General features: G+C 35.0%; 47 protein-coding genes, 26 tRNA genes, 2 rRNA genes and 1 riboswitch. Of the genes, 7 read left to right on the top strand and 68 right to left on the bottom strand.

Annotated elements, in window-relative coordinates; translation table 11 throughout:
• The 9 genes from BHF71_RS01525 to BHF71_RS01485 form a co-directional block, all read right to left on the bottom strand.
• Positions 1–104: ribosomal RNA gene (locus tag BHF71_RS01525) — 16S ribosomal RNA — on the bottom strand; the annotation flags it as partial.
• 471 nt (positions 105–575) lie between these two features.
• On the bottom strand, positions 576–1,925 hold the full coding sequence (locus BHF71_RS01520; protein ID WP_084024070.1) for an NCS2 family permease: 1,350 nt from the start codon (positions 1,923–1,925) through the stop codon (positions 576–578).
• 231 nt (positions 1,926–2,156) lie between these two features.
• Positions 2,157–2,258: riboswitch (purine riboswitch) on the bottom strand.
• A 112-nt stretch (positions 2,259–2,370) separates the two neighbouring features.
• Positions 2,371–3,909: a glutamine-hydrolyzing GMP synthase gene (gene guaA / locus BHF71_RS01515; protein WP_069655905.1), complete on the bottom strand. Its 1,539-nt coding sequence runs from the start codon at positions 3,907–3,909 to the stop codon at positions 2,371–2,373.
• Positions 3,910–4,145: 236 nt separating this feature from the next.
• Positions 4,146–5,774 carry a chaperonin GroEL gene (groL, locus tag BHF71_RS01510; protein WP_069655904.1) on the bottom strand — a complete coding sequence of 543 codons (1,629 nt, stop codon included), beginning with the start codon at positions 5,772–5,774 and terminating at the stop codon, positions 4,146–4,148.
• A 124-nt stretch (positions 5,775–5,898) separates the two neighbouring features.
• On the bottom strand, positions 5,899–6,180 hold the full coding sequence (groES, locus tag BHF71_RS01505; RefSeq protein ID WP_069655903.1) for a co-chaperone GroES: 282 nt from the start codon (positions 6,178–6,180) through the stop codon (positions 5,899–5,901).
• A gap of 189 nt (positions 6,181–6,369) precedes the next feature.
• Entirely contained in the window at positions 6,370–7,014 is a 645-nt protein-coding gene (locus BHF71_RS01500; protein ID WP_069655902.1) for a redox-sensing transcriptional repressor Rex, read from the bottom strand.
• Complete coding sequence (mobB, locus tag BHF71_RS01495; protein WP_084024068.1) at positions 7,001–7,525, bottom strand: molybdopterin-guanine dinucleotide biosynthesis protein B; 525 nt, start codon at positions 7,523–7,525, stop codon at positions 7,001–7,003. The genes BHF71_RS01500 and mobB overlap by 14 nt, the downstream gene beginning before the upstream one ends.
• Positions 7,519–8,514, bottom strand: coding sequence for a molybdopterin-binding protein (locus tag BHF71_RS01490; protein WP_069655901.1), 996 nt, complete (start codon positions 8,512–8,514; stop codon positions 7,519–7,521). The genes mobB and BHF71_RS01490 overlap by 7 nt, the downstream gene beginning before the upstream one ends.
• 147 nt (positions 8,515–8,661) lie before the next feature.
• On the bottom strand, positions 8,662–9,252 hold the full coding sequence (locus BHF71_RS01485; RefSeq protein ID WP_069655900.1) for a 5-formyltetrahydrofolate cyclo-ligase: 591 nt from the start codon (positions 9,250–9,252) through the stop codon (positions 8,662–8,664).
• A 179-nt stretch (positions 9,253–9,431) separates the two neighbouring features.
• Between BHF71_RS01485 and BHF71_RS01480 the strand changes: the two genes are divergently transcribed.
• Entirely contained in the window at positions 9,432–11,348 is a 1,917-nt protein-coding gene (locus tag BHF71_RS01480; RefSeq protein ID WP_069655899.1) for an ABC-F family ATP-binding cassette domain-containing protein, read from the top strand.
• On the opposite strand, the gene BHF71_RS01475 is transcribed toward BHF71_RS01480, so the two are convergent.
• The 20 genes from BHF71_RS01475 to BHF71_RS01380 form a co-directional block, all read right to left on the bottom strand.
• Positions 11,345–13,519: a hypothetical protein gene (locus BHF71_RS01475; protein ID WP_069655898.1), complete on the bottom strand. Its 2,175-nt coding sequence runs from the start codon at positions 13,517–13,519 to the stop codon at positions 11,345–11,347. The two genes, BHF71_RS01480 and BHF71_RS01475, sit on opposite strands and share 4 nt — an antisense overlap.
• A 29-nt stretch (positions 13,520–13,548) precedes the next feature.
• The gene (locus BHF71_RS01470) at positions 13,549–15,714 is read right to left on the bottom strand and encodes a PAS domain S-box protein (RefSeq protein ID WP_069655897.1); all 2,166 of its coding nucleotides are present in this window, start codon (positions 15,712–15,714) and stop codon (positions 13,549–13,551) included.
• Positions 15,715–16,089: 375 nt separating this feature from the next.
• On the bottom strand, positions 16,090–17,157 hold the full coding sequence (gene tsaD / locus BHF71_RS01465) for a tRNA (adenosine(37)-N6)-threonylcarbamoyltransferase complex transferase subunit TsaD (protein ID WP_069655896.1): 1,068 nt from the start codon (positions 17,155–17,157) through the stop codon (positions 16,090–16,092).
• Entirely contained in the window at positions 17,157–17,609 is a 453-nt protein-coding gene (rimI, locus tag BHF71_RS01460; RefSeq protein ID WP_084024064.1) for a ribosomal protein S18-alanine N-acetyltransferase, read from the bottom strand. The genes tsaD and rimI overlap by 1 nt, the downstream gene beginning before the upstream one ends.
• Positions 17,610–17,618: 9 nt before the next feature.
• The gene (tsaB, locus tag BHF71_RS01455) at positions 17,619–18,332 is read right to left on the bottom strand and encodes a tRNA (adenosine(37)-N6)-threonylcarbamoyltransferase complex dimerization subunit type 1 TsaB (protein ID WP_069655894.1); all 714 of its coding nucleotides are present in this window, start codon (positions 18,330–18,332) and stop codon (positions 17,619–17,621) included.
• A complete protein-coding gene (gene tsaE / locus BHF71_RS01450; protein ID WP_069655893.1) occupies positions 18,313–18,789 on the bottom strand; it encodes a tRNA (adenosine(37)-N6)-threonylcarbamoyltransferase complex ATPase subunit type 1 TsaE in 477 nt (158 codons plus the stop codon). The genes tsaB and tsaE overlap by 20 nt, the downstream gene beginning before the upstream one ends.
• Before the next feature lie 193 nt (positions 18,790–18,982).
• Positions 18,983–20,146: an iron-containing alcohol dehydrogenase gene (locus BHF71_RS01445; protein ID WP_069655892.1), complete on the bottom strand. Its 1,164-nt coding sequence runs from the start codon at positions 20,144–20,146 to the stop codon at positions 18,983–18,985.
• Positions 20,147–20,292: 146 nt separating this feature from the next.
• Positions 20,293–20,366: transfer RNA gene (locus tag BHF71_RS01440), tRNA-Gly, on the bottom strand.
• Positions 20,367–20,392: 26 nt separating this feature from the next.
• Positions 20,393–20,469: transfer RNA gene (locus BHF71_RS01435), tRNA-Pro, on the bottom strand.
• Between the two features lie 35 nt (positions 20,470–20,504).
• A tRNA-Leu gene (locus tag BHF71_RS01430) sits at positions 20,505–20,591 on the bottom strand.
• A gap of 67 nt (positions 20,592–20,658) precedes the next feature.
• Positions 20,659–20,742 (bottom strand) — tRNA-Leu (locus tag BHF71_RS01425).
• A gap of 24 nt (positions 20,743–20,766) precedes the next feature.
• Positions 20,767–20,842 (bottom strand) — tRNA-Lys (locus BHF71_RS01420).
• A gap of 6 nt (positions 20,843–20,848) precedes the next feature.
• A tRNA-Gln gene (locus BHF71_RS01415) sits at positions 20,849–20,923 on the bottom strand.
• Positions 20,924–20,928: 5 nt separating this feature from the next.
• Positions 20,929–21,004, bottom strand: a tRNA-His gene (locus BHF71_RS01410).
• 18 nt (positions 21,005–21,022) lie between these two features.
• Positions 21,023–21,099, bottom strand: a tRNA-Asp gene (locus BHF71_RS01405).
• A 23-nt stretch (positions 21,100–21,122) separates the two neighbouring features.
• Positions 21,123–21,198 (bottom strand) — tRNA-Val (locus BHF71_RS01400).
• Between the two features lie 8 nt (positions 21,199–21,206).
• A tRNA-Glu gene (locus BHF71_RS01395) sits at positions 21,207–21,281 on the bottom strand.
• A 3-nt stretch (positions 21,282–21,284) separates the two neighbouring features.
• A tRNA-Ser gene (locus BHF71_RS01390) sits at positions 21,285–21,378 on the bottom strand.
• A 3-nt stretch (positions 21,379–21,381) separates the two neighbouring features.
• Positions 21,382–21,457: transfer RNA gene (locus tag BHF71_RS01385), tRNA-Asn, on the bottom strand.
• A 61-nt stretch (positions 21,458–21,518) separates the two neighbouring features.
• The gene (locus tag BHF71_RS01380) at positions 21,519–21,977 is read right to left on the bottom strand and encodes a SprT family protein (RefSeq protein WP_069655891.1); all 459 of its coding nucleotides are present in this window, start codon (positions 21,975–21,977) and stop codon (positions 21,519–21,521) included.
• Between the two features lie 147 nt (positions 21,978–22,124).
• Here BHF71_RS01380 and cmpA point away from each other — a divergent pair, with 147 nt between their 5' ends.
• Positions 22,125–22,262: a cortex morphogenetic protein CmpA gene (cmpA, locus tag BHF71_RS11745; protein WP_141705309.1), complete on the top strand. Its 138-nt coding sequence runs from the start codon at positions 22,125–22,127 to the stop codon at positions 22,260–22,262.
• 55 nt (positions 22,263–22,317) lie between these two features.
• Here cmpA and BHF71_RS01375 read toward each other — a convergent pair whose 3' ends face one another.
• The 11 genes from BHF71_RS01375 to BHF71_RS01325 form a co-directional block, all read right to left on the bottom strand.
• Positions 22,318–24,471, bottom strand: a complete 2,154-nt coding sequence (locus BHF71_RS01375; protein ID WP_069655890.1) for a Tex family protein — start codon at positions 24,469–24,471, stop codon at positions 22,318–22,320.
• Positions 24,472–24,552: 81 nt separating this feature from the next.
• Entirely contained in the window at positions 24,553–24,903 is a 351-nt protein-coding gene (locus BHF71_RS01370; protein ID WP_069655889.1) for a type II toxin-antitoxin system PemK/MazF family toxin, read from the bottom strand.
• A 3-nt stretch (positions 24,904–24,906) separates the two neighbouring features.
• Positions 24,907–25,158 (bottom strand): CopG family ribbon-helix-helix protein, encoded by a 252-nt coding sequence (locus BHF71_RS01365; RefSeq protein ID WP_069655907.1) that lies wholly within the window; start codon positions 25,156–25,158, stop codon positions 24,907–24,909.
• Positions 25,159–25,380: 222 nt separating this feature from the next.
• Positions 25,381–26,547 carry an alanine racemase gene (alr, locus tag BHF71_RS01360; protein WP_069655888.1) on the bottom strand — a complete coding sequence of 389 codons (1,167 nt, stop codon included), beginning with the start codon at positions 26,545–26,547 and terminating at the stop codon, positions 25,381–25,383.
• 12 nt (positions 26,548–26,559) lie between these two features.
• Complete coding sequence (locus BHF71_RS01355) at positions 26,560–26,979, bottom strand: hypothetical protein (protein WP_069655887.1); 420 nt, start codon at positions 26,977–26,979, stop codon at positions 26,560–26,562.
• A gap of 225 nt (positions 26,980–27,204) precedes the next feature.
• Positions 27,205–28,230: an outer membrane lipoprotein-sorting protein gene (locus tag BHF71_RS01350; protein ID WP_069655886.1), complete on the bottom strand. Its 1,026-nt coding sequence runs from the start codon at positions 28,228–28,230 to the stop codon at positions 27,205–27,207.
• A gap of 69 nt (positions 28,231–28,299) precedes the next feature.
• Complete coding sequence (locus tag BHF71_RS01345) at positions 28,300–29,856, bottom strand: bifunctional ADP-dependent NAD(P)H-hydrate dehydratase/NAD(P)H-hydrate epimerase (protein WP_069655885.1); 1,557 nt, start codon at positions 29,854–29,856, stop codon at positions 28,300–28,302.
• 61 nt (positions 29,857–29,917) lie between these two features.
• Positions 29,918–30,286, bottom strand: coding sequence for a holo-ACP synthase (gene acpS, locus BHF71_RS01340; RefSeq protein ID WP_069655884.1), 369 nt, complete (start codon positions 30,284–30,286; stop codon positions 29,918–29,920).
• Positions 30,287–30,504: 218 nt separating this feature from the next.
• On the bottom strand, positions 30,505–31,188 hold the full coding sequence (locus BHF71_RS01335) for a TerC family protein (RefSeq protein ID WP_069655883.1): 684 nt from the start codon (positions 31,186–31,188) through the stop codon (positions 30,505–30,507).
• A gap of 215 nt (positions 31,189–31,403) precedes the next feature.
• A complete protein-coding gene (locus tag BHF71_RS01330) occupies positions 31,404–31,772 on the bottom strand; it encodes a metal-sulfur cluster assembly factor (RefSeq protein WP_069655882.1) in 369 nt (122 codons plus the stop codon).
• 24 nt (positions 31,773–31,796) lie between these two features.
• Positions 31,797–32,336 (bottom strand): peptidylprolyl isomerase, encoded by a 540-nt coding sequence (locus tag BHF71_RS01325; protein ID WP_218064910.1) that lies wholly within the window; start codon positions 32,334–32,336, stop codon positions 31,797–31,799.
• Between the two features lie 202 nt (positions 32,337–32,538).
• On the opposite strand from BHF71_RS01325, the gene BHF71_RS01320 reads away from it, so the two are divergent.
• The 5 genes from BHF71_RS01320 to BHF71_RS01300 all read left to right on the top strand — a co-directional run bounded on the left by BHF71_RS01320 (position 32,539) and on the right by BHF71_RS01300 (position 37,712).
• Entirely contained in the window at positions 32,539–34,326 is a 1,788-nt protein-coding gene (locus BHF71_RS01320) for a S9 family peptidase (RefSeq protein WP_069655881.1), read from the top strand.
• A 49-nt stretch (positions 34,327–34,375) separates the two neighbouring features.
• Positions 34,376–34,945: a class I SAM-dependent methyltransferase gene (locus BHF71_RS01315; protein WP_069655880.1), complete on the top strand. Its 570-nt coding sequence runs from the start codon at positions 34,376–34,378 to the stop codon at positions 34,943–34,945.
• Between the two features lie 206 nt (positions 34,946–35,151).
• Positions 35,152–35,955, top strand: a complete 804-nt coding sequence (gene modA, locus BHF71_RS01310; protein ID WP_069655879.1) for a molybdate ABC transporter substrate-binding protein — start codon at positions 35,152–35,154, stop codon at positions 35,953–35,955.
• 2 nt (positions 35,956–35,957) lie between these two features.
• Positions 35,958–36,635, top strand: a complete 678-nt coding sequence (gene modB, locus BHF71_RS01305; RefSeq protein WP_069655878.1) for a molybdate ABC transporter permease subunit — start codon at positions 35,958–35,960, stop codon at positions 36,633–36,635.
• The gene (locus BHF71_RS01300) at positions 36,636–37,712 is read left to right on the top strand and encodes a sulfate/molybdate ABC transporter ATP-binding protein (protein ID WP_069655877.1); all 1,077 of its coding nucleotides are present in this window, start codon (positions 36,636–36,638) and stop codon (positions 37,710–37,712) included.
• A gap of 16 nt (positions 37,713–37,728) precedes the next feature.
• Here BHF71_RS01300 and merA read toward each other — a convergent pair whose 3' ends face one another.
• The 28 genes from merA to rrf form a co-directional block, all read right to left on the bottom strand.
• Complete coding sequence (gene merA, locus BHF71_RS01295) at positions 37,729–39,369, bottom strand: mercury(II) reductase (protein ID WP_069655876.1); 1,641 nt, start codon at positions 39,367–39,369, stop codon at positions 37,729–37,731.
• Positions 39,370–39,441: 72 nt separating this feature from the next.
• Positions 39,442–39,741, bottom strand: coding sequence for a mercuric transporter MerT family protein (locus BHF71_RS12450; RefSeq protein WP_281179240.1), 300 nt, complete (start codon positions 39,739–39,741; stop codon positions 39,442–39,444).
• Between the two features lie 2 nt (positions 39,742–39,743).
• Positions 39,744–40,151 (bottom strand): mercury resistance transcriptional regulator MerR, encoded by a 408-nt coding sequence (gene merR / locus BHF71_RS01290; protein ID WP_069655875.1) that lies wholly within the window; start codon positions 40,149–40,151, stop codon positions 39,744–39,746.
• Between the two features lie 95 nt (positions 40,152–40,246).
• A complete protein-coding gene (locus BHF71_RS01285) occupies positions 40,247–40,744 on the bottom strand; it encodes a (2Fe-2S)-binding protein (protein ID WP_069655874.1) in 498 nt (165 codons plus the stop codon).
• 130 nt (positions 40,745–40,874) lie between these two features.
• Positions 40,875–42,707, bottom strand: a complete 1,833-nt coding sequence (gene glmS / locus BHF71_RS01280) for a glutamine--fructose-6-phosphate transaminase (isomerizing) (RefSeq protein ID WP_069655873.1) — start codon at positions 42,705–42,707, stop codon at positions 40,875–40,877.
• 393 nt (positions 42,708–43,100) lie between these two features.
• Positions 43,101–44,441, bottom strand: coding sequence for a phosphoglucosamine mutase (gene glmM, locus BHF71_RS01275; RefSeq protein ID WP_069655872.1), 1,341 nt, complete (start codon positions 44,439–44,441; stop codon positions 43,101–43,103).
• A complete protein-coding gene (locus BHF71_RS01270) occupies positions 44,411–46,084 on the bottom strand; it encodes an NAD(P)/FAD-dependent oxidoreductase (RefSeq protein ID WP_069655871.1) in 1,674 nt (557 codons plus the stop codon). Before BHF71_RS01270 ends, glmM begins: the two co-directional genes overlap by 31 nt.
• A 4-nt stretch (positions 46,085–46,088) precedes the next feature.
• Complete coding sequence (locus BHF71_RS01265; RefSeq protein ID WP_069655870.1) at positions 46,089–47,315, bottom strand: CdaR family protein; 1,227 nt, start codon at positions 47,313–47,315, stop codon at positions 46,089–46,091.
• A complete protein-coding gene (cdaA, locus tag BHF71_RS01260) occupies positions 47,308–48,114 on the bottom strand; it encodes a diadenylate cyclase CdaA (protein WP_069655869.1) in 807 nt (268 codons plus the stop codon). The genes BHF71_RS01265 and cdaA overlap by 8 nt, the downstream gene beginning before the upstream one ends.
• A 113-nt stretch (positions 48,115–48,227) precedes the next feature.
• Positions 48,228–48,848, bottom strand: a complete 621-nt coding sequence (locus BHF71_RS01255; protein ID WP_069655868.1) for a zf-HC2 domain-containing protein — start codon at positions 48,846–48,848, stop codon at positions 48,228–48,230.
• On the bottom strand, positions 48,835–49,437 hold the full coding sequence (sigW, locus tag BHF71_RS01250; protein ID WP_069655867.1) for an RNA polymerase sigma factor SigW: 603 nt from the start codon (positions 49,435–49,437) through the stop codon (positions 48,835–48,837). Before sigW ends, BHF71_RS01255 begins: the two co-directional genes overlap by 14 nt.
• 239 nt (positions 49,438–49,676) lie before the next feature.
• Positions 49,677–50,687: an ABC transporter substrate-binding protein gene (locus BHF71_RS01245; protein ID WP_069655866.1), complete on the bottom strand. Its 1,011-nt coding sequence runs from the start codon at positions 50,685–50,687 to the stop codon at positions 49,677–49,679.
• Between the two features lie 183 nt (positions 50,688–50,870).
• The gene (rocF, locus tag BHF71_RS01240) at positions 50,871–51,770 is read right to left on the bottom strand and encodes an arginase (protein WP_069655865.1); all 900 of its coding nucleotides are present in this window, start codon (positions 51,768–51,770) and stop codon (positions 50,871–50,873) included.
• A 284-nt stretch (positions 51,771–52,054) separates the two neighbouring features.
• Positions 52,055–52,128 (bottom strand) — tRNA-Gly (locus tag BHF71_RS01235).
• A 102-nt stretch (positions 52,129–52,230) separates the two neighbouring features.
• Positions 52,231–52,304 (bottom strand) — tRNA-Gly (locus BHF71_RS01230).
• A gap of 24 nt (positions 52,305–52,328) precedes the next feature.
• Positions 52,329–52,405: transfer RNA gene (locus BHF71_RS01225), tRNA-Pro, on the bottom strand.
• Between the two features lie 172 nt (positions 52,406–52,577).
• Positions 52,578–52,654, bottom strand: a tRNA-Arg gene (locus BHF71_RS01220).
• Between the two features lie 14 nt (positions 52,655–52,668).
• Positions 52,669–52,743: transfer RNA gene (locus BHF71_RS01215), tRNA-Gly, on the bottom strand.
• Positions 52,744–52,750: 7 nt separating this feature from the next.
• Positions 52,751–52,834: transfer RNA gene (locus BHF71_RS01210), tRNA-Leu, on the bottom strand.
• 25 nt (positions 52,835–52,859) lie between these two features.
• Positions 52,860–52,935: transfer RNA gene (locus BHF71_RS01205), tRNA-Lys, on the bottom strand.
• Positions 52,936–52,941: 6 nt separating this feature from the next.
• Positions 52,942–53,016 (bottom strand) — tRNA-Gln (locus BHF71_RS01200).
• A 13-nt stretch (positions 53,017–53,029) separates the two neighbouring features.
• A tRNA-Tyr gene (locus BHF71_RS01195) sits at positions 53,030–53,113 on the bottom strand.
• A gap of 6 nt (positions 53,114–53,119) precedes the next feature.
• A tRNA-Thr gene (locus BHF71_RS01190) sits at positions 53,120–53,195 on the bottom strand.
• Positions 53,196–53,202: 7 nt separating this feature from the next.
• Positions 53,203–53,278: transfer RNA gene (locus BHF71_RS01185), tRNA-Val, on the bottom strand.
• A gap of 5 nt (positions 53,279–53,283) precedes the next feature.
• Positions 53,284–53,358, bottom strand: a tRNA-Glu gene (locus BHF71_RS01180).
• Positions 53,359–53,374: 16 nt separating this feature from the next.
• Positions 53,375–53,450, bottom strand: a tRNA-Thr gene (locus BHF71_RS01175).
• Between the two features lies 1 nt (position 53,451).
• Positions 53,452–53,527, bottom strand: a tRNA-Asn gene (locus BHF71_RS01170).
• 18 nt (positions 53,528–53,545) lie between these two features.
• Positions 53,546–53,662 (bottom strand): 5S ribosomal RNA (gene rrf / locus BHF71_RS01165).
• Positions 53,663–53,698: the final 36 nt, after the last annotated feature.

Raw genomic sequence — 53,698 nt, 5'->3', positions numbered from 1 at the left:
CCGCTAAGTTTATTAGGAGCAAGCTCCCATAAACTTCGCTCGACTTGCATGTATTAGGCACGCCGCCAGCGTTCGTCCTGAGCCAGGATCAAACTCTCCATAAAAAGTTTGAGTTAGCTCTCTTTGACTTTGGTCCCACAATTCCTTGTGGCACGCTTGGCTTGTTACACTGTTCAGTTTTCAAAGAGCAATTTCAGCGACATTTAACATTTTATCATATCTCACTGTGTTATGTCAACTACTTTTTTTGTTTTTTATTTTAAGTCGTTGCTAACACCTATTTATCATCGCTCACCGTAATTATTCTTTTTAGAAGCGACAACAAATATACTACTACAACTTATCATCTTATGTCAACAACTTTTTTTCAAAAATAGTAAAAGCATATTTAATCGACTTTAACAGTAGGTTAAATCAATTGTGATTACCTTTTATATTATGGGTTATATCGCTATTTAATATCCCTATATAAAAAAAGAAAAAAGATGCAACATTATATGTTGCACCATCCACATTAGTTAGGGGTCTATTTTTTCAATGACGTTATATACTTTATATATCAAATAGATAAAATATTATAGGAAGATAAATTTAATTACAAACAAGATACCCAATACATACATAATAGGATGAACTTCTTTTGATTTGCCTGCAAATATCTTAACTAGAGGATATGCGATAAAGCCAACACTGATACCCGTTGCTATACTAAATGTTAAAGGCATCATCAACATTGTTAGAAAAGCTGGTACTGCTTCATCTAAACCCTTCCAATCGATTTCCTTTAAACTTGATACCATTAAAATTCCTACGATAATTAACGCCGGAGATGTTATAGCTGCCACTCCAGCAACAGCCTTAACTATCGGATAAAAGAATACAGCAACCAAAAACATTATTGCAGTAAATACTGATGTTAGTCCTGTTCTTCCACCAGCAGCAACCCCAGCGGAAGATTCAATATATGAAGTAACCGTTGATGTTCCTAACGCCGCACCGGCCATTGTAGCGACAGAATCTGCAAAAAGCGCCTTTCCTGCTCTTGGAAGTTTATTATCTTTTAATAAATTAGCTTGGTTAGCAACTCCCACAAGGGTCCCAGCAGTATCAAATAAATCAACAAAAAGAAATGCAAAAATTATAGTAAATAGCCCGATATCAAGAGCACCCTTTAGATCAAGTTTCAAAAATGTCGGCTCTATACTTGGTGGCAATGAGAAAATCTGCTCCGGAGTTTGGACAACACCGAATATCCAACCGATAATCGCAGTGATAATCATTCCGTAAAATATTCCACCATTAACCTTTTTAATTAAAAAGAATAAAGTAACTATGATTCCGAAAATAGTTAATAAGACTCCTGGTGAACCAAGGTCATTTGTCAAAGCAACTGCTGTAGCTTCATCAGCGATGATGATACCGGCATTTTTTAATCCAATAAACGCAATAAATAGCCCAATCCCTGCTGAAACTGCATGTTTTAAACCTGCTGGAATTGAATTAATAATCGCTTCCCTCACCTTTGTCAGAGTCAACAAAAAGAAAATAGCTCCTGAAATAAAAACCGCACCAAGCGCCTTTTCCCAAGGTATTCCTAATCCTAACACCACATAAAATGTAAAATAAGCATTCAACCCCATCCCAGGTGCTAAAGCGATAGGATAATTAGCAAGTAACCCCATCAAAAGTGTCCCAATCGCAGCCGCTAAAGCAGTTGCAACAAAAACCGCTCCCATGTCCATTCCACCTAGTTCTCCAAGGAAAAACGGATTAACCACTAAAATATACGCCATTGTTAAAAAAGTCGTTAAACCTGCCAAAGCCTCAGTGCGAATATTAGTCTTATGGGTACTTAATCCAAAAAAGCGTTCTAGCAGACTTTCTTGCTCTAACTTCAATCTGCTAACTTCAATATTTTGCGACATCAAAACTTCCTCCCTAACAGATTTCTCGTTCTTTTTCATAATCGCCCGAGAATACAGCCAACGTCAGTGTAAAATGCGTAATTCTCTACGAATTCTATAAGAATTGTAAGAGAAAACAAAAACCTAGGTAGATAAATCTCTACCTAGGTACAAAGGGTAAAAAAGAACAGAATAAACAAACTTAGTGCGGAGTTCGTATTTCGTTTAATGAAACTTAGCATCCGTCCATTATCCTAAAACTTTCCCCTTCGTAGTCAAGCAATTTACGGTTGCCTGGTAGAGACATCTGAGCCATATTCTCAGACATATACGAAAGCAAAATTGTTTTAAATTAACTACAATGATAGTCTAACAGTAATCAACCTCGGTGTCAATAGAAAATACGAACATTAAATGAGTAATAATCATTTTTTGTTCGGTTGTGGTTCGTTGTCTTTTACTAAAGTCATTCCCATTCGATTGTTGCAGGAGGTTTAGAAGTGATATCCAAAGTAATCCGATTCACACCATCAACTTCATTAACAATACGATTAGATATTTTTTCTAAAACATCATACGGAATCCTTGCCCAATCTGCTGTCATACCATCAATCGAAGTAACAGCCCTAATGACAACTGTATGGGCGTAAGTCCTAGAATCACCCATTACGCCAACACTCTTGATATCCGGAAGCACAGTGAAGTATTGCCATATATCACGGTCTAAGCCAGCTTTTTTAATTTCATCTCTTAAAATATAATCTGATTCACGAACAATCATTAGTTTTTCTTCCGTTATCGCTCCAAGCACACGTATCGCAAGTCCGGGACCAGGGAATGGTTGACGCCAAACTATTTCATCTGCTAAACCTAATTTACTACCAACTTTTCTTACTTCATCTTTGAATAGCGTATTTAACGGTTCTATTAATTGAAACCTCATATCTTCAGGTAAACCACCAACATTATGATGGGACTTTATCGTTTCGGCAGTATCAGTACCACTCTCAATAATATCAGTGTATAACGTACCTTGCGCTAGAAAATCAAAGTCACCAAGTTTATTAGATTCTTCCTCGAATAACCGAATAAATTCATTACCAATGATCTTTCGCTTTCGCTCCGGATCACTTACGCCTTCTAGCTTAGATAGAAAACGTTCCTTCGCATTAATCGCAATTACATTCATTTTAAATTTATTTGCGAATGTTTCCATAACACTTTCTGCTTCACCTTTTCTTAGTAATCCATGATCAACAAACATACAAGTTAATTGATCACCAATTGCTTTATGAATTAATACGGCAACGACAGAAGAATCCACCCCGCCACTTAAAGCACACAAAACCTTTTTATCCCCTACAATTTCTTTGATTTCTTTGATTTTTTCTTCAATAAAGGTATCCATATTCCAGTTAGGTTTTACTTTACACACTTTAAATAAGAAGTTTTCAATCATATCCATCCCATATTCGGAGTGTTTCACTTCGGGATGAAATTGAACTGCAAAATATTTTCTAGCAAGATCACTCATTGCTGCTATTGGTGCATGATCTGTACTTGCATCGACTTGAAATCCAATAGGCGGCTCAATAACTAAATCAGAATGACTCATCCAAACTTGTTGAGTTTTTTCTAAACCATGGTATAAAGGCGAATCAGTCTTTATTTCGATAACCGCTTTTCCATACTCTCTGACATTTGCCCGTTCCACTTTACCATTTAATTGGTGGGTCATCAATTGCATTCCATAACAAATCCCTAAAATCGGAATTCCCAATTTATAAATACCTTCATCTGGAATTGGTGCATTTTCTACATACACACTAGCCGGACCACCAGAAAAAACTAACCCTCTAGGATTCAATTCCTTAACTTTGTCTAATGAAATATTATAAGGTACTAATTCACTATAAACACCTAAATCTCTGATCCTACGTGCTATTAGCTGGTTATACTGTCCTCCAAAATCTAACACCAAAATAATATCTTTTGGTTTTTCCATCTAATCTCCTCCGCTCGTTTAATATTTTCTGCCCTCAGCTTTCTTACGCAGTCAAACTGCCTTTTTATCTTTCCAGCATTCAAATGAATGTTTATTGTGACTATTCTAGCAAATTAGACTAAAATGAGTCAATGAAAGAATAATCTAAACCGAACAAATATGTTAACCCACCTCAAAAAAAAGAGGTTTCTCATTTAGCTAAATGAGAAACCTCCAACTTGGTCAATGACCACTTATTACATCATTCCGCCCATTCCGCCCATGCCATCCATTCCTGGCATAGCAGCTTTCTCTTCTTCAGGCTTATCTGCAATTACAGATTCAGTTGTTAAGAACATAGCAGCAACAGATGCAGCGTTTTGAAGCGCAGAGCGAGTTACTTTTGCTGGGTCAACAATACCGGCTTTGATCATATCTACCCACTCACCAGTTGCCGCGTTAAATCCGATTCCAATTTCTTCTTTCTTTAGACGCTCAACAATAACGGAACCTTCTAATCCTGCATTGTTAGCAATTTGACGAACTGGCTCTTCTAAAGCACGTTTAACAATATTAACACCAGTTTTTTCATCTCCAGAAGCTTCGATCTTTTCAACAGCAGCGATAACATTTACAAGTGCGGTACCACCACCAGAAACGATTCCTTCTTCAACTGCTGCACGAGTTGAGTTAAGAGCATCTTCAATGCGAAGCTTCTTCTCTTTTAACTCAGTCTCAGTAGCAGCCCCAACTTTAATTACTGCTACTCCACCTGCTAATTTAGCTAGGCGCTCTTGTAATTTCTCACGGTCAAATTCAGAGGTAGTAGCTTCTAACTCTTGACGAATTTGGTTTACTCGAGCACCAATTTCAGCCTTATCGCCATTACCATCGACAATGATTGTATTTTCTTTAGTTACGCGCACTTGACGAGCACGTCCTAATTGTTCAAGAGTTGTAGCTTTAAGATCCAATCCTAGATCTTCAGTAATCACTTCTCCACCAGTTAGAATAGCGATATCTTGTAACATTGCCTTACGGCGATCACCAAATCCAGGAGCTTTTACAGCCACAGCAGTAAATGTTCCACGAAGTTTGTTTACTACTAATGTAGCTAAAGCTTCTCCTTCTAAATCCTCAGCAATGATCAATATTGGACGACCTTGCTGAACAACTTTTTCTAACACTGGAAGAATGTCTTGAATGTTAGAAATCTTTTTATCAGTAATTAAAATATATGGATCCTCTAATAGAGCTTCCATCTTATCTGTATCGGTAATCATATATGGAGAGATATAGCCTCGGTCAAATTGCATACCTTCAACAACTTCTAGCTCGGTAATGAAGCCTTTAGATTCTTCTACAGTTATTACGCCATCACTACCTACCTTCTCCATAGCTTCAGCAATTAATTCACCGATCTCTTCATCTGCAGCTGAAATAGCCGCTACTTGAGCAATAGACCCTTTTCCCTCAATAGGTTTAGCAATCGCTTTAATCTCATCAACCGCTGCCTTAACAGCCTTTTCAATACCTTTACGAATCACCATTGGGTTAGCACCAGCAGTGATGTTCTTCAAACCTTCCCTAATCATCGCTTGTGCTAACACAGTAGCTGTTGTTGTACCGTCACCAGCTACATCATTTGTTTTGGTTGCTACTTCTTTTACTAATTGTGCACCCATATTTTCAAATGGATCCTCTAATTCAATCTCTTTTGCGATAGTTACACCATCATTTGTGATTAATGGTGAACCAAACTTTTTCTCCAAAACAACATTACGCCCTTTTGGACCTAAAGTAACCTTAACAGCGTCAGCTAAAGCATCTACACCTCTTAGCATTGCACGGCGAGCTTCTTCACCAAAAACGATCTGTTTTGCCACTGTCATCAACTCCCCATCAATAGTATTGGTTTAAGTAGCATTATGATATATTTAAACTCAATAATTAAGTAATAAGTAATTTAACCATAATAAGTATTATTCAAAAACTTTAATTTTACTGCTATTACTCCATAATCGCAAGAATATCACTTTCTCGCATGATTAGGTATTCTTTATCTTTGATCTTTAATTCAGTACCTGCATATTTTGAGAAGATGACTTTGTCTCCGACTTTAACGTCTAGTTCTTCACGTTCACCTTTCTCATTGCGGCGACTTCCAACTGCGATTACTACTCCTTCTTGTGGCTTTTCTTTTGCTGAGTCTGGTAAAACAATACCACTTGCAGTTGTTTCCTCTTTTTCGATTGGTTCAATAACAACGCGATCGCCAACAGGTTTAATCATATCAAATACCTCCTTAATAATATATTGTCAAGAATCATTATTAGCACTCGCTGTTATCGAGTGCTAACACAGTTATTATAATAATAAATTTCTATTTTTTTTTCAAGTAATTTTACCATAATTATTAAAATATTTTTCCAAACAACATTATTCCCTATAAAACATACTATATGCTTCTTGAGTAAAAAGTTATTCATTGTCGTCATTATAATTCTTTAGAAAATATACTAAAGTTTGTAACTCGGTAGTCAAATCTATATTATGTACCTGAACATGAGAAGGGACTGTCAGAACAGATGGAGTAAAGTTCAAAATACCTCTAACACCTGCTTTAATGGCCTCATCAGTAATTTTTTGTGCAACTTGGACAGGAACTGTCAGAATCGCCACTTCAACACGAAAGAGTTTTATCACTTCTTCTAAGCTATCCATTCCGTATACTGGTATGCCGTCCATTTCCTTATTTATTTTGTTAGGATCAGTATCAAAGGCTGCAACTATCTTGGTATTACGGCTTTTATAAAAATTGTAATGTAACAGGGCAGTTCCTAAGTTTCCCACACCAATTATAATTACGTTTGTAACTTCATCCTGTTTTAAAAAATCCCGCAAAAAATGAAGTAGATAACTTACGTTGTAGCCATATCCTTTTTTTCCTAATTCACCTAAATAGGAAAAGTCTCTCCTTATAGTGGCTGGGTCGATCAATAATTCTTTACTTAATTGGGCAGAAGACACCCTCTGCTTACCCATTAAATGAAGTTTTTCAAAATAGCGGTAATACAAAGGTAATCGTTTTGCGGTTACCTTTGGTATTTTATTATCTTGTCCCATGAATACTCTCCCCTAAAATCTTTAATTGAATAATTTCTGTTATACCTTCAACATCATTAATATTAAATATTGGTATTTCAATATCCTTAAGACTCAATGAAGTGGCCACAGCTATTACATTATCGAGTTTAGAAAGTAAATCTAAATCCTTTTCTCTTCTGACTAAAAGGATTTTTGGAGAAAACTCTTGTTTATATCCCTCAACAATGATAATATCAACGCCATTTATTTTAGAGAGGACTTCTTGAAATGATAAAGATTCAACCAATTTTTCTATCATCGCTAGTTTTTTTTGAGAGTTAATTAACACTACATCCGCTCCAGCTTGCGAAAAATTCCAAGTATCCTTTCCTTCATGATCTATTTCAAACTTATGGGCATCATGTTTAATTGCGGCAACTCGAAGTCCTTTTTCCTTAAATTTTTTTATAACTTTTGTTATTAAAGTTGTTTTTCCACTACCAGAAAATCCTACAAAGTTAACAACAGGGATCATCTTTGAGTTTAACAACCGTAATACCCCCCGTAACCTGATCGATTTATTTCTTCCTTAGTAATTGGATCATTGGCTAGAATTCGTGGCAAAACAACATCAAAGGAGGTATACGGATCATGCAATACACCGCCAGGCAACCCCAGAATAGGGGTATCGTTGTTATAGGCAATCATTAAATTCGAACCTGGCAATATAGGAGTCCCTTGAGTTACAACTTTTGTGGACATTTCTCTAATCGCGTAAGGTGTTCTATCGTCTGGGTCGACAGACATCCCACCGGTAAGCATTATTATATCTACCTGCTGTTTTAAGAAATATTCTATTTCACGCTTAATTAACTCTACATCATCAGGTACAAAACGCTGTTCAACAACATCTGAACCGAAATAATTTAATTTTTTCTTTACTATCGGCCCAAACCTATCTTTAATTCTACCTTTGTAAACCTCACTACCAGTGGTGACCAAACCAACTTTGGATTTTTTAAACTCTTTGACTTCTATCGCTATTTTCCCCTCAAGTAAAGCTTCAGCTCGGTTTACTTTTTCTTCTTCGATTATTAACGGCAAAGCTCTAGTACCAGCAAGTTTTCCCCCGGGTTGAACCACCTTATTATTAAACACTGTTGCTAACGCAAGGTCAGGAATCGAATTAATTTGGTTAATTAATGTCTCATTTACCTTAACTAATCCAAATATCTTTGAAGTTAAAGTAATTTTTCCTTCATGAGGTTCATCCAAGAGAACATTTTTACCAGCTATCGCCTTTGCTAAGCGATAAGCAGCATCATTTTCATGTAAATAGCCTTCTTTTATATTTAAAACATAAATATGCTCTTTTCCGATTTTTAATAACTCAGGGATATCTTCCTTCTGGATAACGTGCCCTTTTTTAAAAATTCTTCCTTTAAACTCACCAGGTATGATTTTTGTCAAATCATGTGCAAGTGTATATCCCACAGCATCTTCAACTTTAATCTCTTTTAGCATAGAATTATCCACTATTTTCTCTCCTTGTCTACTTTATATGATATCTATCTCTACAAGTTAATCTTTTAAAAGTATCCAACTATTATTGTACTATATTTTCTAACATGCTCAATAATGAACATTTAAGTTTACAAAATAGTCAGAATTATTTATTGTGAATTATCACCCAATTTTAATATTTCTTTTTTCTGTAATTAGTTCCTTCACTGGATAATCATGATTATCTATTGGTAACTGTTCAAGAATTTGAAAATCGTAGGCAATGCCTATTTTATTTTGAATCATCTTATTATGATTAAAAAAACGATCATAATATCCCCCGCCATAACCTAAACGGTAACCTTTTTTATCAAAAGCAACTCCAGGCACTAAAACTAAGTCAATTTCTGCACCATTAAAAGGTTTTTTGTTGAGAGTTATTGGTTCGTATACATTGAAATGCCCCAACTCTAAATCTTCCCATGAACTGATTAAATAGGGTTCTATTTTCTTGATTTTTGGCTCTGTTTTTGGTACCAATATTTGCTTGCCTATAGCCCATGCCTTTTCAATCACTAAACGAATATCCACTTCATTTCTAAAAGGGATATATGCCATGATAGTTTTAGCATTTACAAATGATGGATGGGAGAGGATTTTTTCTGATATTATCATTGAGTATTGCTCTACATCTTTAGACGATAAAAGATTTCTCTTTTCCAAGTATTCCTTCCTCATTTTTGCCTTTATATAAGTAAGATTATCCTTCTCCATGTTATTAATTCCTCCCATCTATTGTCTTGATTATATAATAAAAAATAAGCTACACTTAATTGAACAATCTTTTAAAATTATACCATTATCATCAAACTGTAATCTTATTTTTTAAATACCTAAGTGTATTATTTTTTATATTTTATCTTTATATGAATTTAGATTAAGAGGTGATTTTATTGATCATTTTACAAACACAGGGGGTAACAAAATCCTTTGGTATAGATGTAATTTTAACCGATATTGATATGGTAATCCAATCCACGGATCGAATTGGATTAGTTGGTGTTAATGGCGCTGGAAAATCTACTCTCCTGAAAATAATTGCGGCCAAAATATTGCCCGATAGTGGTGAAATAAATATTGCAAAAGATACAAAAATTGGCTACCTTGCACAAGATAGTGGTTTAGAAACTGAACGCTCCATCTGGGAGGAAATGAGATCAGTCTTTATCCATCTTATTGAACAAGAAAAATATATTAGAAGTTTGGAAGATCAGATGGCCACCCTATCCTATCAAGAGAATAATAAAGAATATGAAAAACTCATGAATGAGTACTCAAAAGTAACCGAGCAATTTAAAGATAACGGCGGCTATTCTTATGAAGCAAAAATTAGAAGTATCCTTCATGGATTGGGGTTTGGCGACTTTGATCTTCATAATCAACCTATTTATACACTAAGCGGTGGACAAAAAACAAGGTTAGCAATGGCTAAATTATTACTGGAAGAACCAAATTTACTGATACTAGATGAGCCTACTAACTATCTAGATGTTGAATCCTTGAGATGGTTAGAAGGATATTTAAAATCTTATTCTGGCGCTATTTTATTAGTTTCACACGACCGATATTTCTTAGATACTCTTGTAAATGTGATTTACGAAATTGAAAAAACAAAAGCCACCAGATATGTCGGTAATTATAGCCAATATATAAAACAAAAAGCTGCGAACATCGAAATAATGCTCAAAAAATACGATAAACAGCAAATTGAAATAAAAAAACTAGAGGATTTCATCCAGAAAAATATCGCTAGAGCATCAACAACACGTAGGGCACAAAGCAGAAGAAAAATGCTTGAAAAAATGGAGCTAATAGACCGTCCAACATCAAACAGAACAGTCTCCTTTGCCTTTGAAACAGATTTCCAGAGTGGTAATATTGTTCTTACAGTTAAAGACCTAGCAATGGGATTTGATGATAAATCTCTGTTTCAAAATGTATCATTTATGGTAAAAAAACAAGAACGTATCGCATTAATAGGTCCCAATGGAATCGGTAAGTCAACACTATTTAAGCTTATCCGTAAAAAATTCCAACCAAAACATGGAACTATCGAGTTTGGTTCAAAAGTAAAAGTTGGATATTATGATCAAGAACAAGAAGATCTCCATTTAGAAAAAAGGATAATTGACGAGGTGTGGGATGACTATCCTGAATTAACAGAAAAGGAAATCCGAACAATCTTAGGAAACTTTCTTTTCATCGGAGATGATGTATTTAAAAAGATTAAAGATTTAAGTGGTGGAGAGAAGGCCAGAGTTAGTTTAGCGAAATTGATGCTAAAAAGGGCTAATTTTTTATTATTAGACGAACCGACAAACCATTTAGATATCTATAGTCGTGAAGTTTTAGAAAACGCACTAATAGATTATCCTGGAACGATTCTATTCATTTCTCACGACAGATATTTCTTAAACAGGATTGCAACGAGAATCATCGAACTAAATGCCACAGGAATAATCAATTATTTAGGTAATTATGATTACTATTTGGAGAAAAAAGCAGAGCAAGAGGAAGCCAGTGATAATTCCCTCTCATTAGAAGACAAGAAAAGGAAAGAACAGTTAAATAAAGAAAGGGAAAGAAAGAAAAGTCAACGACAACTTAGACGAAAAATTGAGTCATTAGAACAAGAAATTGACAAAATAGAGAAGAATGTTGCTGAAATTGAGTCAGAGTTACTTCAACCTGAAGTATATTTAGATCACCAGTTATCATATAGTAAAAATGAAGAATTGAATCAATTAAAAAGTCGTTTAGAACTTCTTCTCGTGGAATGGGAAGAAACTCAAATTAAGCTTGAGGACTAAACCTCAAGCTCTTTTTGTTTGGTTAATGCCAAATAAAGTAATGGAACAACTGAATATATTATCATCGTGGAAGCAGCAACTATGCCTGAATCGTTAACCAACAAAGAAACAAACGCACCATTAACTATCCCATAAGATACATTAAAAATGTCAGGATAAGATTTTTTTATTTCTTTCAAAATTTTCTTCGGTTTAATGAATAATATACTGATAATGATAATTGAGGTAAACATCACTTTACTCCAAGCAGAAATTTGAATTAATCTCCAATTCATAGCCAATTTTCTACTGATTATCAAATATATAGTCGCAACATCACCTTCAAATAAGCGGCTTAACGCTCTTCCTATGTGAGATTGACTATCCAACGGAACGAGAATATTAAACAGGACTATTAACGTAAGCACCAATAAAAAAGCTAAAGTTGAAAAAAATGTTCCCCTCTTACTCCATCTGTAACCAATCAATTTCAACAAAGTTAGTCCGGTTGCAAAAATAGCAGCGATAGCACCACCAAAATTTGTTCCCAACGTAGGAAACAACAAAATAAATATAATACCTCCATAGATTAAGATGGTTATCAAAAACGTAAATCGATTCTTTTTAATACTAAGTAGTGCACTAGTAAAAAGTAAAGTAGAGCCAATATATACCCCCATATATTCATTACCTATTCCATAATATCTGGCTCCAATAATTGGATCATAACCTAAAAATGACCTTTTTATTAATGGTGTGCCATAAATTACATCCATCGTAATCATCACAAATGTAAGGCCGCCGATAATAAGAAAGGCCTTAGTTACTTTAAAATTAATTGTCATAAATCCCAAAACTAAACTAATCATGAATACGACACTTAAATAGAGATATGCATCCTTAGGGGTCCAAAAAGCTGTTATTAATAATAGCATTGGCAAATACAAGATGCTTAAAAGTACACTTTTAAACCATTCAGATTTGTATCCCCCATTTTTAAGCCATATTAGTATCGCGATTATTAGAATAAATATTTGCCACATGACATAACCATATAAAACCGATGGGCGTAATCGATAAATCGTAAAAATATGCTCTAGTTCATTTTTAAAATTTATTGTTGAATTTAATGCTAAGATTTCCCTGCCAACCATGACAGGTGGTTTATCAATACCAAAGAACTTTAAAATTGTGGGCGCAATATCTATATTAGCAACAATCCCTTCTCTTTTAGTTGTACTGGATGTTAATAATCCTTTAGACTTTCCCATATCATAAATCCAAATCGGTGCTAAAAGTTGCTTTTCAATAGTAGCTTGTCTACTAACCATCGGAGAAAGAACAATTAAGTTCTCATTTTCTTCCATTTGAAGGATGATATCATTGATAAATTCCCCAATCTCACCCAAAATTCTTTTTTTTAAGAAAGCTTCATAATTGGGGGCCATTTGATTTTTAAATTGATCCAGTCTATACAAATCACCCAATTCAAATACAACTAAGGAAATCTCTTTACTTCTGGCCTCTTTCCATTTTTTTAATAAATAAGAATAATTTGTTTTAACCCCATACGGTCTTTCAGGAGCATTTATAGTAGTCTTTATTCCTACATCACCATAACTAATTCCTTCTTTATCCATAATAATTAGTGGAGCTAATCTTTGTTTATTAAAGGTATCAAGGTTTCCATATACTCTAGATTGATAACCACCCTGTTTAAGAGTTTCACCCAATTCAGCAACACTGAAAACGTACTTTTGTTTGGCTTTTTTTATCCGCTCAATTGATAAGAATACTATCGTATTTTCATCCGTAATACTTTTACCTGTCAGTTGTAAAAATTTTTCCTTTGCCAGTAATCGCTCGTCAGAGTTAACTACTTCATTTAATAACAATGAGTCTCCCATATTCTTAACTCCGTTACCTCGTCCCCCTCCTCCAATTGAAAGATAACTATTGCTATCATTTTTACTGCCCCCAGAATTAACATTCAATGCCCCGACAGCACCTTCTTGATTGAGAGTTCTAAATCCAACCATGTCAGAATAGATAGAGCTGTCTGTAAATGATAACCGGTCGATTAAGATTAAAATTAGCCGTTTGTTTTCCTTTGCTTCTACACAAGAAAAAGACGATCCTAATATTAAGACCGTCATTGAAAACACTATGAACCAACGAATTTTTTGGCTCATATACAACATCCTTCCAAAATAATCTTGTGTTATTGTCCCCCATTCTTAACGTTATTATCCCCAGAAATTGAAAAATATAGCGTAACAGTCGTCCCTTTACCAAGTATACTATGAATTTGAATATCCCCATCATGATTTTTCATTATTTGATAAGAAACAGGCAATCCTAAACCTGTACCATCCTCTTTGGTCGTATAAAATGGTTCATATATTCTTTGGAGTCTATCTGGTGGTATGCCCTCTCCCTGATCTACAAAGATAACTTCTACCATACGTTTTTTTTCATTAAGTCGTGAAAAAATATGCAGTTCTCCACCATCCTTCATCGCTTGTAATGCATTACGTATTATATTAATAAATACCTGTTTAATCTGCCTTTCATCAACTTCAATAAAGGGAAGATCTCTCTTTAAATCAGTAAAAATTTCCACATTCTTTAATACAGCATCAGATTTCATAAAAGATACTATATCATTAATTGTTTGATTAATAGAAACAACTGTCTTAGATGGTTTTGAAGGCTTAGCTAGCAGTAACATCTCCTTAATAATTTCGTTAATATTGTTTATCTCTTTTAAAATCAGAGAAATATATCTCTTTTTCTCTTTATCTTCAATTTGGGTTTCTAGTAACTGAATAAAGCCTTTTATAGAAGTAAGAGGATTCCTTATCTCATGTGCTGTACCAGCTGCCAGTTCACCTACTACTGCCAATTTATCTGCACGTTGTATCTGATATGTTAATTCTTCCAAATGAGTGATATCTTTATATATTCCCATTGCACCAATTTGGTTGCCCTCTTCGTCTCTTAAAATTTTTGTAGTGATCATTAGATGTATTTTTTTTCCATCTTGGGTAAATATCTCTTTTTTATAATTGTATTCTTTCCCAGTATTTAAAGTATACGTTAGCTTGGTAAACATTGTTTTTCTTTTAATAAAAATATCATCATATTTTTTCCCTAAAACTTCTTCAGTTTTAAATCCTGTCATTAATTCTGCTCCACGATTAAAACCATTAATCACACCATTGTTATCAACCCTTATCACACCATCAGATATATGATCTAACATAATTTTTGAATGCATTTCGACTTTTGCTAATCTTTTTTGTTCGGAAATATCAATAAATGAGCTTACTATCCCAATGAAATTATTAGAAGAATCATATAAAGGTTTAGTGGAAGTCATTACAGGTATTTCTCTTCCATCTTTAGTTGGGCAATAGCTTTCAAACCCTAAAAAAGATTGCCCCGATCTTAATGTTTCCCAGAACACATTCTCCGAACTATTTAGGATATTACCTTTAACTGTAAATTGATCTATCTCTTCTTGGCTAAATCCAGTAATTTCAGTTACTGTCTTATTTATAGAATTCACCTTTCCGTCCTTGTTATAAAAAATAACTCCTAAAGGCAGACTATCGAGCAATATTTTTAACAGTTTTTTCTCACTATACAGGTGTTCCTGCAAATCATTAACAGATTGTGCTAATTTATCAAGTGGTTCAGCCTGAGCAGGCAAAGGAGCACCTGTTTCTTTTAAGTTATCAACATCTTCTTTGAATTGATATATTCTTTTTTGGATATTTCCCTCTATCAACTTTGTTCCTATAATCGCAAGAATAAGAGATAAAATTAAGGGAGAAAGTAATTTTGTGATAGAAACGTTTCTAATATTGTATGTATAGATGATTCCCCTAAGATACCCCTCATCAACTATTGGCAAAAAATATATTAATTTATCATTAATCTTTATAAAGGTTTTTGTTGTCAATGTTTTTTCTAATAATTTATCCATGTCCACCTGAGAAATATCGTTGTATACTTCTTCAGAACCTAAATGAAATACAATTTCATCACGTTCTAGACTATATATTCCTATTACATCTTGATTAATAAAATTATCAATTGAATTCTCAATTAATAAATGATCTATACCTTTAAGCTCATTAATTTTAACCTGTTTTTCTATAGCCTTTCTATTTTGTAACAATATAAGAGGTGGAGAATTTAGTTGACGAGATATAAAAGCTTGGTCTTTTATAAAGTTATCGGCCAAATGCATTTCTTGTTGTCTTTTTAACGATAATAAGGTCGTATATTGAACAATATAAAAGATAGCAATTATTAATATCATAGGTATCAAAATCAATATCATCATTTGAATTCTATGATTGTTCAAACCTTCTTTCACAAAAACCACCTCCTTAAAAATAATACCACTTGATTTTTTCGATAAATTTCTGTGAAATCCCTTTTAAAAAATTCTTAATTTTTTCAAAAAATAAATTATCCACAATTTTATGCACAAAATCTTTTTGCTAATGTTAGTTAGTCACACCTTTATCCACATTATTCACATAGCTATCTTTAGCTACTTGTTGATATATCGTTTTTTTTAATACAAGTTATTTCAATGCTCATACCATTTTATCCACATATCCACATGAATGTTGATAACTTTATCAACGGATATTTTCTTTTTCTAAGCTTCTAAAATGAAAAAAGTGCATAGAAACTGATTCTATGCACTGCAAAAGTTCATTTATAATTCTTTTAAACTAGTTTATTATGGGCTAAGCGGCAGCCCTGCTATTCCATTTAGTTCTAGATTACTCCACTCACCTTTAAGATATGAGAAATAACCAGCGCTGGCAATCATAGCTGCATTATCTGTACATAATTCTAAAGGTGGAATCGTCAAATCTATTCCCAATTGCTCACACTTTTCCTTTAGTCTACTTCGTAAACCTTGGTTTGCTGCAACTCCACCGGCAACAATTAAATTTTTTACCTGTTTCTCTTGAACCGCTTTTAACGTTTTAGAAACTAGGACGTCTACAACTGCCTCTTGGAAACTTGCTGCCATATCTTCTTTGGCAATATATTCACCCCGTTGTTTAGCATTATGCATTGTATTGATAACAGCTGATTTTAAACCACTAAAACTAAAATCATAACCATTATCCATTAGTGCCCTTGGTAGCTCAATCGTAGCTTTACCTTCTTTAGCCAGTTTATCTATATACGGACCGCCCGGATAAGGCAGTTCTAACGTTCTTGCAACTTTATCATAAGCTTCTCCAGCTGCATCGTCCCTAGTCATACCGAGAACTTCAAATTTGTGATGATCCTCCATGTAAACCAGTTCCGTATGTCCACCAGACACTACCAAAGCAATCAACGGAAATTCTAATTGTTTTATCAAATTATTAGCATATATATGTCCTGCTATATGGTTAACCCCAACCAAAGGAATACCTTTGGCAAAAGAGATAGCTTTAGCTGCTGCAACGCCAACTAATAAAGAACCGATTAGTCCTGGACCATAGGTAACTGCTATCGCTGATATATCCCCTAATTTTAATTTTGCATCGTTTAAAGCTTCTTCTAGCAAAACATTGATAACTTCTACATGCTTCCTTGAAGCAACCTCGGGAACAACTCCTCCAAAACGCTTATGAATGGCGATTTGGGAAGAGACAATATTAGATAAAATCTTATGCCCATCTTGCACGATTGCAATTGAAGTTTCATCACAACTCGTTTCGATTCCTAAAATAATTACTGATTCCTTTAAATCAATGGTTTTTAATCTCTCTAGCTTTTTTTCCATCTCTTTTTTCCAACTCAACATTATAATTTCACCCACATAATTATTGCATCCTCTATTGGATTAGTATAATATTTTTTTCTTATTCCCTGTCTCTTAAAATCTAACTTGCAGTATAAATTTAATGCGATACGATTAGACTCACGTACTTCAAGGGTCATTTTTTTTGCACCAAACAACTTGGCCATTGTCATAAGGTTTCTCATCAGTAATTCCCCTAGTTTACGTCCCCTTGTTTCTGGATGAATTGCAACATTGGTTATATGTGCTTCATCTAAAATTATCCACATCCCAGCATAACCAATGATTTGGTTTCCTAGTTCTAAAACAAAATAATGTGCAAGCCGATTATCCGTTAACTCCTTAATAAAAGCTTCTTTCGTCCAAGGTGTAGGGAAGGATGCTCTTTCCACCAGCCAAATTTGATTCACATCATCAATGGTGGCTTTTCTAAAATTTATTTGTTTATCATCCAAGCCAAACACCTAACCTTTATTTATTTTTTGCTTCTCTAACCATTTAGCCTCTGCTTCAGCTAATTGTAAATATGATGGTGAAAAATCATAAATGTCATCTCTTTTTCCATTTAGATATCTCTCTTTGGCAATTAATCCGATGACACTTGGTCGCGGAATGTTAAATGCTGAAGAGCTAAAACTTACCATGTCCCCTAACTCTTGATAAATATTCTCATGATGTAATTCCACATCATCTCCAACAAAAAGTACTGCTTCTTGGGTTTGTTGCAGCAAATTCAACCATTTAGATAGAGGAGTAATTTGATCTGACTCGACATTAGTCCATTTGTTTTCAACTTTTTTATACAGACCTGTATATACCCTTCCCCTACGGGCATCAATTATCGGAGAAATTAATCCCGTAAAATTTTGATGAGGGTAAGCCATTGCTTCTAATGTAGAAACTCCTATTAAAGGAATTTTTAATGCCCAAGCCATAGTTTTTGCAGTAGTTATCCCAATTCTAACACCAGTATAAGAACCGGGTCCCTTAGCCACTGCAATTAAATCGATAGCTTTTGGCTCCCACTTCACTTCCTCGAACAATTGCTCGATTGTGGGCATAAGGCGGATTGAATGATTTTTTTTCAAATTTGTTGTTACTTCCGCTAAAACTCTATTCTCATCTAGTAGAGAAACTCCCATTACATCAGTTGAAGTATCAATCGCCAAAATATTCATTAGCCATAAACTCCTCACATATTTGTATATATTCATCTCCATTAGGTTCAAAGAATATTCTTCGCTTATTATCGTCTGATTTTTCTATCCTAATATTGAGATACTGCTTCGGTAAGATATCTTTGATAATAGAGGCCCATTCTATCACGGTTATTCCATCACCATAGAAATAATCCTCAAATCCTATATCATCATAACCATCTTCTAGTCTGTATACATCCATGTGATATAAAGGATATTTTCCATGGTATTCTTTAATAATTGTGAAAGTAGGACTATTAACAATTTGGGTTATTCCTAGACCGATTGCTAACCCTTGGGTAAAAGCAGTCTTCCCGGCTCCTAATCCTCCTTCAAGGGTAAGTACGTTGCCTGGTTTTAAATAATTAGCTAATTTACTCGCCAATTGTCGAGTTTCCGAGACGTTATTTGCTGTAAATTGGTAAGAATTAACCATAAAATCATCCTTTTATAAAGATTTATACCAAACAATATTTTTCCTTTTCTATTTCAATTAATTGGCTAATAATTATCGATACATTACATCATTATACATTATCATATCTAAATATCTCCAGTAAAGAACGCCCGAAAATAATCTTAAAAAATAAAAACCCGTAACCATGTTTGTTACGAGTTTTAATAATTCCCTACAAACTCATTGTGAGAATATTTTTAACATCCTCTTTAGTTAGTTTCTTATATTGGCCGACAGTTCTTCTTTTAACAACTTTTTCGGCCATTAATTCGATATTTTCATCCCCGATGTTATAATCCTTTAATCTAGAAGGTGCTCCTATCCTATTGAAAAATTCTCTAGTCTTCTCTATACCCTCTAAGGCAATTTCTTTGTCAGTCTTCCCTGTAGCATCTACTTTCCATACTTCAATAGCATAACGTTTGAACTTTTCTATACCTTCATCCAAAACATATTTCATCCAATTCGGAAATATTATTGCTAAACCTCCACCATGGGGGATGTCATAGATAGCACTAACTTCGTGCTCAATCATATGTGTAGCCCAATCACCAGCCATACCCATTCTAATTATATTATTTAAAGCCATCGTACCACTTAGTAAAATATTAGAACGAGCATCATAATCATCTGGACGCTCAAGTACTGCTTCGGAATTATCAATTACTGTTCGCATTACAGATTCACAAAACTGATCTTGCAAAGGTGTATTGCTTGTGTGGCTAAAATATTGTTCAAATACATGGGCCATAATATCAACTATTCCATAAACAGTTTGATCCCTAGGAACAGAATATGTGTAAGTAGGATCTAAGATCGAAAATTTAGGATATATATGTATACTATTTGTACCTAATTTTTCTTTTGTTTCCCAGTTAGTAACAACCGAATTACCATTCATTTCTGAACCAGTTGCCGCTAGAGTAAGTACTGTTGCTAAAGGTAAAGCATCTTCAATAGTAGCCTTTCTAGTATAAAAATCCCATACATCTCCATCATATTTAGCTCCAGCAGCGATAGCCTTTGAAGCATCTAGTACACTACCACCGCCAACTGCTAATACCACTTCAATTCCTTCTGATTTACAGATCTCAATTCCCTTTTTAACAGTTGATAATCTAGGATTAGGTTCTACACCACTTAACTCATATACGTTGCATTTTTCTTCCTTCAATATTTCAATAACTTTATCATACAGTCCTATTCTTTTAACACTACCTCCACCGGTAACGAAAAGAACTTTTTTTCCGTAATTAATGATTTCCTTACCTAAATGTTCTATTTGTCCCTTTCCAAAAAAAATTTTTGTTGGGTTATGGAAAACAAAATTATCCATACTTTTCACCTCTAACTCATAGTATTTAAATTAATTCAATTCAATTATATAATATACTTGCTTTTTAAAAGAAATCAAAATTAATATCCTAATACTAAAAAAAAGCACCTATGATGGTGCTGCCCACAAGTCCTTAAATAAAAAAATGGAGCGGGTGATGGGAATCGAACCCACGCTACCAGCTTGGAAGGCTGGAGTTCTACCATTGAACTACACCCGCATCATTAAAGTAATTATTTTGTTAAGTGGTCGGGATGACAGGATTCGAACCTGCGACCCCCTGGTCCCAAACCAGGTGCTCTACCAAGCTGAGCCACATCCCGATATAACAACTTGCTACCTCTCGCGGTTTATATAATGGTGCGGTCGGCGAGACTTGAACTCGCACGGTCAAAAGACCACTACCCCCTCAAGATAGCGTGTCTGCCGATTCCACCACGACCGCATATCTTAAATTATTGCGATCCATAAATGATATAAACTACATCTTTAGTATCGGCTAAAACCTATGATGGTGCGGGTGAAGGGAGTCGAACCCCCACGCCAAAGGCGCTAGATCCTAAGTCTAGTGCGTCTGCCAATTCCGCCACACCCGCATAATTATATCAAATATAATAAAATGGTGAGCCATACAGGATTCGAACCTGTGACACCCTGATTAAAAGTCAGGTGCTCTACCGACTGAGCTAATGGCTCATATAATGGCTGGGCTAGCTGGATTCGAACCAGCGCATCACGGAGTCAAAGTCCGTTGCCTTACCGCTTGGCTATAGCCCAACAGATGGGGCGACCAGTGGGAATCGAACCCACGAATGTCGGAGCCACAATCCGATGCGTTAACCACTTCGCCATGGCCGCCACAATATGCAAAAAAAATGGCGGAGCTGACGGGATTCGAACCCGCGATCTCCTGCGTGACAGGCAGGCATGTTAGGCCTCTACACCACAGCTCCATGCTAGATTACCTATAAAATAATGGTGGACGGTGACGGGATCGAACCGCCGACCCCCTGCTTGTAAGGCAGGTGCTCTCCCAGCTGAGCTAACCGTCCAAAATGTATGGTGACCCGTAGGGGATTCGAACCCCTGTTACCGCCGTGAAAGGGCGGTGTCTTAACCACTTGACCAACGGGCCATATGGCGGAGAGAGAGGGATTCGAACCCTCGCTGGGCTGTTAAAACCCACTAACGGTTTAGCAAACCGTCCTCTTCGGCCTCTTGAGTATCTCTCCGCATGGCTCCTCGTGCAGGACTCGAACCTGCGACAACTCGGTTAACAGCCGAGTGCTCTACCAACTGAGCTAACGAGGAACAATCATAGCAGCGACTTTTATAATGTATCATATATAAAATCCAATGTCAACATTTTTTCTTATTTTTTTATAAAATTTATCTGCAATTTACCGTTACATTTACCGCACCTATATTTTTTCAGATCTATTCTTCGTTTTCTATAAATTTCTAAATCACAGTTTGTACATTTAATAACATATCGATATGGTCTACTCGTTACCTTATCTAGAGGTTTAGCAAAACGACTTCCTCCCACACGCTCCAACAGCTCTTTAAAATCTTTATCACGATGGAGATATCCCTTGCCCTGCAAATGAAGATGGTAATGACATAATTCATGTTTAATAATATTCACCAGTTCATCTTGACCATATTGATCGTATAATTTTAAATTAAATTCAAGATTATGACTTTTAACAAAATATCTTCCACCAGTTGTTCTCAACCTAGGGTTGAATGTAGCTTTATGATTGAATGGTTCGTTAAAAAATTTTAATGAAATATCTTCAACTAACATTTGCAACTCATGATTATTCATATAAAATCAGCCTTGATACTTTATTTTTTATCAATAACCCAAATATACCATTTATATTTGAAATTAAACAGTACAACCTATAAATATAGAACTTCTCATTAAAGTTTAACATATAATATCACACAATATAAAGAAAGGGGAGATTCTGTGCCAGATTGGTTGATACGCCAATTCACTCAAGCTTTTTATAATAAAGATAAGTACAGAATCAAACTTTTAAATGATTTTTGGTTTTCATTTTTAGAAAAAGAGCGCGAACAAAAAGTCCAAAAGCGACTATCATAGCTATCATAGTCGCTTTACATTTTTTTTAAATATATATCGTAGTTTCATCTCATACTCAATGTTTTTTCATCGTAAGACTGATTCTTTTTTTCTGTACATCCGTACTCAAAACCCAAACGTCGATTATATCGCCAACCGAAACAACATCTAAAGGGTGTTTAATGTATTTTTCGCTCATCTCAGAGATATGAACCAAACCATCCTCTTTGACCCCAATATCGATAAAGGCACCAAAATCAACAATATTCCTTACGGTACCCTGCAAATGCATCCCTTGTTTTAGATCCTCTATCTTTAATATATCCTTATGAAATATCGGTTTTGGTAGTTCATCCCTAGGATCTCTAAAAGGTCTAATTAAGCTTGCAACGATGTCATTTAATGTCGGCAATCCTACATCTAACATTTTACTAAGTTTTTCTAAATCTAATTCTTTAAGCTTTTGCTTTAAATTTTCTGTTCCAATATCTCTAGTTGTTAAATTTATATGATCCAGTAGCGCATAGGTTACAGCATAAGATTCTGGATGTATTGAAGTTTTATCTAACGGATTTTCTCCATCAATCCTCAAAAATCCAATTGCTTGCTCGTAAGTTTTGGCACCAAAACGCGGAACTTCCTTTAATTCTTCACGATTTTTAAATTTACCGTTCTTTTCACGATATTCCACTATATTCTTGGCTACAGTTTTGTTCATCCCTGATATATATTGTAACAGCGAAATAGAAGCAGTATTAATGTCAACACCAACATAGTTTACCACTGACTCGACGACTTGAGTTAAGCTCGCTTCTAATTTTTTTTGTGATACATCATGTTGATATTGTCCCACGCCGACTGATTTTGGGTCGATTTTAACCAATTCAGCCAAAGGATCTTGTATTCTTCTTGCGATGGAAATAGCACTACGTTCTGAAACATCTAGATCGGGAAACTCTTCCTTTGCTAACCTAGAAGCAGAATAAACACTAGCACCCGCTTCACTTACAATGATGTAATATAGATCTTTATCGTGTTCACTTATGAAATCGGCAACAAATTGTTCTGTTTCTCTTGAAGCTGTACCATTTCCAATAACAATAATCTCAATCCCAAACTTTTCAACTAAGTCTTTTACTTGTTTCTTTGCCTCTTCCACCTTATTTTGTGGAGGGGTAGGGTAAATGACTCGAATATCCTCAACTTTTCCAACAGGATTGACAACTGCCAATTTACATCCAGTCCTATATGCTGGATCAATTCCTAAGATCGTTTTACCTTTTATCGGAGGTTGCAATAATAGTTGTCTTAAATTTGCTGAAAAAATTTGAATTGCGCCATCCTCAGCTTTTTCTGTCAGTAACTGTCTGATCTCCCTTTCAATCGAAGGGGAAATTAAACGTTTATAGCTATCCTCAACAACCTTTGTAAGATGTCTTGGTAATTCTCTGAATTTGGAGAATAGAGAAAATTTGTTCACAAGTCCATCAATAATTGATTTTTCATCAATTTGAATTTTTACTTTCAAATAGTCTTCCTTTTCTCCTCGATTAATAGCTAGTACTCGATGATGACGAATATTTTTTATCGGCTCTTGATAGTCATAATACATCTCGTAAACACTTTCTTTGTCACTGTCTTTAGCTTGGACCCTGATAATTCCCCTATTGAAGGTTTCATTTCTGACCCACTCTCTTACAACAGGGTCATCAGAGATCATCTCTGCAATGATGTCTTGACCACCTTGAATAACTTCATCCACTGTGCTAAGTTCATACTCTTTAGAAATGTATTTTTGAGCCAGCTCAACTATCTGGTCATAATCCATTTTTTCTAGCAAAACTTCAGCAAATGGTTCTAACCCCTTTTCTTTTGCTATACTTGCCCTTGTTCTCCTCTTAGGTTTGTATGGTCTATATAAGTCCTCAACACGTTGTAATTTACTAGCACTTTCGATTTCTTTCCTTAACTCATCAGTTAGTTTTCCCTGTGCTTCAATCAATCTTATAACTTCTTCTTTACGCTGATGCAAGTTTCTTAAGTATGTTATCTTTTCAAAGATATTTCTTAATGTTGTTTCGTCTAATTGCCCTGTTAATTCTTTACGATATCTTGCAATAAAAGGAATTGTGTTCCCTTCATCTAATAATCGTATTACTTGTTTTGTTTGCTCTTTCTTAATTTTTAATTCTTCGGAAATTTGATCAATCATAAATTGTATCGGTTCCATAAATAACCTCCAACTCTAGAATTGGGATTTTGTGAAACAGTAATGTTAAACAAAAAAAAGAAGGGAATAATACCTTCTTTTTTAAAAGTCTATCAAACCTAGGCTGATTTGCATAGCTTCGTTAACTTTTTGCATCATAACATCATCTAAGTACGTGATTTTATCGGTCAATCTTTGCTTATCAATAGTTCTTATCTGCTCCAATAATATCACCGAATCACGTTCAAAACCATAGGTTTTAGCATCGATTTCCACATGGGTAGGTAATTTAGCTTTTTGAATCTGCGCAGTTATCGCCGCAACGATAACTGTCGGACTATATCGATTCCCAATATCATTTTGTATTATTAGTACAGGACGAACCCCACCCTGTTCTGAACCAACAACTGGAGACAAATCGGCAAAAAAAACATCACCACGTTTTATAATCAAGACTTACACCCCGCTAACTAAGCGGTCTACTGTAGAATCAGCTTCTTCTTCAAGTAAAAATGACTCTGATGCAAGGTTAAGATTGATATTAGCCATTTCCATATATCCTTTTTGCATACTCTCTCGGATAAGTTGCTTCTTTCTTTCCTGTAAATAGAGCTTCATCGCTTTACGAATCAACTCACTACGATTGGAATTTTCCTTTTCTGCTACATAATCAACTTCCTGTAGTAAGTTATAAGGTAAACTAATCATAATACGTTTATTATTGGCCACTATATCTTGCACCCCCAAAACATAAGAACATCAATCGATTTATAATAATAATGTATATTACTACTAATATTAACATTTTACCGTTATAGATGTAAAAATATACTTATCTTGATGTTTTTTATCCACTAGAAAAACCATACCACATTTGAGGTATACTATTCGATGTTTTTTATTATTTTCCTGCTAGAAATTTTTACCTCTTCATTCTATTAAGCCATTCACTATTTCGACAATATCACCATTTTTCCGATAAACCCTTGGAATTCTTTTACCGATAATTGTGACTATCTCATAATTGATTGTGTTTAACATTTCAGCTTGATGATTAGCAAGTATATATTGATCACCCTGAGCACCGATAATAACTACTTCATCACCAATTCGGACATCTGGTATATCAGTAACATCTACCATTGTCTGGTCCATACAAATCATTCCTATGATAGGTGCCTTTTGTCCGTGTATTAGAACATACCCTGCATTTGATAAGCCTCTTAATAAACCGTCTGCATAACCGATTGGTATCGTAGCTACAATTGTTTCTCTTTCGGCTTTAAAGGTAGCGCCATAGCTTACTGTTTGACCACTTTTAAGTTTTTTCACATATACAACTTCCGTTTTAACAGACATTGCTGGTTTTAGTTCACTAGTCGATATACTAACCTCATTTGATGGCAATAAACCATATAAACTTATTCCTAATCTTACCATTGATTGGGATAACTCAGGCAAATCTATTATAGCAGCACTGTTGGAAACATGAATAAAAGGGATTCTATTAATCATGTTGGTCTCATTTAACGTTTTTATAAACTTTTCATATTGCTGCATAGTAAATGTTTTATCTTTCTCATCAGCTGTCGCAAAATGAGTATATATTCCTTCTAACTTTATCCATGGATTCTGGTTTATATAGTTTATAAAATCTAGTAAATCCTCGGGGAATAAACCAATTCTCCCCATTCCGGTATCTATTTTAATATGAACCTTTAACTTCTTCTGTAGTCGTTCTCCAATCAAATGAATGTAATCGATAGTTTCTTTGGTAAATACCGTCAAGGTTATGTCATTTCTTATCGCTTCTTCAATTCCTTTATTTGGTGTATATCCAAGCACCAAAATTGGGTCCTCAATACCCGCGTATCTGAGTTGAATTGCCTCATCCAAAAAAGCTACTGCATAGTACCTAATACCTAAGGATTGAAGATGTTTAACGATTGGAATTGCCCCATGTCCATAAGCATCAGCCTTCACAACAGCCATAATTTCTGCGTTATTTGGGATTTTTCTTTTAATAAATTCAATATTATGGGTAATTGCATCCAAATCTACCTCAACAATCGTAGGCCGAAAAAAAGGTAATGACATTACTACCCCTCTCTATCTTGACATTTTCTTTATTTTTTCAATCTGCAAATCCAGCTCTCTAATAAAATCATCTGACACCGTTAAAGCTGTTTTCTTGCCGTCAATAATATAAAAGAATCTCATATCGTAAGAACGTTTAATTTTAGCAATAGGTATTAACAACTCCTCATTTAACTTGTTAATTACCAAATGAGTCTCAGTTAAAGAGTATTTAGGCTTAACAATTAACTTATAAACAATAGGTGACAATCCTAAAGTCAAAGTCGCACTTATTAGTGCACCGATTTTGAAATTCGGATTATCATAACCCAATTCAAACCATAAGATCAATAGCACAAATAGAAAAACTATCGTTTCAACCGTTTTAACTATTCCAGACTTCCTCAACAAAACTGTTAAATAACTTGGTACTTCCTGTTTAATAATATCCATTCTTCCATCACTTCCTACATTTATTCCGTTCTAAGAATATTATTTCATTCTAAGAATTTATTTTATCAAGCATTTTAAGATATTTAAAGCAAAATTTGCGTAGCTAATTCCATCATTGAAATAAGAGTGAATAATGAAGAACCTTTGCGAGAAGGAATCCTAAAAGATTAAAAAACTGGGCGGTACACCACCCAGGTTTTTTTTGCCTGTTAATTAATTATTAAATTACTTTCCCGTCTGACCAAATACTGATTGTGCCACGTTTATCATCTCATCAACAGGCAAATCGCCAATTAGTTTAAATTCAACCCCATTATAAGTCCAGGTTAAAGTCCTAGTATTGGTAACTTCCATCTCAGTTAAAACCCCTAACCCAAATCCTAAATCAACGATATCATTTTTTGATGTTTCTGGTGCACTTGCCATCATAGCTTTAGGTTTTGATTCAATTAAGCTATAATTGTACGTTCCAGAATATTTGATTACTACGGACTTACCATCTTCTTTGTCTAAAAATTTAGGAGCATTTTTTGTTACTCCATCTGGTATATATGCTGGTTCTATAACCCCAAAACTAGTTGAATCATCCGCATTGCTTAGGGTTGGCAATGTGCCGAAATCCCAACCTGTTAGATTTCTTTCCATGTCAAAGGCATCATCATCAAACCTAACATCAAAGTTGAATTCTGTAAACACCATGTCAACTAGTTTTGTTTGCTTAGGATCGTACACTGTAACTTTTAAAGGTCGTAATTTTTTATCAAGCCACACCTTTTGTTTGCTAAGCGTTTTATTCTGGTAATTAGCTTTGACCTCAAATAAATAATTATCTCCTTCTAACGTAAAAATCCGCCCATTATCATCAATAATACTCGACGCTAGAGAATGATACAAATAAACCGCTCCATTTGACTCCGGCCAATCACTTTTAAATCTGTAACTTTTATTCAATGCTGGATCAATCACGAATACCCCATCATCATTACGTAGAACAATCTGAGTAATATTTTTATTAACATTAGTTAATAAAATCCGATAATAATAGGGTTCTTTGTACCAAACCTCTACAGAATAGTCTAGTGAAGTATCTCCACTAAGAATTTTCATTGTTCCTAATGCCTTATAGCTTGAAAGAGAATTTAATTTTGCCTCCAAATCATCGACAATATCTTCCGAATCCTTTTGACCACATCCACTTACTAAAAGCAATAAGGATATTACTATAACCAATGACCATCTAACCCTAAGCATACCATCATCCCCCTATTTAATTTGACAAGAACGAGAATCTTGTCAATTTCCTGGGAAATGTGTCAGTAATTAATCTGCGTGATTTGACATTGTATAGTGAATAGCTTTTCCAATTTTGTCGATAACTTCTGTTGCAAGGGTACTGTAATTAGAAGGGTAACTAGCAAAACCGCCAGCTAATCCATGTAAATATACAGCAATTATTACAGCATCTTTAACTGGAATCCTTTGTGCTATAAAACCGGTAATCATTCCTGTTAAAACATCTCCAGTACCACCTTTGGCTAGTTCAGGACCACCTGTTGTATTAATATATATTTCTCCATCCGGTGTAGCGATAATTGTATTAAACCCCTTTAAGACAACAAATACGCCATGTTCTTGAGCAAATTCCAAAGCCACGTCCACGCGGTTTTTTTCAACGTATTTAATATTTTTATTGATTAATCTCGCCATTTCACCAGGATGAGGTGTAAGAACTATAGTTCCATTTCTTTCACCCAATAAACTTAAATCTAAGGATAGAAGGTTTAATCCATCAGCATCAATCACCATCGGTTTAGTAGTAGACTTGATGAGCAATTTCAACCACTCAACACCTCTATCCCAGGTACCAACCCCTGGTCCAACTCCTAAGGCGGTAAATTTTTTGTCATCTAAATTTAATTGCTCAATACTTTTTAGCGAAAAATGTCCTGTCGATTCTTCAGGTAGACCCATACAAATAGCCTCAGGTACTCGACCAAACACCATAGAATGAATTGAGGCTGGAACAACAACAGTGGTCAGTCCTGCTCCAGAACGCATTGCAGCTAAAGCAGCTAAAGTTGGAGCCCCAGGCATATCCTTAGACCCCCCGATTAATAGAGCATGACCATACGTTCCTTTATGACTATACTCAGTGCGAATCGGTAGAATTTCCTTGATCATGCCGGGTGTTATCATTCTCTTTTTTAGCTTAAAATTCTCAACTACTTTTGGGGGAATTGAAATATCTACTATCAATAATTCACCAACATATTCTACACCTGGATACAATAGCTGGCCAAGCTTAGGTAAAGCGAAAGTTATGGTCAAAGCTGCTTTAAAGGCGATATCTACCACTTGACCAGTATCACTATTAACACCGGTAGGGATGTCTACTGCTACTCGATAAGCATCCTGTCGATTTGCAAATTGAATAATATTTTTAAATGGCTCCCTTAATTCACCTTTGATTCCGGTACCCAACAAAGCGTCTATAATAACATCTGCACTACTAATACTATCTTTCAATTCACGATCCATATTAATATCCCAAATTTTTACCTTGTGCCCTAAATTAATTAAAGCGCGATAGTTTACCAAACTTTCCTCAGAACATTTGGTAAGACTACCAATGAGCCATGTTTCAACAGCAAATCCACTATTATTCAAATGCCTTGCAACAACAAATCCATCTCCCCCATTATTACCATGGCCAGCAAGTACAATAATTTTTGTCTGATTACGTTTCCCGATTCTCTCCATAAGCATTTGGGCCACTTTAGCACCTGCATTTTCCATCAGTACAACATCTGGAATACCAATCCCTTCTATGGTTTGTCGGTCAATTTCACGCATTTCTTTTGCAGTTACTAAATACACATTTCCTCCTCCTCACCGCGTTATATATGTATGTCCGAAAGTGGACAGATATGCAAATTGTCTACTTTTGTTCAATAATAACTTTTGCCATAGCCAAATCATCTGTATGAGAAATACTTATGTGAATCGTAAAATCACCAACTAATTTATCATCATTCAGTTTAACAATTGGTTGTCCTGAAGCTAAACGCCCTATCTCAATATCCTTCCACTTAAGCTTACTACCAATTCCAGTTCCTAGAGCTTTTGCCACCGCTTCTTTCCCTGCGAATCGTCCGGCAACAAACTCTGCTCTTTTCATTCGCTCCTTAGGATATAATTGTCTTTCTTTTTCTGTTAATATCTTCTTGAGAAAATGTTCTTCATTTCTAATTAAAATCTCTTCGATCCGTTTTATCCTAACGACATCTATACCAATACCATAAATCATCATTATCTCTCCATAAGCATTTTTTTCATATGATATCTGTTTTAACCCACCTTTTCAAGGCAATTCGCAATTATCAATTTCTTGCAACAAAAGAACAGAGATGGTGTAAGTTGTGTTTTGTGTAAATTCGGCTTTTGGGAATATAAACAAAGAAAAGGACTGTTATCTAACAGCCCATTCTTAACCGATAATTTATATTCTATATCTTTAAATTTATTTTATATCCGATTATATGTAGTAGTTTTCTTTCTCATCCAATACCCAATAATCAATACTAAACCTGTAACCACAACAGGAACTATCAATCCCAATTCAGGCAGTATTCTAATTACCTTCTCATGGATGATAATATCTTCAACCATCATACTACCGGCAGTCCATGCAATAACAGCCGCACCAATATATATAATAACTGGGAATCTGTCGATAAAGTGAAGTATTATGCTACTTCCCCATACTATAATCGGAACACTAATTAGTAATCCTAAGACAACTAATAGCGGACTTCCATGTGCCGCCCCTGCTACAGCTAAAACATTGTCTATCCCCATTAACAAATCAGCTATAATAATTGTCTTAATAGCTTCTCCTAAATTTTTTCCAGATTCAACATTATCTTCTTCTTCATCATTAACAAGTAACTTAAAAGCAATCCAAATGAGTAATAATCCACCAACGAATTTTAATAATGGAATCTTTAAAATATAAACTGCTACCGCGGTTAAAGCTGCCCTGACACCAATAGCACCAACTACTCCCCAAAAGATAGCTTTCTTTCTCTGATTATTAGGTAATCTCCTTGTGGCTAGTGCTATTAAAATTGCATTATCTCCTCCAAGAACAATATCAATCATAATAATACTCAACAAGCTGCTCAAAAATTGTATGTCTAATACATCCATCTGTATAACACCTCCATAATTATAATTACCTAAAAGGATAAAAAAATGAAAAAGACCCTTATCTTTCGATAAAGGTCTTGCTAACAACTTTTTATGGTTGCCAACAAAGCCGAGGAAATTCTTCCTGTGAATGACGACTTTGTCGCTTAATAGCTACTCCCCTTTAACCCTAAAGTACCAAAAAATATACCTATTGTCAATAAAGCTTATGCCTATTAATCCAATTTGATTCCTAGTCCAAGTGCTGCTAATTTAGATACACGACTTTTGTTCCAAGGAGGATTCCATACAAGTTCAACCCTAACTCTATTTATCGTTGGTATTTTTCTTAACGCTTCTTCAACTTGATCCTTTATAGTACCAGCTAAAGGACATCCCATAGCTGTTAAAGTCATTATTACCTCTATATTCTTTTCCTCATCCATTTTAATTTCATAAACTAACCCTAAGTTAATAATGTCTACATTTAACTCTGGATCGTTCACTTCCATTAATTCATCAATAATCCGTTGTTTTAATTCTTCATCTTCAAATCCTTGAAATTTAATAGGAGCAATTGAATTTAACTCATCAGATAAGGACATATAATTCCCCCCAATACCTGACTATTATTTTACTTCGATCTCAATATTTTTCATGTAGACAGCCTCTTTAGGGCTACTCATTTCCCCACCAAAGGAAGGGCCAACCGGAACACTAGCGATATTGTCTACTGTCTCCATACCCTCAACAACTTCACCGAAAACCGTATAATTCGGTTGATGATTTAGATAAGCACTGTCTGATCCACTACAAATGAAAAATTGACTGCCATTAGTATTAGGTCCTGCGTTTGCCATAGCAACAATTCCTGGTTTATATTCTTTTGCGGGAGGAAGCTCATCTTCAAAAGTATATCCAGGTCCTCCCATACCATTACCCAAAGGATCACCGGTCTGAATCATGAATGTTTTGATTATCCTGTGGAATTTAACGTTATCGTAGAAACCATCATTAGCTAAGAAAACAAAATTATTAACAGTCTTTGGGGCTGAATCAGCAAATAGCTTAATCTTAATATCTCCTTTATTAGTATGAATAGTCGCAAAATATTCCTTACTTGTATCGATTTGCATTTCTGGTGGGTTAGCATACTGTTTTATATTCATAGATATTATCTCCTTTCATTCTTAGAACAGATAAACACATTATACCAATTTATTGTAGTTATTATAACTATATTTTCTAAGAAAAAACAGTATCAATGCTACTCAAAAGTGTACTCCCACCAGGCTTCAAATGTATAGGCAGGAATTAACACTATTGTGAAGAATACTATAAAAAATAAACTGTTTTAGAAAGGGGTATATCATGATTTCTTTTCCTAAACCTGATGTTGAGCAGTTTTTTCGTACCTATGTCATTTCTCATTTTACAATAAGCAAAGATGAAAAAAAATTAATATTTAGTAGCAACTTAAACGGCAAATTCAATTTATGGGCGATGGATCTACCTAATACCTATCCTTATCCCCTAACCTATAATGATCAAAATAGTAACTTTGTAAAAATTGATCCCCAAAATAGATACATTCTAACAGGCTTTGATAAAGATGGAGATGAAAATTTTCAAATTTACGCCCTACCAATTAATGGCGGAAATCCACATCCGATCCTTACGGGTGATGACAACGAAAAGTTTTATTTCAATCATCTTTCAAAAAACGGCGAACGGATCTATTATACGACCACTAAAGATAATCCTTCTTTTCTTAATATTCATTGCTATAACCTTAAGACAAAGGAAGATAAATTACTAATCAAAGGAGAATCAACAACTAATCACCTTTTGAAAGTAAGTCCAAAAGAACAAAGTTTCGCCTTTATAAAAATGTTCTCAAACACCCATATGCTAGCTTACATCAAAAAAGGTGAAGAAGTTTTTTGTGTCACTCCAAGTACTGAAGTGGCCCATACCGTTTCCGATATATTATTTGTTGACGAATCCCTGATTTACCTAGTTACAAATTATGGCGAAGATTTTTCCTACCTTGCTACATTTAACCTTGAATCTAAAACATTTACACCAATAATCAAATTAGATTCTGAGGATATTAGAGAGTTAAAATGGCATCAACAATCTAATAATATTTACATCGTGACAGAAAAAGGAGTTACGGATAAAATACACGTCTATAATATTGATAACGGTAAGCTATCTACACTCGAAATCCCTGTAGATAATGTACAACAACTAGAAGTTACCGAGAGTGGCAATTTGTATTTGTTAGGTAGAAGCGCTACAAAAACCTTTAATATCTATAAAAAAACACTTAATAGTGATTGGGAAGCTTTAACAAATAATCAAGTTCTCGGAATACCTGAAGAAGATTTAGTTGAACCTAAAGTTATCCAATATAAATCTTATGATGGTTTAGAAATCGAAGCATTGTTATTCCCTGCAAAACCAGAAATAGATAATGGATATACTATCTTTTGGCCACATGGAGGACCCCAACATGCTGAACGCAAGTTTTTTCGCGGTCTATTCCAATTTCTACTTGGAAGGGGCTATACCATTTTCGCACCAAACTTCCGTGGAAGCACTGGCTATGGTGCTACATTCACCAAACTTGTTGAAGGAGATTGGGGAGAAGGTCCTCGATTAGATTGTATAGCGGGAATAGAATGGCTATTTGAAAATAAAATCTCAAAGCGTGATAAACTCTTTATTATGGGTGGTAGTTATGGTGGCTATATGACATTACTTCTGGCAGGAAGACATCCGGAATACTTCCGTGCAGCAATTGATATTTTTGGCCCAAGTAATTTATTTACCTTTATTAACTCTGTACCTGAACATTGGAAACCAATAATGAAACAATGGCTAGGTGATCCAGTCGAAGATAAAGAGAGATTAACAAAGGATTCACCAATTACTTATCTAGACCAAATGACAAAACCACTTCTAGTTATCCAAGGTGCCAATGACCCACGGGTGGTTAAAGCTGAATCTGATCAAATTGTGGCTGCTTTAAAGAAAAAGGGCGTTGAAGTTGAATACCTCGTTTTAGAAGATGAGGGACACGGCTTCTCTAAAAAGGAAAATGAGTATAAAACTTACCGCCTAATTCTCGATTTTTTAGAGCGTCATAAATAAGAACCGAAACTCATAAAACTTTTTAAATAGAAAGGCAGGAATTTTAAGTATGAAGCATAAATTTGACCCTCAAAAGATGAAACAACGTATAAAAGAGCGAAAGAAAATATTACCACCAGAAGAAACATTACGTAAGCTACATTTACGTAAGGGAGACATAATGGCTGATGTTGGCTGTGGATTTGGTTATTTTACCTTTCCCGCTTCAAAAATCGTTGGCGAAGATGGTAAAGTATATGCTTTAGATATTTCTCAACAAATGCTAGATGAGGTAATCGAAGGTATAGAAACAAATGATATTAATAATGTTGAGATCATTAAGGTAGCTGAAGATGACCTGAAGTTAGATGATGAAACTATCACTTACGTCTTATTAAGTACTGTTCTCCATGAAGTTGATGATGCAGTTTACTACTTAAACGAAATAAAAAGAATACTCAAAAGTGAAGGAAAAATAGCAATTATTGATTGGGAGAAAAAACAATCTTCCTATGGACCACCTGTAGAAGATAGATTGGATAAGAATGAAGTTAGGGAACTTCTAGTCCAAACTGGATATAAGATAATAGAGCAATTTGATATCGGAACAGATTACTATGCAATCGTAGCAGAAAAATAGTAAAAAAACACTGATAATGAAATGCAGATGCAAAACATTATCAGTGTTTTTGTATTATTAGAATATTACTCTATAACCATTACCTTTAATGCTTTAATGACAAATGTTATAATAAATTGTATCAATCTATGGCTCTACTAATGAGTAGTAATAAGTTTGATTTACTACCGACTATAACTAATTATATTTAGCAGGAGAAGTTATAAATGAACCGAGTTGCTTATTTTGTAATAATACTTTTTTCTTTATTATCAGTTATATTTTCTGGATGTAATAATGTTAATAATGCTAGATTGTCATCTGATAGCACAAAAAATATGCCGGAACTTACAATTGCAGCCGCCTCAGATTTAAAACTTGCATTTACAGAAATAGGAAGATCATTCGAAAAAGCAACTAACAGCAAGATAATATTTTCTTTTGGTTCTACAGGACAATTAACCGATCAAATAGAAAATGGTGCTCCTTTTGATATATTTGCAGCAGCAAATATTGCTTATATTGATTATTTAAAAGATAAAAATCTGATCATAGATGATACTCAGCGGGTTTACGGAATTGGTCGCATAGGATTAGCAATGCTAAAAACGAATCCAATCAAGATCAATAATTTAAACGATCTCCTAAAACCAGAAATCAAAAAAATAGCTATTGCTAACCCTAAACACGCTCCTTACGGTTTAGCAGCAAAACAAGCACTTGAATCAGCAGGTCTTTGGGAAAAAATTAATGAGAAGCTGGTATATGGTAAAAATATCTCTGATACCTTAATGTTAATTGAAACCGGTAATGCTGACGCTGGAATCATTGCACTATCCATTTCAAATGATGAAAAAATCAATTTTCAATTGATAGACGATAAATTGCATACACCGATTAAACAGGCAATTGCTGTGATTAAAGGCAGCAAACATGAAGATCTATCCCGTTCTTTTATTAACTATATAAATAGCAAAGAAGGTCAAGAAATAATGAAAAAATACGGTTTCATTCATCCGGAGGATAATTAAAAATGGGTGATTTAAATCTATTTCCATTATATCTCTCATTAAGAGTTGCCTTTACGGCAACTTTACTTAGTATGATAATTGGGTTACCAATTGCTTATTATTTGAGTAAATCAAAAGGAAAAATAGTTGATTTTATTGACACATTAGTCACACTCCCCGTAGTCTTACCGCCAACGGTTTTAGGTTATTATTTATTGGTTTTATTAGGTAGGCAAAGTTTTATTGGTCAATTCCTAGAAAGAAAATTTAATATAATGATTGTTTTTACCCCAACTGGAGCTATTATTGCTGCAATGATTGTATCAATACCATTTATGATTAAAACTACTCGTGCAGCATTCTTGGATATTAATCCAGATATATTAAATGCTGCAAGAGTGCTTGGCAGGACCGAAATAAATATTTTTTTTAAAATCATGATTCCAATATCTTGGAGGGGGATTGTATCGGGTATTGCTCTTAGTTTTTCCCGCTCTCTAGGAGACTTTGGTACTACTTTAATGGTTGCTGGTAATATACCCTATAGAACAACAACAATGCCGATAGCCATTTACGATGCTTTGATTTCTGGAAATCGAGAATTAGCCAATTTACTGGTTTTGATTATGACTCTTATTTCAATTACAGTTTTATTTATAATCAATCGCTTAGAAAAAAAAATAATCAAAGGACGATTGTAAATGCTAGACGTTTCTTGCAAAAAACAGGTAGATGATTTTCTTCTGGATATTTCATTTAAATTCAATAATGGCATTCTTGGAATCCTTGGCCCATCAGGAAGTGGTAAAAGTTTAACCCTACAATGTATTGCCGGATTAATTACGCCTGATTCGGGTCATATTTCATTAAACAGCAGAACCCTTTTTAATTCACATGAAAAGATTAATATTCCAACGAGATTGAGAAAAATAGGTTATATGTTTCAAAATTATGCCCTCTTTCCTCATCTAAACGTTGCGGAAAATATAGCTTTTGGTATACGTCATCTTAAGAAAAATCAAAGACAAGTCCTTGTTAATAACATGCTTAATAAAATGAAATTGTCTAATTATGCTAATTATTATCCTTCGCAACTTTCTGGCGGCCAGCAACAACGTGTAGCACTAGCACGGACACTTATTACTGAACCAGAGATTTTATTATTAGATGAGCCTTTTTCTGCTCTAGATAGCCACATAAAACATTTACTTGAACAGGAGCTTTTGGAAATTATCAAAAATAATTTTTCAGGAATTGTCTTGTTTGTAACTCATAATATTGAGGAAGCCTATCGCTTGGCAGATCAGATTCTGATCTTATCCGATGGTAAAACAATTCAACTAGCAGATAAAAAAGAAGTAATTTATCACCCTACTTCTTTAGTTACTGCAAGATTAACTGGTTGTAAAAATATTTTAGATGTTAATCTTATTGATAGCGATAGTGAAAAATACGTTATCAGTTCAGGATCTCTTAAATTAGAAGTGAAAAATTACAACAACTTTTCTTCACCTCGATTGATAGCCGGTATTCATCCACATAATTTATCTATAAGCAGTGAAAAAACAACCAATAATTCTTACACTTGCGAAATTATAGATTCAATGGAAGGAGCTTTTACTGATACTCTAATTGTTAAATGTGAAGGACATATTTTTCATGTTAACGTGATGAAGAATCAATACGATAAAATTATGAAAAAAAAAGGGCAGACATATTATCTGCACTTTCCAATGGATAAGATTTTTCTAATCAGTGAGAGTAATTTTAGGACATAGTTCACTTAATCAATTATCATCCTGCGCAACAGGATAGCTTTGATATATCTTTATCAAATGTAAGAGAAGCCAACTTTAATCCTTCAGCCATAGTCAAATAAGGAGCCAGACTTTCACGCAAATCTTCAATAGTTAATCCGAATTTTACTGCTAGAGTTGCTGCATAAATAACTTCTCCCGCATTTTCAGCAACTACATGAACCCCCAGTATTTTTTGTGTTTTTGCGTCTGCTACTAATTTAAATATACCTGTGGTTTCATGATTGGCAAGTGCTCTTGGTATCGCATCTAAAGGTAATATAGATGTTTTAACCTCATATCCTTTTTCAATTGCTTGTTTTTCAGTAAAGCCCACGGTCGCAATTGAAGGGTTTGTAAACGTAACTCCCGGAACCACTTCTAAATTAACTTTTTGAGAATATCCCCCTAATGCATTATCAGCTGCAATTCCTCCTTGATATGCTGCAACGTATACAAACTGTGGCCCCATAGTTACATCACCGGCTGCATATATGCGAGGATTTGTGGTTCTTAAATACTCATCTACTTTTACTTCTTCTCGTGAACCTACTTCAACACCTGCTTTGTATAGATCAAGACGTGCGGTATTCGGTTTTCTTCCTGTTGCTATTAGAAGTTGATCAGCTTCAATAATTTTCTTTTCTCCATCTACTAAAATATGAACTTGTTTTTTATCACCAATTTGTTTAACCTGCTCAAACTCGACTCCTGTTATTAACTTTATGCCTTTCTCCCTTAAAAACTTTCTTACAGTATCAGCAATTTCAGGATCATAGTTTTTTAAGAAATTATTTCCTCTTTGAATTACTGTTACCTTGACCCCAAAATTTTTAAATAGATTCCCCATTTCTAATCCAATAAATCCTGCCCCAATTATTGCAAGAGTTTTAGGAATTTCTTTCAATTCTAATAAAGTTGTGCTTGTCAGATAATCAACTTCATCTAATCCTGGAATATTAGGAACAACAGGTGAGGCTCCCGTTGCGATTAAAAACCTTTTGGCTGATATTTTACGATTATTAACCTCTACTGTTTTTTCACTAATGAATTTTGCTTCTCCAGTGATCATTTCAATTCCATAAACATTTAGCAAATCAATATATTTTTGTTGACGAAGTTCTTTAACTAGCTTATTTTTTTGTTCAATTAACTTTGATAAATCTATATTATCAGCAGACGTATTTAACCCTATAAATGGATTACTTTTTGCGAAATGATTGATTTCACCAGCACGTAGCATTGTTTTAGAAGGGACACAACCTATATTTACACAGGTTCCACCTATTGTACCACGCTCAATCATCGCCACTTTTGCTCCATATTCTACTGCCTTGATAGCTGATGAGAATGCGGCGCTTCCGGAACCTATAATCACATAGTCATAGTCATTTTCGACTCCTAAAACCATTTTTTCTTTTGATTCTATCTCTTCAATCTCACTTGGTATGTATTTTGCTTTAATAATTGCTTTTTTTATTTTTTCAATATTAACCTCATCTAATAATTCAAATATCGCCCTTCCATGACGAAAACTTACTTCTATATTATTTGCCCCGATCTTCTGAAGTTCTTCTGTTATATGTTCTTCACAGCCTGTACACGTCATTCCCTCAATCTTTACACGATATTTCTTCAAACAAATTACCCCCTCTTAACGATTAGTTTTTCCAAATACTACCGAAAAAAGACAGGATGAACTATCACCGCTTTAAAATCCTCGGTTCATTATCGTATATAAAATCATAAATCCTGAAATTATTGTGGTAGTCCATAAAAGATTTTTAGCTTTTTGTGAAGGATTATCCTGTCTCCAAAAAAGAAAATGTGATAATCCTAATAGTAAAATTGTTAAAATAATAAATATATATCGGTAAGGAGTAAGTGCTAATGCAAATGTTCCTGCTAATCCACTCAGACCGAGTGGAATTAATAACGCTACACCAATTCAACAAAAACTCGCGATAAATGCAGAGAAAACTGATGCTACTGCTGCAAATTTACTTTTCATCATTAATCACCCCGTTTTTCCATTAATGTATCTATAATCGGACATTCATATAAAGCTTTCTCATCTGGACAACGGGCTTTTAAATCTTCGAGCATTTCTTCTATTTTTCTTAAATCTCTGATCATTTTTTGAACATCTTCAATTTTTTGAACAACAAATTCATGTATGTCCAAACATCTAATATCCTCTTTGTCAACAACACTAAGTAATTTTCCGATTTCTTTTAAAGAAAAACTCAATTCTTGCATACGTTTAATAAAATTTATACGATTTACGATATCTTCGGTATAAATACGATACCCAGAATCTGTTCTACTCGGTTGAGGAATTAACCCAATTCGTTCATAATATCTAAGGGTTTCTTTATTTATATTGCACTTTTTGGCAATTTCACCAATTTGATAGTTCATTAAAGTTCACCTCTATATAATTATAAACCCTGTACTAAAGTACAGGGTCAAGTTTTTAATATATAACATGGTTTAAGTCTTCATCCTCACAACTTTTATTCATCGTTTCTCTTTCCTTCTGTTTGGTATCTTTTTGCTTCCTCTAACATTTGTTTAACTGTTCCGCTACAACATTTACCACGAGGATTTTTTTTCAAACAATCATTTCCAGTATTTGCACCTGTCGTTTGTTGAATGTCTTCTAATGTATTGGCGCCTTTTTCTAATACAGCTTCAAATATTGCATCTTTGGTGACTTCTTTACAATAACAAGCATATATTGGTGTTGCATATGTTTTAAACCAAACAGGCACTTTAATCTGGTCGTGTGTAAAAGTTTGATTTGTATCACTATTGTAATATACGACTTCACAATCGGAATTTTTACATAGCCAATATTTACTTTCTGTAATACTTTCTGCAATCTCGTCTTTTACCAAAGAAACAACCGTTGTTTTATTTACCTTCTCTCCTTCTGTTTTACAAACAGGACAAAGAGAAATTTCTTCTTTATCATTATTAATCTTTTCTTTCGGAACATCACAGCATCCCATCGAGTACTCCTCCTATCATTGATATAATATTAGTATAAACCATGTACCTTAGTACTAAGTCAATGGGAACGTATTATCACATTAAAATATAAATGCAGACTACCCTTTCTAAGGTAGTCTGCATTTATTATTACTCTACAGTAACACTCTTTGCTAGATTTCGAGGTTTGTCAACATCATTACCACGCGCTAATGCAGCATAGTATGCTAACAATTGTAATGGAATGACGGATAATGCAGGAGTAAGTAACGGTAAGGTCTTAGGAATAGTAATTACCTCATCGACTGATTTAGCAAGCTCTGTATCTCCCTCTAGAGCTATTCCTAATACATAAGCATTTCGAGCTTTTACCTCAATTATATTACTTACCATCTTTTCATAAATATCTTCTTGTGTTGCTAAGGCAATCACGGGGATACCATCTGTAATTAGTGCAAGGGTACCATGCTTTAATTCTCCCGCTGGATAAGCCTCAGAATGGATATATGAAATTTCCTTTAGTTTTAATGAACCTTCTAAGGAAACTGCAAAGTCTAAACTACGCCCAATAAAAAATAGATCCTCATGTTTCGCAAAACGTTCCGCAAACTGCTTAATTATTGGAGCAAACTCTAATAGTTTTTCTGCTTGAGCGGGAAGCTCTTTAATTGCCTGAATGTATTTAGCAATCGCAGCATCCTCATGAGTTTCACGAACTTGAGAAAGATATAAGCCAAACAGATAGATAGCTACCAACTGAGATGTGTAAGCCTTTGTTGACGCCACAGCAATCTCTGGACCAGCATGGGTTAATAATACCTCGTCAGCTTCACGGGATACTGAACTTCCATTCACATTAGTAATCGCCAATACTTTAGCTCCATTTCTTTGACTTTCCCTTAATGCAGCCAAAGTATCTGCTGTTTCACCTGATTGGCTAATTACCATAACCAATGTATTTGGAGTAATGATTGGGTTACGGTATCTGTATTCAGATGCTACATCCACTTCTACCGGAATCCGGGTTAATTGTTCAATTACATATTTTCCAACTAACCCAGCATGGTATGCTGTCCCACAGGCAACGATATGAATTTTATCGATAGATTTAATGTAATCCTCTGTTAAATTAATTTCTTGACTTAAATCTACTGTATTTAACTGATGATTAATTCTATTTGATATAGTCTCACGATAAGCTCGTGGTTGTTCATAAATCTCTTTTAACATGAAATGATCAAAGCCATCTTTTTCCGCTGTTTCAACATCCCACTCAACGTGGAAGACATCTCTTTCGATTAACTTACCATCAGTGGTCATCAGTTGTACGTTGTCAGCAGTGATAACCGCCATCTCACCATCATTTAAAATATAAATATCCCTTGTATGCTCAATTAGAGCTGGAATATCAGATGCAATATAGTTTTCTTTTTCACCGATACCTATTATTAGAGGACTTGCAAGGCGAACAGCTATCATTTTTTCAGGTTCGTTTTTATAGATAATGCCAAGAGCATATGCTCCTTTCATTTTAGCGACTGCCTTTTGCACTGTTGTAACCAAATCACCATCATAAAGATGAGACAATAGGTGGGCAATCACTTCTGTATCGGTTTCAGAAACAAAAGTTGCTCCTTTTTCAATCAATTCCTCTTTTATTTCTAAAAAGTTCTCGATTATTCCATTATGAACAACAACAAACTCACTTTTCCCATCAACATGTGGATGAGAATTGACATCTGATGGACTTCCATGTGTTGCCCAACGAGTATGACCGATAGCCAAAGTTCCTTTAACTGGATTTTTCTCTATTAGTTCTTCTAAATTAGTCAATCGTCCTACAGTTTTTCTTACCTGAATTTCCCCGTCCTCATATATTGCAATTCCAGCCGAATCATAACCGCGGTATTCTAACTTCTTTAATCCATTTATTAATATAGGTTTCGCATCACGAGACCCAATGTAACCAACAATTCCACACACTTTTAGCTAACCTCCTATTTAATATCGGAGGCATAACTCACTGATATCAGGGGATTATGCCCCCGACATTCCATTAGTATTCTCCTCGTATTTCATAAGATAAACATAAGTATTACATGACAATAAAGCTTTGTCAGAAGAGTCACCTCTTCCTTTTGAGCTTTATTTTAACGGTATTCATGCCTACCGGAAGGTATCCGCCGAACAACTCGATAAACCTTCTCCTCGTCAACTACTTTATAAGTAGTTCAGGCGCTTTATTTTTAGAGAAAAATTAATACAGCAATAACCTTATAAGCCTCTCCTCCTTTTCATAATATTTCATTTTACTATATAGTATATTATCAAAAAATACTATCGTATGACATAGATTAACACATAGTATTAATCATATCATGATAATTCATTTTTGACTACTTCCACAATTTCCTTTACGTATTCTTTCAACAAATCTTCATTTGGTCCTTCTGCCATAACTCGAATTAATGGCTCTGTTCCCGACGGACGGACTAACACTCGGCCATCGTTACCTAACTTATCTTCTACTTTTTTTATCGCTTTTTCTATTGCCTTATTATTAGCAAAATTACTCTTATCAGTTACTCGAACATTTTCTAAAACTTGTGGATATTTCTTCATGATACTTGCTAATTCTGATAATGATTTGCCTTTCTCTTTCATCACATTAACCAATTGAATTGAAGAAAGAATACCATCACCAGTTGTGTTATAGTCCAAAAATATTATATGACCGGATTGTTCTCCACCAAGATTCAAACCATGCTTTCTCATTGCTTCCATTACATACCTATCTCCAACCTTGGTTTGAACGCTTTGCAACCCATTTTCTTCAACCGCTTTATAAAAGCCAATATTACTCATTACGGTACTTACTATAGTATTATTCTCTAACTTTCCTTTTTCAGCTAGATATTTACCGCAAATCATCATTATATAATCGCCATCAATGATTTTACCTTTCTCATCAACTGCGATCAATCGATCTGCATCACCATCGTAAGCAAGACCTATATCAGCTTGATGTTCTTTAACAGCATTCATTAATTTTTCAGGATGCGTTGACCCACAACCATCATTGATATTTAATCCATCTGGTTGATTGAATAATGAGACCACGGTTGCCCCCAATTCCTTAAACATGGTTGGAGCAATTTCATAAGCAGCACCATTTGCAGTATCCAAAACAATTTTTAACCCCTTAAAATCAGTATTTATTGTGGATTTTAGATAAGAAATATATTGTACTTTAGCATCGTATCTCTCAAAAAGACGTCCTATTTCTCCACCAATTGGTCTTGGTAATTTATCTATCTCCTTATCTAGTAACATTTCAATCTCATTTTCGGTTTCATCAGATAACTTAAAACCATCTGCTCCGAAAAACTTAATTCCATTATCCTTAACTGGATTATGAGATGCTGAAATCATTACTCCTGCATCTGCTTTTAATTGTCTTGTTAAATAAGCCACACCCGGAGTTGTGATTATACCAAGTTGTAGCACATTAGCACCAATTGAAAGCATGCCTGCGATCATGGCACTTTCTAACATCTCACCAGAAATCCGAGTGTCACGACCGATAACAATAGTTGGTTTTTTCATTTCTTTTGTTAATACGTAGGCCCCAATACGACCTAATTTATAAGCTAGCTCAGGTGTTAACCCCTGGTTAGCTACCCCCCTTACTCCATCAGTTCCGAAATATTTTCCCATGATAAAAGCTCCTCCTCTATACTTTGTTTTGGAATTTTATATGTTTGGATTAACTTTTCAGCAACTCTAATCCCATCTACTGCAGCACTCACAATTCCCCCAGCGTACCCCGCACCTTCTCCAGTGGGATATAGTCCTTCTATATTTTCAGATTGCAAATCCCCATTTCTTGGTATACGAATGGGAGCAGAGGTTCTAGTTTCTACACCAGTTAATACTGCTTCTCTAGAATCATATCCTTTGATTTTTTTACCAAATTGTACAATCGCTTTTTCTAGAGAACTGCCCACATAATCAGGTAATATTTTCCGTAGATCAGTAGGTGTTACACCTGGTTGATAAGTGGGCTTAAATGGAACATCTAAATCATTCGATGGCACCCCATCAAGAAAATCTCCTACTTTCTGTGCTGGCGCCTTGTATCCGCCACCAGCTAATTTATATGCTTTTTTTTCGTATTTTCTTAGGTATCTTATTCCGGCTAAGGGATCTTCTCCATTAAAATCATCTATCGATACTGTAGCCACTAAGGCACTATTTGCAATTCCTGAATTACGCTTAAAATTACTCATCCCATTTGTAACAACCATTTCTTTTTCTGAAGCTGCTGCAACAACATATCCACCGGGACACATACAAAAGGAGTAACTAGCACGATCATCATTAGCATCACCGGCTTTTTTAACTAAAGTATAATCAGCAGCACCTAACTGCAATGCATTGGCAAATGGTCCATATTGTGCCTGATTAATTAATTGTTGAGGATGTTCGATTCTAGCTCCAATAGCCAATGGTTTTTTTTGCAACTTCACCCCTTGTTCATATAACATTTCATAAGTATCTCTTGAACTATGTCCAATCGCCAGTAGCACCACTTGAGCCGGAATTTGAACACTGTTGTTAACTTCGACCCCAACAATTTTCCCTTCTTCAACAATAAGTCTTGTTACAAGGGATTCGAATTTTATTGTGGCACCCATCTCAATTAACTTTTTTCTTAATTGATAGATCACTTTCCTTAAGTAATCTGTTCCAATATGTGGTTTATGTTCATATAGAATCTCTCTAGGAGCACCGGCCTCAACAAATGTATGAATAACTCGGTCTATTCTAGAATCTTTGATTCTTGTTGTCAACTTACCATCAGAAAAAGTACCAGCACCACCTTCACCAAATTGGACGTTGGAGTTAACATTTAACTCTCCGGTTTTCCAAAAATGAAGAATATCTTTATATCTTTGCTTCACATCGCGTCCTCGTTCCAAGACTATTGGTTTATATCCTCGTTTTGCTAATTCTAAAGCTGCAAACAATCCCGCAGGACCCGCTCCAACTACGATGGGAGGATATTCTAAATCTTTATCCCCGGGTAAAATCTCCGGTAATTCTTTTTTAGGCTTTACAATCTGAATATCTGGATGATTAATTTTATTTACTACCTTTTTTTCATCAATATTTAGGGTTATTTCAATTTGATACACAAACTTGATATTAGACTTTTTTCTTGCGTCGATAGAACGCCTTACGATTTCATATTCTTTAATTTTATTGAAAGGAATTCGCAACTTTTTCTCTATCGCATTAATGAGATCTGATTTGCTATGATCAATATTAAGCTTGATGTTATTCAATCTTATCGTCATAATACTACTCCTTTATGATGACCACATTGGCAAATTTATCTTTATCTATTTGCTTAACTAAAATCGGTGTGTTATATTGAATCAATATTTGGTATTCTCCCGGTGGTAAATTGCTTACATCAACAAATGCTTGAACATCTTCTTTGGCTAATGCCTCCATTATCTTAGGTGCTCCTTCTACGATAATATCTACTCCATTTGAAGGATTCGTAATCCTAGCTGATAACTCTCGACCTAATCCGATAATTTCGATAGGAACCTCCTTAATTGTTTTGGTAATCGACTCAACAACTTTTGCCTCGAATTCGATATAATCTGGTTCCACTTTTAGTAATTTCTCCTCTAAAGGAATGTTTACTTTTACAGTTTGATTACCTTCTAGATTCGATAGATCCACATTTGGTCCTGTATAAACGTTATATTGACTAATTATTTCTTTTGGACCGTATATAGTTACTTCTTTTGTTAAAAGATTTAATGATTCAAGCGCCCATCCATTAGGAGGTTGTTTATCAATTTTAAACGTTAATGGAATAGTAACAAAAGGACTAGTTATTGGAATTTGAACATCAACTATAAGCGGTGTAATATCTACTTGAACCACATTTCCATATTTATCGAATGCACGAAGTGGAACTTGCTCTGAGATTGATTTTTCAGCTTTATCAATATTGATAAAGGCCTTAACAAAAGCCACCTTTTCCACTAGGTCTTTTGTACCGGATATATGAACCTTCTTCGGTCTTATAATTGGTTCAGCTGACTGAAATCCTTCTTTTTCCTTTCCGATCTTATCAATTGTTACCTCAATCTCTTTTCTATATTTTGATTCCAATCTAACCTCAACTTTTTGGGGTTCAATTTCAACATCTATACTGCTAGGAAAGCCCGAATATTTTATAGGAACTTCATATGTTCCAACTGAAAGGTTAGCTAGGTCAATAAAAAAACGAGCTTTATCTATATTATTGCTATCATGTAATTTATCAATAACTGATGCTTCACCTCTAAGAATAACTTTAACTTCATCTGTTTGCATATCGACGACAAACTGATTTTCATCAAAAATTGGTGAAATCTTTGTTTGGTAAAAATACGTTGTTTGCGAGTTTTTAGAAAAGTTATTATTAAAAGAGGAATTAGTATCTAGGTTAACCACCATCCACAACATTATCGCCAAAATTAAAGATAATATTTTTAAAAAATTATTATTCTTAATCCAATTATCCATCTTTATTCCACCTTTTATACCAGAAAGATTTGGAGTTCTTTTCGGTGGGACGTATTTCCGATAATAATATGGCTTTTAATCTTTTTTCCGTCAACCCTCTCTCGATTTGTCCATTCATAGATATTGAAAAGTGACCTGTTTCCTCAGAAACGATTAAAGAGATAGCATCGGATAACTCTGTCATGCCTATTCCAGCACGATGTCTAGTCCCCAATTCTTTACTAATGAAGGGATTTTCAGATAATGGTAAGTAGCATCCCGCAGCCATAATTTTATCCTTTCTAATTATAACTGCTCCATCATGTAAGGGAGTATTTGGAATAAAGATATTTATCAACAATTCCGAGGTCACGTCAGCATTTAAGCTTACTCCAGATTCAATATATTCAGAAAGGCCTGTATTACGTTCAATAACTATTAATGAACCGATTCTTCTTTTAGAAAGGTAGCTAACTGCTTTTATTATTTCTTCAACTAATTTGATATGGGTTTGTTCATCCATACTATTCACGCGAAAAAAAAGCTTGCCACTTCCAAGTTTTTCTAAAGCACGTCTTAGTTCTGGCTGAAAAATTATAATTATTGCTAATACCCCATAGGTAAAAGCTTGGGACATCAGCCATTGTAACGTTCTTAACTCAAAATATGTGCTTATTAGCCAGGCAACAACAATCACCATGATACCCTTTAATAATTGAATTGCCCTCGTTCCTCTCACTATTAAAAGTAATTTATAAATGACATAACTAACCAGCAATATATCAATTATATCATCAATGAATGTAATAAATGTTCCCAAGTTCCTTCCTCCATTGACAATTTATCTAATTTTACTTATCTATTTGAATAAGTTGGTATTTATATATAGTATAACTTCTTTCTAAGCAAAGATTAAACCTCTTAAGCATAAAATTATCCCCCGATAAAGTATGGGGGAATTTTAGTCCATAAATTTTTCAAATTATACCAAATCCATTCATATAATCGGTCGATTTGTTTTGTGTGTCCATCTACCTGACTAGCGTTAGCCATTAAGATGTCACCATTAATTACTGTAACATTACCTTTTACTTCTCCATTAATCTTTAAGTTTCCATTTTCAATTATAAGATCGCCAATTATCTTCTTCCCCTCGGGAACGATTACTTCATTTCCTTTAACTATTAATTTAGCCTGATCAGTTGTAACAATTTTTAATTCATTGTCCTGTTCCATGTAAGTAACCAGACTTATGCTAAACAATAATAAGAAAATACTCGCAGCCACAACAACAGGATATTTAACCAACCATCTCTTTATACGAGTTTTACTTTCTTTTTGAGGTAGTTGTTGCATCAATTTTTGAACAAAGTCTGGAGGCGTCGATACCATGGGAAGCTGTTTTAGCAATCGTTCGGTAATCTTTAATTCTTCAAAATGTTTCTTGCATTTATGACACGTCTTAATATGTTCAAGAAATTCCTGATACGGATAACCGTCAATATCATCATCCAAATAAGCGTGCATTATAGATTCTGTCTCATGACATTTCATATTTGCCACTCCTATCCACGGTTGTATATTTATTACTAATTTCTTTACGTATATATTCCCTACCACGGAGTAACCTCGTTTTTACCGTCGATATTGGTAGATTAACAATTTCACTTATTTCTTTAATTGATAAATCTTCTACATATCGTAAAGTCATAATTACGCGATATTTTTCTGGTAAATTTAAGATTGCTTTATGAACTTGATTAATCTCTTCATTAGAAATAATTGACTCTTCAGGGCCAATACTTTGATTTGGTAATCGAGTGTACCAATCTAGCCCCTCTTCTTCATTCCAATAATCATCCAGTGAATAAGTAGTCCTTCTTTTCCTTATACGATCAATACTAAGATTGGTTGCAATTTTATATATCCAAGTTGAAAATTTATACTTTTCATCATATCGATCGATATTAGAATAAACTCTAAGAAATGTCTCTTGACTTACATCCTCAGCCTCTTGGGTATTACCTAGCATTCGGTAAGCAAGATTAAATATTTTATCTTTATATTGATAAACTAATTCTGCAAAAGCTTGCATATCGCCAGCCTTTGCCTTTCTTATTAATTTGTTATCAACAAAATTCATTTTATTTCCTCCATCATTGAGGGATTTAATTAAAAAATTATTGTTTATAAAAATATGGATTTATTCAAAAAATTTACCTTAATTATATTAGCTTTTAATTACCAACTACTCAATACTTATTTATTAAATAATACAAAAGAAGTACCAAATAGGTACCTCTTGTTGCCAAATTATATTATATCATCATTTTCTTATATAAGGACCCTCTATTAATCCACAATTTCGAAATATATACAATGTTATCTATCTGGTAAAAATTGATTAGTAAATGCCTTACTAATATCGATCATTTGGGGGATTAATCCCTGATCTACCATCCATTGTGTATAATTCATCCAGACAGATTCCTGCTGAATCCCCCATTGTAGTGCATCTTCTTGGTATTTATTACTTATCCATTCTTGACTTTTTAATACTAATTCTTTATCTGGACCCGTCACGTGTCCTAATAATATATTTGCAGCTTCTTTAGGTCGATTTATAGCATATTGATAACCTTTCGCGGTAGCTGCCATAAATTTCTTAATTGTTTTTGAGTGCTCTTTAATGTATTTTTCATTCACAATTATCACAGGTGAATAAGATTCTAGTTCTGGGGCAACCCTTGTTAATTCAATAAAGTTGATGGGATAACCCTTTAATTTTGCTTCAATTCCTGTCCATCCATAGTTAATCCATTCAAAATCAACATCAGATTTCATAGCTGTAAAAAAGTCCCTCGAACCAACATTAACATATTCTACTTTTCTGACATCTGCACCTTCATTTCCCATTACTGTTTTTATTACGGCCCTTTCAATTGGTGAACCCCAACCACCATATTTTTTACCTTCAAAATCTTTTGGTGATGCGATCTTTTTTTCAATTGGGGCAGCAAATCCTGATGTGTTATGTTGAATTATCGCAGCAATTGATACAACTGGCAATTGATTTGCTCTTGCATAGGTAACTTCTCCTTGATAACTTATTCCAAATTGCGCTTTACCCGATGCAACAAGTTGGGCAGTTCCTACCTCATTGGGTTGAATAATATTAACATCCAAACCTTGTTCTTTATACCATCCTTTATCCTTTGCGACAAATAATCCCGTGTGAGTGGTATTTGGTACCCAATCTAACACTACTGTAACTTTTTCTAAGATTGCTATATCTTCGTTTTCATAAGTTTTGCTACCTTCATTAGAGCACCCGTTCAACAAAGTAACTAAGGAAATTATTAAAATAAGAATAATCAGGCTTTTTCTCGTCATCTCTTTGTCCCCTTCATAACTATTATCAAATCCTCAGTGGCATTTATTATACAAATGATATATTAACTACACTGATAAAAGAATGGATTGAAAAAGCTGACCTTTCTGGCCAGCCCATAAATACGATCATACTTAGCTAAAATAATAATATCATTAACCACATGATTGTCAAGTAAGCTATCTCTATAATAACTTTTCACCAAATGCTGAAGCCATCAACCCTACGGCTACTTCTGCTGTTTTATTTCTTTGATCCAATATAGGATTAACCTCAACAAATTCTGCAGAAATCAGTATATCGGCTTCAGCAAGCATTTCCATTGCTAGATGTCCTTCGCGATAAGAAATGCCCCCAGCTACTGGAGTTCCAACACCTGGAGCATCATTCGGATCAAGGGCATCTAAATCTAAACTCAAGTGAACTCCATCAGCATTCATTTTCAAAAATGAAATGGCTTCTTCCATTACTCTAGCCATGCCTAAGCGATCAATTTCATGCATCGTATATACTTTAATACCTCGGTCCCTAATAAACTCCCTTTCCCCTTTATCTAAATCCCTTGCACCAATAATAACAATATTTTCAGGCTTAATTTTTGGTGAAAAACTCATTATATTAACAAGATCAGGATGGCCATAACCCAAACTAACAGCCATAGGCATTCCATGAATATTACCAGAAGGCGAAGTATCAGGGGTATTTAGATCTCCATGAGCATCAAACCAAATAACTCCGAAATTATTTTTAAGATCTGCAATTCCTGCTAACGTTCCTATTGCAATACTATGGTCACCACCAAGAACTAGAGGGAATCTCTCTTCTTTCATCACTTTTGATACCTTTCTTGCCAGCTCATCATTTACCATTTTAACTTCCCTCAAGTATTTTAGCTTTTCATTTTCAATTCGATAAGTTTCAGGAGTAGGGACATTTAAGTTTCCAATATCGATCACGTTATATCCTGATTTTTCTAAACGTTCTTTCATATTTGCATATCTTATGGCACTAGGCCCCATATCAACTCCCCTACGCCCCGCTCCTAAATCCAATGGTACACCAATTATTGTTATGTCCTTTCTCATCTATTCTTCCCCCTATTTTAAACAATTGTATAAATCATATAAATATTTTAACATTTAAATTTAAAATTTCTAAACTTTCTTTTTATTTTTATCGTTCTAATTATTTCTATAAAGTCAAGTAAATTAAGTCAGTTTTAATTAAAGGGAATTTTTCTAAGGATTTATAAATAGTAAATATGCAGAAGTTTGAGATTAATAATGATAGAAATATGATTGACTTAAGGAAGGTTTGAAGATGAAAAAATGACATAAAAAAAAACCTCATTTGAGGTCCGAAAACTAGATGGAGCGGGTGATGGGAATCGAACCCACGCTACCAGCTTGGAAGGCTGGAGTTCTACCATTGAACTACACCCGCGTACTAATATAAATTTCATGTACCACCATAAGGCGGATCGACCAATAAATAGTCCACAATTAAAAGCATAGGAATTCATTTAAAATGTTATAGAATAATAAATGGAGCGGGTGATGGGAATCGAACCCACGCTACCAGCTTGGAAGGCTGGAGTTCTACCATTGAACTACACCCGCATCATCTAAGTAATATTTTTTTAGTGGTCGGGATGACAGGATTCGAACCTGCGACCCCCTGGTCCCAAACCAGGTGCTCTACCAAGCTGAGCCACATCCCGATATAAAAAAATGTAATAATGATGTGTAAATGGCGTGCCCTGAGAGATGCACTCCTTCGTCGTGACTTCAACATCGCTTCACTGCGTCGCAATATACTCCTTGTTCCACGTGTTTCCGACGAACTCTTTATCGTTCGAATCTTCTTATCGAAGAAAATTCAAATGATGTAAATGGCGTGCCCTGAGAGATTCGAACTCCCGACCTTCTGATTCGTAGTCAGACACTCTATCCAGCTGAGCTAAGGGCACGTATAGAATTAAGATGGAGCGGACGACGAGATTCGAACTCGCGACCCTCGCCTTGGCAAGGCGATGCTCTACCACTGAGCCACGTCCGCAAATTGATGGTGCGGGTGGAGGGAGTCGAACCCCCACGCCAAAGGCGCTAGATCCTAAGTCTAGTGCGTCTGCCAATTCCGCCACACCCGCACATTCATCATCGATTTTATTGAAATGGTGAGCCATACAGGATTCGAACCTGTGACACCCTGATTAAAAGTCAGGTGCTCTACCGACTGAGCTAATGGCTCATATCATGGCTGGGCTAGCTGGATTCGAACCAGCGCATCACGGAGTCAAAGTCCGTTGCCTTACCGCTTGGCTATAGCCCATTAATTCATTAAGTGGTGGAAGGGGTAGGATTCGAACCTACGAAGCTTCCGCAACGGATTTACAGTCCGCCCCATTTGACCACTTTGGTACCCTTCCAAGAAATGGTGCCGGCGAGAGGACTTGAACCCCCAACCTACTGATTACAAGTCAGTTGCTCTACCAATTGAGCTACACCGGCTCATTAATGGTGGACGGTGACGGGATCGAACCGCCGACCCCCTGCTTGTAAGGCAGGTGCTCTCCCAGCTGAGCTAACCGTCCAAATATGGTGACCCGTAGGGGATTCGAACCCCTGTTACCGCCGTGAAAGGGCGGTGTCTTAACCACTTGACCAACGGGCCTTAATTTACATTTCACTGGAGCTCCCAACCAGGATTGAACTGGTGACCTCTTCCTTACCATGGAAGCGCTCTGCCTGCTGAGCTATGGGAGCATGGCTCCTCGTGCAGGACTCGAACCTGCGACAACTCGGTTAACAGCCGAGTGCTCTACCAACTGAGCTAACGAGGAACAATATTTTATTTATTAGCCTGGCAACGTCCTACTCTCCCAGGACCCTGCGGTCCAAGTACCATCGGCGCTGGAGGGCTTAACGGTCGTGTTCGGGATGGGTACGCGTGTGTCCCCTCCGCTATCGTCACCAGACTTCTTCTTATTTAATTTATGGTGTGGTTATACTTT

Origin of the sequence: Vulcanibacillus modesticaldus, from assembly GCF_001730235.1 — a bacterium.
Taxonomy (GTDB): domain Bacteria; phylum Bacillota; class Bacilli; order Tepidibacillales; family Tepidibacillaceae; genus Vulcanibacillus; species Vulcanibacillus modesticaldus.
Note: the sequence above shows the minus strand (reverse complement) of the source record. Positions and strands in the feature narration are given on the sequence as shown.

Coding starts and splice junctions, on each gene's coding strand:
- BHF71_RS01520 (WP_084024070.1), bottom strand. CDS start 1,925: ATGTCGCAAAATATTGAAGTTAGCAGATTGAAGTTAGAGCAAGAAAGT.
- guaA (WP_069655905.1), bottom strand. CDS start 3,909: ATGGAAAAACCAAAAGATATTATTTTGGTGTTAGATTTTGGAGGACAG.
- groES (WP_069655903.1), bottom strand. CDS start 6,180: ATGATTAAACCTGTTGGCGATCGCGTTGTTATTGAACCAATCGAAAAA.
- BHF71_RS01500 (WP_069655902.1), bottom strand. CDS start 7,014: ATGGGACAAGATAATAAAATACCAAAGGTAACCGCAAAACGATTACCT.
- BHF71_RS01485 (WP_069655900.1), bottom strand. CDS start 9,252: ATGGAGAAGGATAATCTTACTTATATAAAGGCAAAAATGAGGAAGGAA.
- BHF71_RS01475 (WP_069655898.1), bottom strand. CDS start 13,519: ATGAGCCAAAAAATTCGTTGGTTCATAGTGTTTTCAATGACGGTCTTA.
- tsaD (WP_069655896.1), bottom strand. CDS start 17,157: ATGTTGAGTTGGAAAAAAGAGATGGAAAAAAAGCTAGAGAGATTAAAA.
- tsaB (WP_069655894.1), bottom strand. CDS start 18,332: ATGAATATTTTGGCGATTGATACTTCAACTGATGTAATGGGAGTTTCT.
- tsaE (WP_069655893.1), bottom strand. CDS start 18,789: ATGGTTAATTCTTACCAATTTACAGCAAATAACGTCTCGGAAACTCGA.
- BHF71_RS01445 (WP_069655892.1), bottom strand. CDS start 20,146: ATGGATAATTTTGTTTTCCATAACCCAACAAAAATTTTTTTTGGAAAG.
- BHF71_RS01380 (WP_069655891.1), bottom strand. CDS start 21,977: ATGAATAATCATGAGTTGCAAATGTTAGTTGAAGATATTTCATTAAAA.
- BHF71_RS01375 (WP_069655890.1), bottom strand. CDS start 24,471: ATGGAACCGATACAATTTATGATTGATCAAATTTCCGAAGAATTAAAA.
- BHF71_RS01365 (WP_069655907.1), bottom strand. CDS start 25,158: ATGATTAGTTTACCTTATAACTTACTACAGGAAGTTGATTATGTAGCA.
- alr (WP_069655888.1), bottom strand. CDS start 26,547: ATGTCATTACCTTTTTTTCGGCCTACGATTGTTGAGGTAGATTTGGAT.
- BHF71_RS01355 (WP_069655887.1), bottom strand. CDS start 26,979: ATGGATATTATTAAACAGGAAGTACCAAGTTATTTAACAGTTTTGTTG.
- BHF71_RS01350 (WP_069655886.1), bottom strand. CDS start 28,230: ATGCTTAGGGTTAGATGGTCATTGGTTATAGTAATATCCTTATTGCTT.
- acpS (WP_069655884.1), bottom strand. CDS start 30,286: ATGATTTATGGTATTGGTATAGATGTCGTTAGGATAAAACGGATCGAA.
- BHF71_RS01335 (WP_069655883.1), bottom strand. CDS start 31,188: ATGGATGTATTAGACATACAATTTTTGAGCAGCTTGTTGAGTATTATT.
- BHF71_RS01330 (WP_069655882.1), bottom strand. CDS start 31,772: ATGTCCTTATCTGATGAGTTAAATTCAATTGCTCCTATTAAATTTCAA.
- BHF71_RS01325 (WP_218064910.1), bottom strand. CDS start 32,336: ATGAATATAAAACAGTATGCTAACCCACCAGAAATGCAAATCGATACA.
- BHF71_RS01320 (WP_069655881.1), top strand. CDS start 32,539: ATGATTTCTTTTCCTAAACCTGATGTTGAGCAGTTTTTTCGTACCTAT.
- BHF71_RS01315 (WP_069655880.1), top strand. CDS start 34,376: ATGAAGCATAAATTTGACCCTCAAAAGATGAAACAACGTATAAAAGAG.
- modA (WP_069655879.1), top strand. CDS start 35,152: ATGAACCGAGTTGCTTATTTTGTAATAATACTTTTTTCTTTATTATCA.
- modB (WP_069655878.1), top strand. CDS start 35,958: ATGGGTGATTTAAATCTATTTCCATTATATCTCTCATTAAGAGTTGCC.
- BHF71_RS01300 (WP_069655877.1), top strand. CDS start 36,636: ATGCTAGACGTTTCTTGCAAAAAACAGGTAGATGATTTTCTTCTGGAT.
- merR (WP_069655875.1), bottom strand. CDS start 40,151: ATGAACTATCAAATTGGTGAAATTGCCAAAAAGTGCAATATAAATAAA.
- BHF71_RS01285 (WP_069655874.1), bottom strand. CDS start 40,744: ATGGGATGCTGTGATGTTCCGAAAGAAAAGATTAATAATGATAAAGAA.
- glmM (WP_069655872.1), bottom strand. CDS start 44,441: ATGGGAAAATATTTCGGAACTGATGGAGTAAGGGGGGTAGCTAACCAG.
- BHF71_RS01270 (WP_069655871.1), bottom strand. CDS start 46,084: ATGACGATAAGATTGAATAACATCAAGCTTAATATTGATCATAGCAAA.
- BHF71_RS01265 (WP_069655870.1), bottom strand. CDS start 47,315: ATGGATAATTGGATTAAGAATAATAATTTTTTAAAAATATTATCTTTA.
- BHF71_RS01255 (WP_069655868.1), bottom strand. CDS start 48,848: ATGAAATGTCATGAGACAGAATCTATAATGCACGCTTATTTGGATGAT.
- sigW (WP_069655867.1), bottom strand. CDS start 49,437: ATGAATTTTGTTGATAACAAATTAATAAGAAAGGCAAAGGCTGGCGAT.
- BHF71_RS01245 (WP_069655866.1), bottom strand. CDS start 50,687: ATGACGAGAAAAAGCCTGATTATTCTTATTTTAATAATTTCCTTAGTT.
- rocF (WP_069655865.1), bottom strand. CDS start 51,770: ATGAGAAAGGACATAACAATAATTGGTGTACCATTGGATTTAGGAGCG.